At 71.2% G+C, this 57,671-nt stretch carries 42 protein-coding genes (1 of these 42 running past the window's edge); 26 read left to right on the forward strand and 16 right to left on the reverse strand.

All coding sequences use genetic code 11. The features are described from left to right. Positions 1–102 precede the first annotated feature (102 nt). From SCWH03_RS26275 to SCWH03_RS26290, 4 genes are read right to left on the reverse strand one after another with little or no spacing between them, the layout of a single operon-like run. Positions 103–450, reverse strand: a complete 348-nt coding sequence (locus tag SCWH03_RS26275; RefSeq protein WP_173267085.1) for a TniQ family protein — start codon at positions 448–450, stop codon at positions 103–105. After that, the gene (locus SCWH03_RS26280; protein WP_173267087.1) at positions 447–1,577 is read right to left on the reverse strand and encodes an AAA family ATPase; all 1,131 of its coding nucleotides are present in this window, start codon (positions 1,575–1,577) and stop codon (positions 447–449) included. The genes SCWH03_RS26275 and SCWH03_RS26280 overlap by 4 nt, the downstream gene beginning before the upstream one ends. Continuing rightward, positions 1,574–3,703, reverse strand: coding sequence for a TnsB C-terminal domain-containing protein (locus tag SCWH03_RS26285; RefSeq protein WP_173267089.1), 2,130 nt, complete (start codon positions 3,701–3,703; stop codon positions 1,574–1,576). The genes SCWH03_RS26280 and SCWH03_RS26285 overlap by 4 nt, the downstream gene beginning before the upstream one ends. Continuing rightward, positions 3,700–4,476, reverse strand: coding sequence for a TnsA-like heteromeric transposase endonuclease subunit (locus SCWH03_RS26290; RefSeq protein WP_254077039.1), 777 nt, complete (start codon positions 4,474–4,476; stop codon positions 3,700–3,702). Before SCWH03_RS26290 ends, SCWH03_RS26285 begins: the two co-directional genes overlap by 4 nt. A 364-nt stretch (positions 4,477–4,840) precedes the next feature. Between SCWH03_RS26290 and SCWH03_RS26295 the strand changes: the two genes are divergently transcribed. Together SCWH03_RS26295 and SCWH03_RS26300 are read left to right on the forward strand one after the other, a co-directional pair. Further along, positions 4,841–5,194, forward strand: coding sequence for a CU044_2847 family protein (locus SCWH03_RS26295; protein ID WP_173267091.1), 354 nt, complete (start codon positions 4,841–4,843; stop codon positions 5,192–5,194). A gap of 68 nt (positions 5,195–5,262) precedes the next feature. Then, positions 5,263–9,636, forward strand: coding sequence for an nSTAND1 domain-containing NTPase (locus SCWH03_RS26300; protein ID WP_173267093.1), 4,374 nt, complete (start codon positions 5,263–5,265; stop codon positions 9,634–9,636). A 149-nt stretch (positions 9,637–9,785) separates the two neighbouring features. Here SCWH03_RS26300 and tap read toward each other — a convergent pair whose 3' ends face one another. Then, entirely contained in the window at positions 9,786–11,996 is a 2,211-nt protein-coding gene (gene tap / locus SCWH03_RS26305; RefSeq protein ID WP_173267094.1) for a telomere-associated protein Tap, read from the reverse strand. A gap of 637 nt (positions 11,997–12,633) precedes the next feature. On the opposite strand from tap, the gene SCWH03_RS26310 reads away from it, so the two are divergent. From SCWH03_RS26310 to SCWH03_RS26320, 3 genes are all read left to right on the forward strand, one after another. After that, a complete protein-coding gene (locus SCWH03_RS26310) occupies positions 12,634–13,872 on the forward strand; it encodes a ParA family protein (protein WP_173267096.1) in 1,239 nt (412 codons plus the stop codon). Then, entirely contained in the window at positions 13,869–15,014 is a 1,146-nt protein-coding gene (locus SCWH03_RS26315) for a ParB/RepB/Spo0J family partition protein (RefSeq protein WP_173267098.1), read from the forward strand. The genes SCWH03_RS26310 and SCWH03_RS26315 overlap by 4 nt, the downstream gene beginning before the upstream one ends. Before the next feature lie 283 nt (positions 15,015–15,297). Then, a complete protein-coding gene (locus SCWH03_RS26320) occupies positions 15,298–16,062 on the forward strand; it encodes a DUF6008 family protein (protein ID WP_173267100.1) in 765 nt (254 codons plus the stop codon). Here SCWH03_RS26320 and SCWH03_RS26325 read toward each other — a convergent pair. Together SCWH03_RS26325 and SCWH03_RS26330 are read right to left on the reverse strand one after the other, a co-directional pair. Next, entirely contained in the window at positions 15,981–17,798 is a 1,818-nt protein-coding gene (locus tag SCWH03_RS26325; protein WP_173267101.1) for a hypothetical protein, read from the reverse strand. The genes SCWH03_RS26320 and SCWH03_RS26325 overlap by 82 nt on opposite strands. Positions 17,799–18,369: 571 nt before the next feature. Then, positions 18,370–19,323, reverse strand: coding sequence for a ScbA/BarX family gamma-butyrolactone biosynthesis protein (locus SCWH03_RS26330; protein ID WP_254077040.1), 954 nt, complete (start codon positions 19,321–19,323; stop codon positions 18,370–18,372). 113 nt (positions 19,324–19,436) lie between these two features. On the opposite strand from SCWH03_RS26330, the gene SCWH03_RS26335 reads away from it, so the two are divergent. The 3 genes from SCWH03_RS26335 to SCWH03_RS26345 all read left to right on the forward strand — a co-directional run bounded on the left by SCWH03_RS26335 (position 19,437) and on the right by SCWH03_RS26345 (position 21,704). Continuing rightward, positions 19,437–20,054 (forward strand): ScbR family autoregulator-binding transcription factor, encoded by a 618-nt coding sequence (locus SCWH03_RS26335; protein WP_173267103.1) that lies wholly within the window; start codon positions 19,437–19,439, stop codon positions 20,052–20,054. Positions 20,055–20,148: 94 nt separating this feature from the next. Continuing rightward, a complete protein-coding gene (locus tag SCWH03_RS26340; protein WP_173267105.1) occupies positions 20,149–20,865 on the forward strand; it encodes an HAD family hydrolase in 717 nt (238 codons plus the stop codon). Between the two features lie 47 nt (positions 20,866–20,912). After that, positions 20,913–21,704, forward strand: a complete 792-nt coding sequence (locus SCWH03_RS26345; RefSeq protein ID WP_173267107.1) for an SDR family NAD(P)-dependent oxidoreductase — start codon at positions 20,913–20,915, stop codon at positions 21,702–21,704. 54 nt (positions 21,705–21,758) lie between these two features. Here SCWH03_RS26345 and SCWH03_RS26350 read toward each other — a convergent pair whose 3' ends face one another. Continuing rightward, a complete protein-coding gene (locus SCWH03_RS26350; RefSeq protein ID WP_371872783.1) occupies positions 21,759–22,400 on the reverse strand; it encodes a TetR family transcriptional regulator in 642 nt (213 codons plus the stop codon). A gap of 392 nt (positions 22,401–22,792) precedes the next feature. Between SCWH03_RS26350 and SCWH03_RS26355 the strand changes: the two genes are divergently transcribed. The 10 genes from SCWH03_RS26355 to SCWH03_RS26400 all read left to right on the forward strand — a co-directional run bounded on the left by SCWH03_RS26355 (position 22,793) and on the right by SCWH03_RS26400 (position 38,020). Then, positions 22,793–23,998, forward strand: a complete 1,206-nt coding sequence (locus tag SCWH03_RS26355; protein WP_173267109.1) for an IS701 family transposase — start codon at positions 22,793–22,795, stop codon at positions 23,996–23,998. A 76-nt stretch (positions 23,999–24,074) separates the two neighbouring features. Continuing rightward, a complete protein-coding gene (locus SCWH03_RS26360) occupies positions 24,075–24,518 on the forward strand; it encodes a winged helix-turn-helix transcriptional regulator (RefSeq protein ID WP_173267111.1) in 444 nt (147 codons plus the stop codon). Between the two features lie 103 nt (positions 24,519–24,621). Continuing rightward, on the forward strand, positions 24,622–25,626 hold the full coding sequence (locus SCWH03_RS26365) for a DUF1702 family protein (RefSeq protein WP_216854805.1): 1,005 nt from the start codon (positions 24,622–24,624) through the stop codon (positions 25,624–25,626). A 105-nt stretch (positions 25,627–25,731) separates the two neighbouring features. Beyond that, positions 25,732–26,718, forward strand: a complete 987-nt coding sequence (locus SCWH03_RS26370; protein ID WP_173267115.1) for a DUF1702 family protein — start codon at positions 25,732–25,734, stop codon at positions 26,716–26,718. Between the two features lie 56 nt (positions 26,719–26,774). Beyond that, positions 26,775–28,625 carry a CRTAC1 family protein gene (locus SCWH03_RS26375; RefSeq protein ID WP_173267176.1) on the forward strand — a complete coding sequence of 617 codons (1,851 nt, stop codon included), beginning with the start codon at positions 26,775–26,777 and terminating at the stop codon, positions 28,623–28,625. A gap of 2 nt (positions 28,626–28,627) precedes the next feature. After that, the gene (locus SCWH03_RS26380) at positions 28,628–29,791 is read left to right on the forward strand and encodes an enediyne biosynthesis protein (RefSeq protein ID WP_173267117.1); all 1,164 of its coding nucleotides are present in this window, start codon (positions 28,628–28,630) and stop codon (positions 29,789–29,791) included. Beyond that, complete coding sequence (locus tag SCWH03_RS26385) at positions 29,788–35,673, forward strand: type I polyketide synthase (protein ID WP_173267119.1); 5,886 nt, start codon at positions 29,788–29,790, stop codon at positions 35,671–35,673. Before SCWH03_RS26380 ends, SCWH03_RS26385 begins: the two co-directional genes overlap by 4 nt. 3 nt (positions 35,674–35,676) lie before the next feature. Continuing rightward, positions 35,677–36,135, forward strand: a complete 459-nt coding sequence (locus SCWH03_RS26390) for an acyl-CoA thioesterase (protein ID WP_173267120.1) — start codon at positions 35,677–35,679, stop codon at positions 36,133–36,135. Next, complete coding sequence (locus SCWH03_RS26395; protein WP_173267122.1) at positions 36,132–36,674, forward strand: flavin reductase family protein; 543 nt, start codon at positions 36,132–36,134, stop codon at positions 36,672–36,674. Before SCWH03_RS26390 ends, SCWH03_RS26395 begins: the two co-directional genes overlap by 4 nt. Continuing rightward, positions 36,671–38,020, forward strand: coding sequence for a cytochrome P450 (locus SCWH03_RS26400; protein WP_173267125.1), 1,350 nt, complete (start codon positions 36,671–36,673; stop codon positions 38,018–38,020). Before SCWH03_RS26395 ends, SCWH03_RS26400 begins: the two co-directional genes overlap by 4 nt. 259 nt (positions 38,021–38,279) lie before the next feature. On the opposite strand, the gene SCWH03_RS29450 is transcribed toward SCWH03_RS26400, so the two are convergent. Both SCWH03_RS29450 and SCWH03_RS29455 read right to left on the reverse strand, forming a co-directional pair. Next, entirely contained in the window at positions 38,280–39,047 is a 768-nt protein-coding gene (locus SCWH03_RS29450; protein WP_254077042.1) for a helix-turn-helix domain-containing protein, read from the reverse strand. 39 nt (positions 39,048–39,086) lie between these two features. After that, on the reverse strand, positions 39,087–40,172 hold the full coding sequence (locus SCWH03_RS29455; RefSeq protein ID WP_254077043.1) for a ParB/RepB/Spo0J family partition protein: 1,086 nt from the start codon (positions 40,170–40,172) through the stop codon (positions 39,087–39,089). 285 nt (positions 40,173–40,457) lie between these two features. On the opposite strand from SCWH03_RS29455, the gene SCWH03_RS26410 reads away from it, so the two are divergent. The 7 genes from SCWH03_RS26410 (at position 40,458) to SCWH03_RS26440 (ending at position 47,178) form a co-directional block, all read left to right on the forward strand. After that, entirely contained in the window at positions 40,458–41,045 is a 588-nt protein-coding gene (locus SCWH03_RS26410) for a DUF5987 family protein (protein ID WP_173267128.1), read from the forward strand. Continuing rightward, positions 41,042–42,709 (forward strand): FAD-dependent oxidoreductase, encoded by a 1,668-nt coding sequence (locus SCWH03_RS26415; protein WP_173267131.1) that lies wholly within the window; start codon positions 41,042–41,044, stop codon positions 42,707–42,709. The genes SCWH03_RS26410 and SCWH03_RS26415 overlap by 4 nt, the downstream gene beginning before the upstream one ends. Before the next feature lie 111 nt (positions 42,710–42,820). Next, positions 42,821–43,627, forward strand: a complete 807-nt coding sequence (locus SCWH03_RS26420) for a TIGR03084 family metal-binding protein (protein ID WP_173267133.1) — start codon at positions 42,821–42,823, stop codon at positions 43,625–43,627. A 115-nt stretch (positions 43,628–43,742) separates the two neighbouring features. Next, on the forward strand, positions 43,743–44,639 hold the full coding sequence (locus SCWH03_RS26425; protein WP_173267136.1) for a prephenate dehydrogenase/arogenate dehydrogenase family protein: 897 nt from the start codon (positions 43,743–43,745) through the stop codon (positions 44,637–44,639). Between the two features lie 56 nt (positions 44,640–44,695). Beyond that, a complete protein-coding gene (locus SCWH03_RS26430; protein WP_173267139.1) occupies positions 44,696–44,959 on the forward strand; it encodes an acyl carrier protein in 264 nt (87 codons plus the stop codon). Then, on the forward strand, positions 44,956–45,819 hold the full coding sequence (locus SCWH03_RS26435; protein WP_173267141.1) for a phytanoyl-CoA dioxygenase family protein: 864 nt from the start codon (positions 44,956–44,958) through the stop codon (positions 45,817–45,819). The genes SCWH03_RS26430 and SCWH03_RS26435 overlap by 4 nt, the downstream gene beginning before the upstream one ends. A gap of 108 nt (positions 45,820–45,927) precedes the next feature. Then, complete coding sequence (locus SCWH03_RS26440; RefSeq protein WP_173267143.1) at positions 45,928–47,178, forward strand: cytochrome P450 family protein; 1,251 nt, start codon at positions 45,928–45,930, stop codon at positions 47,176–47,178. A gap of 117 nt (positions 47,179–47,295) precedes the next feature. Here the strand turns inward: SCWH03_RS26440 and SCWH03_RS26445 are convergent, their stop codons facing one another. Both SCWH03_RS26445 and SCWH03_RS26450 read right to left on the reverse strand, forming a co-directional pair. Then, the gene (locus tag SCWH03_RS26445; RefSeq protein WP_173267144.1) at positions 47,296–47,727 is read right to left on the reverse strand and encodes an SgcJ/EcaC family oxidoreductase; all 432 of its coding nucleotides are present in this window, start codon (positions 47,725–47,727) and stop codon (positions 47,296–47,298) included. Between the two features lie 34 nt (positions 47,728–47,761). After that, positions 47,762–48,946, reverse strand: coding sequence for an acyl-CoA dehydrogenase family protein (locus SCWH03_RS26450; RefSeq protein WP_308788890.1), 1,185 nt, complete (start codon positions 48,944–48,946; stop codon positions 47,762–47,764). 249 nt (positions 48,947–49,195) lie between these two features. Between SCWH03_RS26450 and SCWH03_RS26455 the strand changes: the two genes are divergently transcribed. Further along, on the forward strand, positions 49,196–50,782 hold the full coding sequence (locus SCWH03_RS26455; protein WP_173267148.1) for a 4-hydroxyphenylacetate 3-hydroxylase family protein: 1,587 nt from the start codon (positions 49,196–49,198) through the stop codon (positions 50,780–50,782). A 65-nt stretch (positions 50,783–50,847) separates the two neighbouring features. Here SCWH03_RS26455 and SCWH03_RS26460 read toward each other — a convergent pair whose 3' ends face one another. The 4 genes from SCWH03_RS26460 to SCWH03_RS26475 all read right to left on the reverse strand — a co-directional run. Next, a complete protein-coding gene (locus SCWH03_RS26460; RefSeq protein ID WP_173267150.1) occupies positions 50,848–52,188 on the reverse strand; it encodes a condensation domain-containing protein in 1,341 nt (446 codons plus the stop codon). A gap of 96 nt (positions 52,189–52,284) precedes the next feature. Beyond that, positions 52,285–53,904, reverse strand: a complete 1,620-nt coding sequence (cmdF, locus tag SCWH03_RS26465; RefSeq protein ID WP_173267178.1) for a tyrosine 2,3-aminomutase — start codon at positions 53,902–53,904, stop codon at positions 52,285–52,287. A gap of 77 nt (positions 53,905–53,981) precedes the next feature. After that, positions 53,982–56,801 (reverse strand): AMP-binding protein, encoded by a 2,820-nt coding sequence (locus SCWH03_RS26470; protein ID WP_173267152.1) that lies wholly within the window; start codon positions 56,799–56,801, stop codon positions 53,982–53,984. Positions 56,802–56,833: 32 nt separating this feature from the next. Then, positions 56,834–57,671: the 3' portion of an FAD-dependent oxidoreductase gene (locus tag SCWH03_RS26475; protein ID WP_216854806.1), read on the reverse strand. Its footprint extends 623 nt past the window's final position; 838 of the gene's 1,461 nt are visible here — the last part of the coding sequence; the start codon falls outside the window, past its right edge — the gene reads right to left on this strand; the stop codon is at positions 56,834–56,836.

Genomic DNA, 57,671 nt, shown 5'->3' on the forward strand with positions numbered 1-57,671 from the left:
TCGGCCGTGGAGCCGGGTCGGATCCGGCGGGCTTGGTGCTGGTCATGAGGGGGTGGTTCTCCTGTCGTGCCCTCTCAGGCTAACCCGCCGAAGCGGGGCGTCTCACCCAAGGCTGACAGAGAGGGCCTCCACCCGTCGCCGCCGTGCGTCCACGACGTGGGCCCGTCCGTCGTAGCGGGCCAGGGTCATAGCGTGCACCTGCGCCGGGGTGGGGCCGGCCGACCACGAGATGGCCGCCGCCTGATCCGCGTCCAGGAGCGTGACCAGGCGGCTCAGGATGCCCGAGTCCACCGGCGCCGGCCGGGCGGATCCGCGGGCCAGCAGGCCCATCGAGACCAGGACATCGCCGGTGCCGGTCCCCAGCCGGTGGGCAACCGCCTCCCACCAGGAGTCGAGTGCCTCGCCCGGCTGCGGAGCGAGGCGGATCGGCAGGGTCCGCGCGTGCGTCACCGGCGAGCCGCTTGTCGGCGAGTCCGTCGGGAGCGCTGCCCCTTCAGGAGATTGCGTACGTCGTCCTGGGCCAGGTGCGCCGCCTGGTCGATCTTGACGCGGCTGAGGAGATCCTCGTCCAGGCGCTCGGTGCCGGTGCGGACGGCTCGCTGGCAGCCGCGGTTGATGAGGGTCATCAGCGAGCCGATGTGGCCGCTGGAGCGGATGAATAGGTAGTCGAACAGGTCATCGGCGAGCATGCCCCGGTAGGTGCCGTGCAGGACCAGGCGCTTTTCCAGGGCCAGCAGCAACTGGCGCCACTCGTCGCGGCCCTTCTCGGTGGCCAGCTCGAAGGACCGCATGTCCAGGCGGGTCGTGCGCCGGCCCGTCTGGGCCAGGACCGCGTTGTCGTAGGACTCGCCCTCGGAGAACAGGCCCCGCTTGGCCAGGCCGACCCCGACGAACAGCAAGGTGACCGGAAACTCGTTCGCGATGTACTTGAAGTGGTTGCTCACCTCGACGCCGCCGGCCGCCCGCCAGCGCAGGAAGTGAAGGTCGTCGACGATCAAGAGCTTGACATCGCAGGAGAGCACGCAGTCCAGGGCTCGCTGGGCGAACTGCGCGGTGGTGCCGGTGGTGCGGCCGGGGTGGCCGAAGAACTCCAGCATCGCCCGGTTGAAGTCCTTCATCCCCGTGTTCCCGGTCAGGCCCACCCGGCAGACGGGGAGCCGTTCGTGCCCGCCGGCGGTGAACGCGCCGCCCTCGGTGATCTCCCGGCGGTGGAAGTCCCGGGCGAAGGCCAGCACCGCGGTCGTCTTGCCCAGCCCTGGGAACGCGTCCACCGCGACGGAGCCCTTGGCCTTGTCGCCGTCCTGCTGGTTGCTGTCGACGATGTCCCACAAGTCCTCGTGCAGATCGGCCAGCTGCGGCGTGCGCAACGGGCCGAGGTTCGCGTGCCAGATCCGCCGGGCCCGGTCGTACTCGGCCCGCGCCCGCTCGCCCAGCGCCACGTACTCGCTTCGCGACAGCAGTTCGGGCTGCAAGCGCGCGTGCGCTTCCGCGAAAGCCGCCCAGCCCTCCTTGCGGGACAGCGTCAGCGCGTCCAGGCGGTGGGCATCTCCCGGCGTCCAGGTGCTGTCGCTGTTCACGCGTCCTCCAGGGCGTCGGCGTAGAAGTCCGTGTCGTCTTCCAGCTCGGCGAAGTCGGCCTCATCAGCGCAGTCGTCGTCGCCCGTCTCGGGCATGGCCTCCGACGCGAGGTCCGGCCCGGTTGTGTCCGGCAACTCCATCAGGCGCCTGACGCTGGGCAGCGTGGCGACCAGGTCCTCGGGTTCGGGCAGGTCCAGGGCCGCTTGTTCCCGGGCGAGCCGGAGTGCCATGCGGCGCTCGACCAGCGTGGTGCCCAGACCGAGATTCCAGCGTTCGAACAGGTCACGGACCGCGGCCTTGTCGTCCGGGAACCGGTCCCGGGCCGCGGCCAGGCGGCGGGCGAACTGCAGGGCCTCCTCGCTCACCGGCATGTCCCGGCCCGGTGCGTGTTCCCAGGCCAGCGCATGCCACCGACGGCTCGCGGGGTCGCGGAAGTAGACCGCGTTGATGTCATCCGGGTTCACCGCGACGGGCCACTTGCCGTCCCGCTCGTCGCTGAGCAGACCGCGGTAGGGGTCCAGGGCGGCGCCGTTGTAGCGGCGAGCGTCCAGGTCGATGCCGTAGTGCTGGATCTTGCGCCGTTCAACCCGCTGGAACTCAAACGCCAGGTCCGGATCGCGCGGAACCTCGATGTAGCCGGCCCGGTTCAGGCCGTGCTCGAACATCGCCGCCGGCGACATCCGCAGCCCCGGCACCCCCGGATCGATCAGGCTGGTGTGTGGCCGGTGGTGATAGACGCAGGCCACCCACTCACGGATGATCGCCTCCAGTTCGTGGAGGAAGAAGAACGCCTCCCCCTCGGGACGCTCGCCGCGCGAGTGCAGATCGGGGCCCTTGTAGCCGGGCAGCGCCTGCAGCAGGTCCTCGCGCAGGGTCAGGAAGAACCTCTCCAGCGGGCCCTTGTCGCGGCCCGTCCGCAACCGGGCCGGCTGCACCGAGATCCCCAACCGGCGGCAGACGCTGGTCAGATGCTCCGAGACGAACACCTTGCCGTGATCGACCAGCACCGTCTCCGGCACCAGCGCCGGCGACGCCGCCGAACGCATCGGCCCCTCCAACGCCGTGACGTCGATCAGCACCGAGCGCGGAATGCCGTGCTCGGGCCAGAGAGCATGCGACGGCCAGTCCTCCCCCGCAGGCCGGGGGCGGAACGCCTGGTAAAGAGCGACGCTGGCGTCGACGGCCTTCGTCGACACCGGCGTGACCCTGATCCCCACAACGCAGCGGGTGTACCAGTCCATCGCAACGGTCAGCTCCGCCTGCAGCCACTGCAGCGTGACCGGGTCCAGGGCGAAGACGTCCAGCCGGTTGGTGTCCATCAGCAGGTACTCACCCGGCCGGGTCGGCCGCAGCTTCCCGTAGACCCCGCCGGGCCGGGAGGCGATGTCCCGGTTCCGCTTCGTGCTCAGCCGGAACGTGGGATGACGCCGCTCCAGATCCTCCAGGAGACGGTAGGACGTCGCCCGGCTGGGCAGATCCTCCTCGTCAAAGCCCCTGGCCAGCAGTCGGGCCCGGGTCCGCTCGATCACCATCTTGCGCGACGGCTTGGACTGGCCCGTGTGCTCGACCATCACCTCCAGCGCCGCCTCCGACCACACCTCCGCGTTCCGGTGCCCAGAGCGCGGCCCGCTGCGGGCCGGCACCAGTCCCGCCTCGCCGTCTTGGCGGAAAGCCGCGACCCACCGCTTGATCGTGCGCGCCGCCACCTCGAGCTCGGCCGCCTTCGCCGAGTACCGGCTCTCCATCGGCTCACCCGCCGCGTAGGCAGCACGAGGCTCCCCTTCCCTCGGCAGTTCCTCGCTGCCGCTGCGGAACCCGGTGAGCACCTCCCTGACATGCGCGGCCCGCTCCAGCACCCGCTCCCGCTCGCCGGATTCCAGCCGGTCCAGCACCACCGCCGCCATCTCCTGCGGGTCGTCGGAGGCCGGCCCCGGGCCATCCGGGATGATGCGGGCCCGGTCGGACACCAACAGTTCCTTGACGGCCAGCCGTAGCAGCCGGCCCCGGCCGTCCTTGAGGACCACCTCGCCGCCCGCCTGCGTGCCGGCGAACTCCACCACCTCGACGACCTCGCCGTCGTAGGAGAAGCGGCTCCCCACTCCCACCCGTACTGCGGCCCGGCTCACGACGCCGTCCTCAGCACGCTGCGGGCACTCAGCGGAACGCTCAGGTCAACCGACCACTGCTGCCTCCAGAGCAGGTGCAGGACCCCGGCCCGCACCAGTGGAGCCGGACGACCGGGCAGGCAGCCGAACGCCTCTCGCAGCGAGTTCCCGTCCGCGACCCGGTCGCGTACTTCGTCGAGGATGACCGGGTCGAACAGCCGCTCAGGCGGTGGCTCCTCCCCCACCGCCAGGTCGCATATCTCCTCGTCCGGCTCGAACAGCCAGTCGCGGCGGTAACCCGCGAGGAACCGGACGTTGGCCAACTCTGCGTCCGGCGGTTCACTCCACACCTCGTAGTGCCAGCCGCGGGACTCGACCGCCTCGCGCGTCCAGGCGAAGGTGAACGCGTGCTCCGGCTTGGCTGCCCGGTGGCGCGGCTTGACGTCAACGACCAGCGGGCCGGCCGTGGTCGCCATCAGGTAGTCCGGGATGTGCCGGCGCAGCACGCCGTCCACCTCGGCCCGCAGCAAGAAGGGCTGGGCCACGATCGCGGTCACATCCCGGTCGAAGTCCGCGTAGAGCAGCCGCGCCAGCTCCAGCCGCGACTCGTAGATCACGTGATCCGACTCGGTACTCGACCAGTACGAACCTGAGTAGTGCTTCTGCCCCATGTACCAGCGGAACGTCCGCCACGGCTCGGCCGCGTACAGCATCTCCAACGGCACCGACTCCCAGGCGAGGCCCTCGCGCACCTCGTCTTCGACAAGCCGGACACGCACCTCTACATCCACCATCCACCCCAGTGCCTGTGTAACTGACCGTGATCCGCAGGACAGTTACACGGGCACTGGAGTACGAAGAGTCACACGCACTTTCGGTCACTCGAAAGGTTGATTATCCCGGGATGGGCATCTCAGCACCGCGTCATAGGTGCTACTTAGAAGCCGACTGATGATGCAGGACGAACCGGAGGCGTCGCGGCTGACGCCCAGGCACGGATGTTCCTCAACCTCGAGACGAGGACACCCCGCCAACGAAAGCTTCACTCTGATTCACCCGATCTCCGGTTGGGCTGCGCCACATGGGCTAGCGTTTCTCTCGCTCGTGCTCCGGACGTTGCGTTCACGGTCCGGGGCTGTCGGTGACGGGGAGGTTGGGGTGGGGGTTCTCGCGCGGCTGCCGCTGGAGGACGGAGGTTCGGTCCTGCTGGCGACGACGGAGGAGCTGGACGGGCCGGTGAAGGTGGGACGGCTGTCCGACGCCGTTCAGGAGTTGCCGCACACGGTGCAGCAGGCGCTGCGGCCGGTGACGGGCATGGCACGAGCGGCGCTGGAGCAGTTGCGGCAGGCGGGTCCGGACGAGGTCGTCGTCGAGTTCGGTGTTGACCTGTCTGCCGAGGCCGGTGCCGTGATCGCCAGGACTGAGACGGGCTGCCATCTGACCGTCACTGTGACCTGGCATGCCGCACCCGCTTCCTCCACCGGCGAAGACGGTGCTGACGGCAGCCTGTGAAGGGCAGGGCGAGCCCGTCGGACGGGGCGGGGCGGGGGTTTTCCCGGTCGGTCGCTGAGATCCACACCGTGCGCGGCGTGGTCGCCGGGGCGGGTTTCCTGGCCGGTCAGGATCTGCTGGTCACCTGTGCTCACGTGGTGCGTGAGGCCGGCTTCGGGCCTGGGGACCGCCTGTCGCTGGCCTTCCCCGGCCAGCCCGAGGGCCTGGAGACGTGGGGGGTGGTGGAGGCCGGGACATGGCGGGAGCCTGAGGCGGAGGATGTGGCGTTCCTGCGGCTCGATGGCACGCCGCCGGGTGTGCCGGTGCTCGCTTTGGGCAGCGCCGAGGGCTGCCAGGGGCACCCGGCCAGTTCCTACGGTTTCCCCCGACAGGCTCGGCCCGGCGGGCACTTCGGGCATCTGACGGTGGGGCATGTCCTGGACAGTCCCACCGGAGCGGGGGCGGGGGGTCTGCTGCAGCTGACCGAGGCCAATGACGTCACCGAGGGCTTCAGCGGCGCTCCGGTCGTCGATGACATCACCGGCCTGGTGATCGGTATGGTGACCGCTATCACCGCCGCCGACCGGCACTCCCGCGGCCTGGGTATCGCCTATGCGACTCCTGTGAAGGTCCTGCGTGCTCTGCGCCCCGACCTGGCCGAGCTGGCGCTGTGCCCGTACCCGGGCCTGGAGCCGTTCACCACCCAGGACGCGGCCTTCTTCCACGGCCGCACTACAGCGCAGGACATCGTCATCGCGGCGCTGCGCGGGCCCACCCGGGCGCTGATGCTGCTGGGCCCGTCCGGATCGGGTAAATCCTCACTCCTGCAGGCCGGAGTCCTGCCCGCGCTGGCCGAAGGGACGGCGGTGCCCGGTAGCGATCGCTGGCTGCCCGTGGTTGTCCCCCGCCCCGGCCACGACCTGTTGGCCGCAGCCGAACGCCACGGCCTGCCCGGCGCCGTCTCCGAGGGGATCGAGACCGCTGCCCGCCGCCTGCTGGACGAACAACCCGAGCACAGCCGGGTGCTGTTGGTCATCGACCAGTTCGAAGAACTACTCGCCCCCACCGAAACTCCAGACGGTGACGGCATCGGTCCGGCAGTCGAGCAACTGGCCCAACTGGCCGTCTCCCGGGTCCCGGTCGCCCTGATCCTGATCATGCGTGACGACTTCTACGCACCCCTGGCCGCCCGCGCGCCCGCCCTGCTGGAGGCTGTCTCCCCACCCTTGAACATCCCCGCCACGCTCAGCGAACGCGACCTGCGCGCCATCATCGAACACCCCGCCGCCCACGCCGGACTGCACATCGAAGAAGGCCTCACCAATCGCCTCATCGCCGACCTGCTCGACCCGGTCGACAGCCCCCAGCCTGGCACAGACCCCGCAGCCGGCAGCGGCACGGCCCGCACCACGCCGGTCACCTCCCTGCCCGCCCTGCAGCTCACCCTGCACCAACTGTGGCAGCGCCGCACCGACGGCCGGCTCACCCACGAAGCCTACGGACGCATCGGCACCGTCACCGGCGCCCTGACCACCTGGTGCACCCGCGTCTTCGACGACCTGCCCAAGCCTCACCACGACATCGCCCGCCAGATCCTGACCGCCCTGGTCCTACCCGCTCACCCCGACCACGCCACCCCCGCAGCCCGCCTCCAACGCCCCCTGACCACCCTCCACGCTCTGTTCGACCAGCCCCACAACACGCCACCAACCTCACGCTGGCACAACGACGTCAACGCCGTCCTGGACGTCCTCACCCGCCACCGGATCATCATCACCCACACGTCCCGCACGGGCCCGGAACCCCGTGAGGCGGTCGCGGAACTCATCCACGACTCCCTCGTCCGTGACTGGCCCGACCTGCGTGCCTGGGTCACCGAGGACCAGGACTTCCACCGCTGGCTCCACCGCACCGAAGAACAACACACCCGCTGGAAACACCACCGGGAAGCCGGCCGGCTACTTCACGGCAGCGACCTTGCCATAGGCATCGACTACTGCCGCCAGCGCGGGCTGCCCGCCCACATCCGCCGCTACATCACCAAAAGCCGCCACCGCGTCCGCCTGCGCATCTACTTGCTGGTCGGCCTGCTCACCCTTGCCCTCATCGCCACCGGTCTGGCCGGCTGGCAATGGAACAACGCCATCACCGCCCGCCAGCAAGCCATCTCCCGGCAACTCGCCGCTGCATCCGACAGCCTCATCGATACCGAACCAGACCTCGCCGCCCTCCTCGCTGCCTACGCCTACCGCACCTCCCCCACCACTGAGGCAACCGCCAGCCTCCGCACCGCCGCCGCAACCCCCCTCCCACACACCCTCACCGGCCACACCGACTCCGTGAGCTCGGTGGTGTTCAGTCCGGACGGGCGCACCCTGGCCACCGTCAGCAATGACGATACGGCCCGGCTCTGGGACGCTTCTTCTGGCCGCCCACTGCACACCCTCACCGACCACACCGACGACGTGAGCTCGGTGGTGTTCAGTCCGGACGGGCGCACCCTGGCCACCGTCAGCAACGACGATACGGCCCGGCTCTGGGACACCTCCACCGGCCGCCCACTGCACACCCTCACCGACCACACCGACGACGTGAGCTCGGTGGTGTTCAGTCCGGACGGGCGCACCCTGGCCACCACCAGCTTCGACGATACGGCCCGGCTCTGGGACACCTCCACCGGCCGCCCACTGCACACCCTCACCGGCCACACCAACGCCGTGAGCTCGGTGGTGTTCAGTCCGGACGGGCGCACCCTGGCCACCACCAGCCACGACGATACGGCCCGGCTCTGGGACGCTTCTTCTGGCCGCCCACTCCACACACTGCACACTCTCGCCGTCGGGCTCCCCGCCAATGATCCGGCGTCCGGCCACACCGACGACGTGATCTCGGTGGTGTTCAGTCCGGACGGGCGCACCCTGGCCACCGCCAGCGACGACGATACGGCCCGGCTCTGGGACGCTTCTTCTGGCCGCCCACTGCACACCCTCACCGACCACACCAACGCCGTGATCTCAGTGGTGTTCAGTCCGGACGGGCGCACCCTGGCCACCGTCAGCGACGACGATACGGCCCGGCTCTGGGACGCTTCTTCTGGCCGCCCACTCCACACCCTCACCGACCACACCAGCGGCGTGAGCTCGGTGGTGTTCAGTCCGGACGGGCGCACCCTGGCCACCACCAGCTTCGACGATACGGCCCGGCTCTGGGACGCTTCTTCTGGCCGCCCACTGCACACCCTCACCGACCACACCAGCGGCGTGAGCTCGGTGGTGTTCAGTCCGGACGGGCGCACCCTGGCCACCACCAGCTTCGACGATACGGCCCGGCTCTGGGACGCTTCTTCTGGCCGCCCACTGCACACCCTCACCGACCACACCAACGCCGTGAGCTCGGTGGTGTTCAGTCCGGACGGGCGCACCCTGGCCACCACCAGCTTCGACGATACGGCCCGGCTCTGGGACGCTTCTTCTGGCCGCCCACTCCACACCCTCACCGACCACACCGACGACGTGAGCTCGGTGGTGTTCAGTCCGGACGGGCGCACCCTGGCCACCGTCAGCAATGACGATACGGCCCGGCTCTGGGACGCTTCTTCTGGCCGCCCACTGCACACCCTCACCGGCCACACCGACGACGTGAGCTCGGTGGTGTTCAGTCCGGACGGGCGCACCCTGGCCACCGCCAGCCACGACGATACGGCCCGGCTGTGGGACACCTCCACCGGCCGCCCACTCCACACCCTCACCGGCCACACCTACTCCGTGAGCTCGGTGGTGTTCAGTCCGGACGGGCGCACCCTGGCCACCGCCAGTGGCGACCGTACTGCCCGGCTGTGGGACACCTCCACCGGCCGCCCACTGCACACCCTCACCGGCCACACCGACGACGTGAGCTCGGTGGTGTTCAGTCCGGACGGGCGCACCCTGGCCACCGCCAGCCACGACCGTACGGCCCGGCTCTGGGACGCTTCTTCTGGCCGCCCACTCCACACCCTCACCGGCCGCGTGAAATTGGTGGTGTTCAGTCCGGACGGGCGCACCCTGGCCACCGCCAGTGGCGACCGTACTGCCCAGCTGTGGGACACCTCCACCGGCCGCCCACTGCACACCCTCACCGGCCACACCGACGACGTGAGCTCGGTGGTGTTCAGTCCGGACGGGCGCACCCTGGCCACCGCCAGCCACGACCGTACGGCCCGGCTCTGGGACGCTTCTTCTGGCCGCCCACTCCACACCCTCACCGGCCACACCTACTCCGTGAGCTCGGTGGTGTTCAGTCCGGACGGGCGCACCCTGGCCACCGCCAGTGGCGACCGTACTGCCCAGCTATGGTCGGCGGAGCTGCTGTACTCGGATCAGGCGATCGCCAAAATTTGCAGGGCGGTCGCCCGAGACCTCACAACAGGCGAGCGAGCCAGTTACCTTCCCCAAGGGGCGCCCAGCAATGTGTGTCGCTCCTGACTCGGCACCGGACAATCCCTGTCAGCGCAGCGCGACGGCGACGGCCGCATACACATCGACCATCATTCTGAGCTGGGCATCTCAGCATCGCGTCATATGCGCTATTCAGAGGTCATTGCTCACGAGAACATGACGCAGATTCTGATTACCTACACGTCGGTGCCCTTGATGTGCTGGGCGGGGTTGTGTCCCTCTTCGAGCATGCGGACGGCCCACAGCAGGTCCTGGGTGCCCTCGTGCTTGACCATGCCGGGGCTGACCCCGAGCCGGAAGGTACCGGGAGCGGGGCTGCCGTCCGGTGTGTACGGCAGGACATCCCGTGGCGACGGACCGTCGGACAGGTAGACGGCGCAGTCCGACAGCAGGGCGACCGGAACGAGTGCGTCGTCCCCGAGGGCGAGATGCCCGGCGGGAGCGGCTGCACGCTGTGCCGCGAGCGCCGTCTTGAGGATCTTGCGGTGCATGTTGACGCGTGCGGTGGAGATAACGGCGGCTCGGATGTCGGGGCGCCAGGTGGGGCGTTCCAGAGCGGGCCAGCGCTCCCCGGCCCGGTACCCGGCACCCTGCGGACGTTCCCGCAGCTTGCCGATGCCGCCCTTGACCGTCGCCTTGATGGCGGACAGGACCGCCGCCGTGCCGGGGTCGGCCTGCCGGTGTGTCGCCATTGCGGTCAGGAACTCCGCCTCGTCCATCCCGGCCACCACACCGAGGTCGGCCATCGTCGCCCGGTACGCTTCGCTGAGCCGCTTGTACCAGGGGTCGAGGTACGGGCCTGCCTCCGGCCGCAGCCATGCCTCGGCGGGTTCGATCGACACCGGCAGTCCGTAGGTCGCGACCAGTTCGGCCGCATACGCGACGGTGGGCGTCGCGTACCAGGCCGGGCCCGGGGGCCGTTCCCCATGGGGGGTAAAGGGGTTGGGCAGCCGGGGATCGAGCTCGATACCGGACAGATCGACCAGCCAGGCCCCGGGGATCTTCTTGTCGAAGGCGGGCTTCTTCACATGGACCGGGGCCGAAAGGCCCACGACGAGGCGGTTCGCGGCGGCGAGGAACGCGGTGTTCACGTCGATACCCACGGCGAACCGGCGCGCGCACTCGGCACCGGTGAGCAACTCCGGCGCGCGGATCCAGTCGAACGCCTCCTCGTCGATCACCTGGTCGGGAGTGCGCTGGTGGTGGCGCGGGTACAGGCCGGCGACGACCGGATGCTCGGCCGGCGCCTCCGGTGGCGCCGGATCCACCGCGTCGCACAGGGAGCCTGGTACCGGGCCGGGCACCCAAGTCCCCGACGTCTCGTCCCGTACGGCACGGGTCGGCGGCCGCAGCGCGGTCATCAACTCCAGCCCGCACACAGCCGTCGACCCGCGAGGAGTGATCACGCGGGCGGCATAGGTGCCAAGGACTGCGGCGAGGTCCGGAGCGGGCAGCCGGGCGGTGTCGCCCCAGGAACGGGTGTCGAGCGCGTCCCATGGCAGGACGGCGAACTGCACGCACTGCCGGCGGTCGCCGTCAGCGGGCCGGTAGACCCGCGCCCACGGGCCGAACCCGCGCCTGGTGAGCTTCCAACCGGCCTTGGCGATGTGCTTCACCACCGTGTGGCCCTGCGGCAGCCGTAGGCCTCGCCGGTCTTCGAGTGCGGGGGGCAGCCCGAGTCGTTCTGCCGCGGCGGCGGTGAGCACGATGAGTGGGTCGGCGTCCCTGCCCGCGCGATGGAGCCGGGCCGCCCCGAACCTCGACTCGTTGAGCACCCATTCCACGACCTCGACAAGGGTCCGGGCCGGGCAGTCCAACACCAGCCCCCCCAGGCAGTACACGGACCCGTCGCCGTCGAGCACGCCGAGGGGGCCGTGCGCGAAACGTGAGTCGGCCGCCTCCGCAGTCGAGGCACGCCTCGCGCTTGTCTCCGGCTCCGCGGTACGGCGGGGTGCCGCCGACCGCACGGGCGCGGCGCTGCCCGCGGGACGGGCCGGTGGGGGAACGGCCGCCGCGCGGGCGGAGTCCGGTGGCGGGGGCCCGGCAGCAGGCTGCCGCGCCGGCTGGGTACCGTCGGGCACCGAGCCCGCGCGATCCGGTGCTGCTGCCGCGGGCCCCATCTCCTCCGCTGGGTAGCGGGCCGCGAGCCCCTCGAGCAGGCGGGCGTAGGCTGCGCGTTTGGGCGCCCTGGGCTCCGTGCGCCCGGCCTCCCAGCCGCTGACCGCCTCACGGCGGACCTGCAGGACACCGGCCACCTGCTCCTGGCTGAGGCCGGCGGCCTCGCGAAGCCGTTTCCGCTCCGGCGGAGCCGGTAGAGGCTCCCTCGACGCCACCTCCTCCAGCAGGGCGTCGACCGCGCCGAACAGCACGTCCTCATCGCTCGGCACACCATCACCTCCGGTTCCGAACGCTACATCAATCGCACGGTACATCGCGCACGGATCGCGCGGGTGCAGGGGAGGTTTCCTCGCCGGGCCGAGGCGAGCGCGGGGGTGGAGTGAAGTGCATCCATACCGCTTGGTATCCACGACGTCCCGACATCCACCGGACGCTGTGCACACATCCGGGAGCCACGCGACATCCGTGCCGGTAGCGAGCGGCGACTGTTCCGGCCGCCCGATTGCATGGACGACGGCCCGGACTGCTTCGATACGCCCCCCCCAGCGGGAGGTCTCGATCAAGTCCTGGCCGCCCGGATCGGCGACGGCGTTGTACCGGGAGATGGCCGCGGCCGCACTGTTGCGGTACGAGCAGAGCTGAGTCACACGAGTGAGTGCCGAAGGGGTGGCAGCCCGGTGGTGGATCCACTCCATCCGCGGCCGGGGGAGGCGGCGAGCGGCTGTCAGTGCTCCGAGGGAGTGCTCATTACGCCGTAATACTTCGCCACCCGGGGGCCGGCGAGCCTCGAGGCGCTATTACGGCGTAATAAGGGGTGCTGCTCCTCGCCGACTCAACGTCCTCACGTCATGGCTTACTAACGTGAGGACGCAACAGAAGATCGTGAATGTTAGTAAGGTGTCGCCCATGACTTCGCCCTCATCCAGCGACCGAGAGAAGGTCGTCTCCAAGCTGCCGGCGGCGCTGCAGCAGGATCTGAAGATCCGTACAGCGCAGCATGGCATTGACATCCAGCGTGCGGTCGAGGCGGGTATCACCGCCTGGCGGGGGCTGGGTGCGAACCGATCCCCCATCGACACCGCCGGTGCCAAGTCGTTCTCCACCTGGCTTCCCCCCGGTCAGTGGGACGCCTTCAGGGGGGACTGCGAAGCCCGCGGTGTCTCCCTCGTCCAGGGCCTGTCCCAGTCCGTGCAGGTGTGGCTGGACAAGAACCCGCCTCCCGACGTGCAGCGCCCCGCGGTCGTCCGGCGCATCATCGTCTGCAACCAGAAGGGAGGCGTCGGCAAGACCGCTGTCACCTCCGGAGCGGGCCAGGCGTTGGCCGAAGGGTCCGACCTACTCCATCCGGTCCGCATCTCCAAGCACTTCGCCGCCCTCCTCAACGAGGATCAGCCCGGTTCGCCACGCGACTACGAGGCCCTCCCGGGGCCTGGACTGCGGGTACTGCTCGTCGATTTCGACCCCCAGGGCCATCTGACGAAGCAGACCGGCCACGAACCGCTCCACCTCGACGGCGACAGTCTCACCAAGCACATGGCAGGCGAACCCAAGGGCGATCTTCGCGACCTCATCGTCGAAGTCGACGCCCCCCGCTTCGGTGGTCGTCTCCACCTGCTCCCGGCCTGTACCGACGCGTTTCTGCTGGATGTGAAGCTCTCCGCGGTCCGCGCCCGCGAAGCGGCCCTTGAACGCGCCCTGTCCCCTGTCGAGGAATATTACGACGTAATACTCGTCGACTGCCCACCCAGCCTCGGCCTCAGCATGGACGCCGCCGCCTTCTACGGTCGCCGCCGCCACGACGAGGACCCCGGCAACTCCGGCGTCCTCGTCGTGGTTCAGGCCGAAGACAGCAGCGCCGACGCCTACGCCCTTCTCACCTCCCAGATCGAGGACCTTCGTGGCGACATGGGCCTCGAACTCGAATACCTCGGCATCGTCGTCAACCACTACGACGCCCGCCGGGGGTACATCGCCACGTCCTCCCTCGAAGCGTGGATGGCCATAAAGGACCCTCGAGTCGTCGGCGTCATCGGTGACCTGAAGGAGCAGAAGGAAGCCGTCCGCGTGAAGCAGCCCCTGCTCGCCTATGCTCCACGATGCGACCAGGCTGTAGCACTCCGCGCACTCGCTCGGGAGATCTCATGAGCAGCAAGGCCGCCAAGCTCGGCGGGGGCGCCTCCTTTCAGCAGGCACAACCCATCAGTTCTCGGCGCGCGGCCATCAACGCCGCTACGGCCGCCCCCACGGAAGGCGCCCCGCCACCGGTCACCCTTCCCGTGCGGGCCATCAGCCTCAATCCGGACAATCCACGGACCGAACTCGGTGATCTGGCCGATCTCGCCGGCAGTCTCCGCGACCACGGGCAGAAGCAGGCCATCACCATCATGTCCCGCTTCACTTACATCGAAGCCAACCCGACCCGTGAGAGCGAACTCGAGCCAGACACCAAGTACGTTGTGATCGACGGGAACTCCCGCCTTGCCGCCGCACGAGAGGCGTGCTTGGAGAGCATCAAGGTGATGCTCGACGACGATCTCGGGAAGAACCCGGACGAGCTCCTCGAGTCCGCGCTCGTCGCCAACATCCACCGCCAGGACCTCAGTCCGCTGGACCAAGCCAAGGCACTGCGGCAGCTGCTCGGGGTGCACGGCACTCAGGAGGCGCTCGCCAACCGGCTCCACCGCTCCCAGGGCTGGATCTCACAGCGGCTCGCCCTGCTCAGCCTCACTCCGGAGTTGAAGCACAAGCTCGAGACAGGGGAGGAGCGCGCGGACCTGCTACGCCTCGTGGGCCGGAGGAAGCCGGAGGAGCAGGAAGAGCACCTGCAGCGCCTCAAGGACAGGCGTACGCAGGAGAAGTCCGCCCAGCACGCCGGGGCGAGCGTCCGTCGGAACACCGGCACCGGCGCATCGACCGCGAAGACCGATTCCAGGCCACGTCCTGACGCAGCGCGGCTCCCCGCTGACCCGCCTCAACCTCATTACGGCGTAATAAAGTCTCCAGGCCAGGACTCGGAGGCACCGGGAGGGACAGAGCCCGGGGTCACCGTGCCCGACCCACGTCCGGCACCCGCTCCCGGCCCACGTCAGGTCACCATGCCGTGGGGCGACGGTGTCGCCAGTATGGACATCATCTTCGAGAAGGTCGGCGAACGAGAGCGCCGCCGCATGATCGGGCGTTACGTGGAGCTGCTCGGTGGCCCCGAGGCATTTGCCGCCGACCTGACCGCCGCCACCAGCACGGAATTCCGGCGGCAGGTGGTCGAGCTCCTGCTGAAGGATCGGTAGGCCCGAGGTGGCCCGACCTGGCCGAGGGCGGTGGGGGAGCCGGACGGGCGCTGTCCCGAAACCGCTCTCGTCAAGGTCGGCCATTACGGCGTAATAGACCCTTCCCATGCTCCGGAGCCCTGATCTCCATGGCGTGAGAGCAGCTGCTGCACGCGCCACGACGGACGGCGGGCAGCCCGAGTAAGTCCGCACGGCTGAAGTAGAGGACCCAGCAGGGGCTTTCCTAGCGTCAGGGGTGACGACGAAAGGCGTCGTCCGGTCCGAACATGGAGAAGGAGCGCACATGGAGCACCCGTCCGGTATGCACGGTATGGGAAGTGCTGCGTCGTTCGCCGACACTGCGGGCGCAGTCCTCTTCATCGCCTGGGCTGTTGCGATGTGGGTTGCCGTCGCCGTACTCGCCTATGCGAACCGGGGCCCGGTACGGCCCTGGCTGTACAAGACGGCTGTGGGGCTGATCGGGCTCGGTGTCGTCGGGCAGATCGGTCACTTCCAGGAACATGTGGCGCAGGCCGCCTACTGGGTCGCCCATCCCAATGCTCCGGCATGGATGACGCCGTGGGCAAACGGTCTCGCCCGTGGGATGGGGCAGGTGGACATGACCAAGCCCTCGCTCGGCATGGAGATCCTCCACCTCACCGGAAACTTCATCTTCCTCGCCGGACTGGTCGGCATCGTACAGATCACCCGACGCGTCGCCGGACACCTCAAGTCCCGCAAGTGGGCCAGGATGGGAGTCTGGATGCAGGGACTGCACGGACTCGAGCACGTGGTGCTGACGCTGTCCGTCGCGCTGGGGGCCGGCCGCGCGATCGGTCTGTCCACCTGGTTCGGCCTGATGGATCCAGGACCGGCGCTGGTGACATACCGGGTGTGGTGGCACTTCGTCGCCAACATGATCGGTTCGGTGATCCTCGCCATCGCCCTCTACCACTTGTGGAGGGAGAAGCGCATGGTCCGGGCCGCCTACGACGAGGCCGAGGAGGAGTCGGCACCCGCCGTACACGGCCGGATCAAGCGCGAACCCGCGCTGGTGGGGCGGCCGTAGCGGTGCACGGCCGGACCGGCTGGGTTCGGTGAGACGCATGGCTTCTCCCGGCGGTGCTCGGGCACGTGTGTGGTGGGCAAGGCGAGTCTTTCCCCGGTGGAGCGGGCCTCGGACTCCGTACGGCATCGCCAGCACAGGCCGTGCGGGGCTGGACGGCCACAGCTGCCGTTGCGCCCCCGGCATGCGCTGCCGGCCGGAACGGTGGTGGCGGTCACGGGCGAGGCCGCTGATGGCGATGCCGTCCGCGCACGGCACTCTGCGCAGAGTCCTGTGCCGCCGGGGAGGTGGGGACGCTCGCAGTCGGGACAGCACTCCGTGATCCGGCGGACGGCCGCAGGGCGGGGCGTTGACCGGTGGTCCGGGGTGTGGGTGTCGGAGCAGGAACTCTCCGCGGCCCGTCTCCGGCGGGCCGCCGCCCGCTCAGCGACCACCTCCCGGCAGATGGCGCAGCTCGTACCGGTCGACCAGAGGACTCCCGACTCGCAGTCCGGGTTGGCGCAGCCCCAGCGGGGGAGAGCGACTCCCAGCAGCCAGCGCCCAGGGTCGCGGATGTCGTCGATGAAGGTCAGGGTGAGGCGCTGGGTGAGTCGGGCGCGCAGGCGGGAGGGTCCGCAGCCGTCCTCGAGCTGCCTGGAGACCTCCCGCCCGATGCGGCGCTGTACGTAGGTGTTGGCCTGGCAGAGCAGGAAGCGGACCGGCTCCAGCACGAAGTCGAGCCGTGGGCTGAAGGTCAGTTGAGGGCCTGTCCAGGATGTCTGGGCGGTGGAGGGAGCCGTGGGCTTCGGAGCTGGGGTGGTGGCCTCCGCGCGCAGCGCGAGACCGGCAGGGGCATCGGCCGGCGCCGGTTCGTCGGTGCGGCCTGTTGCAGCCGCTACTACGGTTACTTCGCCTACGGCGGATGGCAAAGGCAGCCCCTCGTTCTCGGGTCGGTCAATTCTTAGGTCTTCCTTATACGCGAGCGAACTCGCATCAGCGTCGGGACCCGATCGGTCATCAGGTTGGGGAGTCGCCGCGCAGGGGCTGTCGTGCACGACGAAGAGATGACGCCCCTGGAAGCCGGCCCGGCGCCGCACGCTGATCCAGCCGGCCGCGGCCAGTTCGTCGATGATGCGGCTAGCGGCTTCGGTGCTCACGGGCTTGCCGGCGCGCGGACCGGAGTGATGGCAAAGGAAGCTCGCGAGGTCGCCCTCGGAGAGGGGGATCCCCTGCACGACGGCGTAGGCGATGACGGCGTAGGCCCGCAGCAGACGGGGCCGCATCTGTTCGCTGGCAACGACGGCCAGCCAGACGTACCGTTCGGTGGGCTTCAGCGGGCGGACACGGCGGCACGCCGTGGTTCCGGAGCCACCGGACAGGGAGCGTCGTTGGTTGTCGGGAAGCTCGACCACCCCGTCGGGGGCTGTGTCGCGAAGCTGTGCAAGGCCGCGATGCACGGTGGCTTCGGAAAGCCTGATATAGGAGGCGAGCGTGCCGGCGGCCGCCGTGCAGCCGGCCGCGCGCGCTGAGAGGGCCTTGACCTTGACATAGACACTCAGCGCCGCGTCGGAGTAGTGAGAGGATTCCACGAGCCGCATGGGCACCTTCACGCGCCCCCGGCGGACGGGAGCCGAAGCGGAGGGGCTTGTTCCGGACTGAGGATGGCCGAGATCTTTCGGAGTGAAATCGGCATCAATGCCGTGATCCGCCCCTTCGGCACGACCGGGGGGCTGGAGAATCGCAGCCGATTGCTTCATCATGATGGGGTCTCCCTTCGGGGCTTCATGGGGTCTCTCCTTTGAGGGGTTTCATGGGGTCTCCTCCCTTTCGGGATGTCATGGGGCCCCTCTTCCGACGGGTTTCATGGGGTCTCCCTTCGGGGCGACATGAGGTCCCTCCTTCGATCGAGGCTTGGGATCTTCTTCTCGGGGCTTCATGGGGTCTCTCCTTCGAGGGGTTTCATGGGGTGTCTCTTCGGGGTGACATGTGCTCCCTCCTTTGGTGGGGCATGGGATCTCCCTTTCGGGTGACGAATGTGATCCGTTCGGGGGGTTCGAGAAGCCGTGCTATGCGGCTTCTTGGTTCTGGCAGAACCGGTAGTAACGCGATTCTGGGGTGGTGCCCAGAACGGGCCTGCGCCCGTCGAGTTGCAGCTCGACGGGCGTGTTCAGACTTGGCCTCGCATTCCAGTGATGGTCGGTCGGCGACTGTCCCCTCAGGGGGCCAGTCGCCCTGGGCCTTGATGTCACGTCCTCCCTCAATCTGCCCGAGCAGTGGGGCTGTTCGCGGATCGGATCTGCTTCGGCTCGTCGTGCGTGGGGGAGTGGCGGCTCACAGGGAGTCGACCTCCGCCAGTTCCGCGCTCGCGTTGAACGCTGTGGAACCCTTCTGGCGGGCGTTGACGCGGATCGTCCGGCGCGCGTCCGTGGGGGAGTGGTCGTCCGTCGGCTCGGCCTCGATCCAGCACGGCTCGTCGAACTCGACGTAGTGGTTGAACGAGACGTCCATTGACACGGGAATCGCGGCGCCGGCCTGCGAAGGCCGAACGGCCTGCCCCGCCTGTCGCACGGATTCCAGAAGCAGCATGCCCGGAACGTGGTCGAGGGCATGGTCGAAGAGGACCGGATGGCTGGTGTCGACGCGCAGTTGCCAGCGAAGCGGCTCCGCGGCCGGTGAGAGCACGATGTCCTGCTTCTGCAGCCGTCCGACGGTGCTGCGCGGCACCGGATCCGGAGGTTTCGGGGCATTGGAGAAGATCGCGTCGATGTCGCCTCGCCCCGGGCGCAGACGCCGGTACACGGCGGGCGAGTGGCTGCCGAAGCGGACGCTGGCCATGGCGAGCAGCGAGCCGTTGCGGACGGCCTCCAGGTGCATGGACATCGTGACCGGGAGAGAGCGGTGATAGCGGATGTCCGAACAGGTCACGTGCAGTTGGACGTCCGCCGGGGTGTCCTCGATGCGCATGGCCTGCGGGTTGACCGCGAACTGCAGGCGCGACCAGGACAGCTGGTGACCGAACGGAACCTGGTAGGCGACATGCGTCAGCAGGGTGCTGGACTGTCGTATCGTCTCGCACAGCAGCAGTGGGTCGTACATCCCGTACTCGGGGATGTAGAAGGTGTGGCAGCGCGGCAGCTGCGCGGTGACGGTGAAGGCGTCGCGCCCGGCCCTGCTCCAGTCGGTCAGGAAGACCTCCGACAGAGCCGCCCGGTGCACGTACTCCCTGGCGACGGTCGTGGTGAGTGCGGGTCTCGCCGCGCTGTGCGGCTCTGTGGTTGTCAGCATGCCTCTCCCCTAGGGCGTGCGTATGTGTTCCCCGAAGGCCACTACCGGCGACTGCGGGTTCGGTTTAAAATATCGGTTGTTCTTTTTTTTTGTCGAGAGGGAGCACCAGACCGATGGCCAAGCCGCAGCAGGATCGAGCAGTCAAGACGCGGGAGGCCATCATCCTGGGAGCTGCCGAGGTCTTCGACGAGTACGGGTTCAGAGGCGCCAGCATCAGCAAGATCATGAAGCGGGCCGGTGTCTCCCAGGGCGCCATGTACTTCCACTTCAAGTCGAAGGAGGACCTGGCGCGTGCCGTGATGACCGCGCAGCCCGGCACCGTCGTGCCCCGGCTGGGGGCCGAGGGGCTGCAGCGGATCGTGGATATGACGTTCGTCTGGGCCTGGCAGATACAGCGTGACGTGCTCCTCCGCGCGGGCGTCCGGCTCACCAACGAGCAGGACGGGGCCACCGTGCGGGACGCGACGCCGTTTCTGGAATGGGCCAGGATCCTGGAACTCTCCCTGGCGGGTGCTCAGGAGGAGGGTGAACTCGTGGAGTCGGTCGACATCGGTCAGCTCGCCGAGTTCCTCGTCGGAGCGTGCACCGGGATGCAGATGTACGCGAACGCCGTGTCCGGGCGCCGGGATCTGCCCGAGCGGACCGTGGCGATGTGGCGGATCCTCCTGCCGGGCATCACGTCCGAGCGGGTCGTGGAGTCCATCGACCTGAACGTGCACCGCTTCGCCTGATCGTCGCATCCTCGTCGGCGCCCCTCCCGGAGAACACCCTCTTTTGCAGTCCACCGCCCAGTCCACCGCCCGCGACCGACTCAGGAGGCCTTCGTTGCCCCAAGGAATACGGCAGTTGCGGCTCGCCGCGATCAACATCGACGGCGTGCTGCTGAACGACACCTTCAGTCCGGTCATACACCGGTTCGTCGTCAATCGCGGTGGAGCCTACACCGCGGAGGTCGAGCGGCGGGTGTTCTCCCAGCCGCAGCAGCAGGCCAGCGAGTACCTGGCGCACGTGGTACGGGTGCCGATGACCGGGCCGGAAGCCCTGGAGGCGTACTTCGCCGAACGGGTCGCCCACATGAGTGAGGATCCGGTCCGGCTCCTTGACGGGGCGATCGAATTGGTGCGCCGACTGCGGGGGCTTGGGCTGCGGACGATCTGCTACGGGGGGCTCGGCCGGGAGCATTTCGACCGCTTCCTCGGCGAGTGGGCCCACCTTTTCGACGGTCCCGGATACGTCTGCACCAACGGCTTCCGTCCCGGCATCACGGAGATCACGTCCGATGTCTTCGGTCTCGCGGGTGCCCAGGCGGTGTTCATCGACGACGTGGCGCGTGTGGCCGAGAAGGCCAAGGAACTCGACGTGCCGTTCATCGGGCACCCGAGCGACTTCGAGCACGGCTTCCAGCGCGGACTCATGCAGGAGGTGGGGGTGCGGCATCTCGCGGACTCGCTGCACCACATCGACGAGGCGATGCTGCGCGCCGTCGATGCAGAGGCCGCCGACGGCACGGTCTGGAAGCAGCCGTCCGTCGCGCCGGTGTGAACAGGCACAACCGCACACACGGTTCCTTCTCTCATTCATCAGGGGGCATGTTGTCGAACAAAGAAGCGGAAAAAGAGGGCGGCGGTCTGCTGAGCGGCAAAGTCGCCATGATCACCGGGGCTTCCAGCGGGATCGGGGCGGCGGCGGCGCGGCTGTTCGCCGCGGAAGGGGCTGCGGTCGTCCTCATGGCAAGGCGTGAGGACCGGCTGAAGCAGGTCGCTCACGAGATCGTCGCGAGCGGGGGGCGCGCGCTGGCCGCACCGGGCGACGTCGTCCGCACCGAGGATGTGGGACGGGTGGTGGGAGCTGCTCTGGAGACGTTCGGACGGCTGGACGTGGCCTTCAACAACGCCGGATGGGGCACGGTGGGCACCGATCTGCACGAGACGGACGACGCGGTGTTCGAGCAGGTGATGGACGTGAACGTGCGGGGGACGTGGAACTGCCTGCGCCATCAACTCCCGGCGATGTTCCCCTCAGGGGAGGGGGCCGTAGTGAACACGGCCAGCACGGCGGGAGTCGTGGCGACGGTGGCGGGAGCGCCGTACGTCGCCGCCAAGCACGCGGTGATCGGGATGACGAAGGCCGCAGCTGCCCAGTACGGCGATCGCGGCATCCGTGTCAATTCCCTGGTCGTGGGCAGTACTCGGACCGAACTCGTCGACGGGGCGATCGAGGCCCACCCGCATCTGCAGGACGTCTTCGTCGCGCGCCAGATCCAGAAGCGCATGGCGGCCCCCGAGGAAGTGGCACACGCCGCGCTCTGGCTCAGCAGCCCGCATGCCTCCTTCGTCACGGGGGCCGCGATGGCTGTGGACGGCGGCCGTACCGCGGTATAGCGGAGTAGCTGGCGAGGCCGGTCGGACGGATGACCCTGTCCGCCCGACGGGCCGTCAGCTCGCCTGAGCGTCCTCGGATGGCGGGCCCGCCGGATCCCGCACGTCCGCCCCCTCGGCGGACACGCCGACCAGCGCGAGGTGCCAGACCCGCTTGAGCTGGGCGACGGTGCTTTCGAAGGCGGGGTCCGAGCCGGTCCGGCCGCGCAGGTACGCCTCGGCCCCGTTCGTCAGATGCTCCACGAGCGTCGTGACGTCCGCGGGCAGCGCGTCGGCCCGCAACTGGCCGCTTTCGTAGGCCCGGTCGAGCAGCGCGCGGACCGTCGGCAGCCAGGCGCCCGACCAGGCTTCGGTGCCGGGGCGCTCCCGGCCCAGGCGGATGGCGGAGCGGACCGCCGGCTCCCGCTCCATCAACCCGGCCAGTTCGAGGGTCAGATCGACCACCATGCGCAGCGGCGGCACCGGCTGGGCGGTGAGGAGTTCCAGCGCGGCCAGCGTCACCGTCCGCCCTTCCCGCTGCACCGCGTCCGCGAGGTCCGCCTTCGACGGAAAATGGAAGGTCACCGCGCCGATGGACATGCCGGCGACCCCGCTGATGCGCGACAGCGACGTCCCGTCGTACCCGTAGCGGTCGAACTCCGCCGCTGCCGCGTCGACCAGTATCCGGCGCGTGCGCACGGCCCTCTCCTGTCTCACCACACCTCCTCCCGAAGAGGGCTCTCGGCCACCGGACGTGCGAGGGTCCTGACTCCGGCCCGACGGTGTACCGCCGGCGCGTCCCGAGGGGGGCTGATGTTCACTCCTTGCTTCAAGAGTTCGCTTCCTTCCTCCGGCCGGCAAGGCGGAGTTGCCCAAGACGTTTCGGATAACGGCAGGTCAGGGGGTGGTCGGCCCCCTTGGCGGGAGGCCCGTGGAGGGCCTGCCTGGCATCTTCGGCCCCGGCAATCACGGCGGCGGCCGACGCGGGTGGCGGGGTCGGACTTGGCGAAGTGCATTCGGCAACTCTCCTGAGTCGCAAAAAAAAGAGGTCGTTCGCTATTATTTTAGCCTGGTCGGCAGCCGCAGGCCGACAGGAAGGGAGGAAACTAGCCATGGATGCGTACGCTCTGACGGCCGGTCGCATATCGTTGCCGGTGTTCGCCGAGAGGATCTTCGAGCGCCTGCCGCGGGCCGACCAGCGGCGCTGGGCTGAGGCCTATGTGCAGGGCCTGCTGACGACCTCGGGCAAGAAGTCCGTGCGCCGCCTCGCGGCAGCGATCTCTTCCTCACCCGCCACCTCGCAGGCTCTCCACCAGTTCGTCAACGCCAGCCCCTGGGACTGGACGCCCGTCCGGGCGGAGCTCGCCAGATGGGTCGAGCAGCAGATGACCCCGCGCGCCTGGGTGCTCGGCCAGGCGGTACTGCGCAAGCGCGGCGAGCACTCCTGCGGTGTGCACCGCCGGTTCCTGCCCTCCACCGGCCGCTCGGTCACCTGCCAGCTGGGCGTCGGGGTCTTCCTCTCCTCCGACGATCAGGCCGTGCCCGTCGACTGGCGCCTGCTGCTCCCCGGTTCGTGGAGCAAGGACCCCGAGCGCCGTGTGCGGACCCGCATCCCCGACGGGATCGGCCCCCGCTCCGTCGAGCAGCACGCCCTCGACCTCGTCGACGCTCTCACCGCCGCGGGCCGGACCGCGCCCCTGCCCGTCGTCGCCGACCTGGAGGGGAGCGGCGGAACCGGCGCGGAGGCCCTGGTCGGGGGACTCGCTGGTCGAGGGCGGGACTTCGTCGTCGCCGTCCCGGACACGCTCCAGGTCGCCGTCGGCGGCCACCTGCGACTGCAGCATCCCCGCGGAGGGGAAGGGCGGAGCCCGGTGCTCGCCGCCCGCAGCCTCTTCGAGTCCGACGCGGGCGCCCTGACCCGGACGGAGAGCGTGGCACCCCCGGACGGACGGGGCCGCCACACCTGCGTCATGTCGAGCTTCGTCAGGCTGCCCCAGCGCGGCGGGAACGGCGCGCGGATCCACCGCACCTACCGGCTGTTCGCCACACGCACCGACAACGGACGGCGGCCCCTCCAGCTGTGGCTGACCAGCCTCACCCACGCCCGGACGGACACCCTGCTCGCTCTGACGCGGACGCTCGGGCAGGCCGGGCACTCGGTGCGGGAGATGTCGGACGAGTTCGGCCTGCTCGACTTCGAGGGCCGTTCCTACCCGGGCTGGCACCATCACATGTCGCTGGTCTCCGCGGCATACGCCTACAGCCGCCTGGAACAGGGGCGCACCAGGGCCGGTGAGGGAATGCTCGTCGCCGCCTGAGCGGCCCGGCCGAGTCCGCTGCGACTTCGCCCTGTCGAGTTCCTTCACGCAACTCGCACAGCCATAGAGTGAGTTCATGCTGAGACACACATACGCGGGACAGGACTGCAACCTCGCCCGGTCCCTGGAGGTCATCGGCGAGCGCTGGACCTTGCTGATCATCCGGTCGGCGCTGCTCGGCACCACCCGCTTCGACGGGTTCCTCTCCCAGCTGGACATCGCCCGCAACGTGCTCGCCGGCCGGCTGGCCCGGCTGGTCGAGCACGGCGTGCTGGAACGCGTGCCGTACCAGGACAAGCCGGTGCGGCACGAGTACCGGCTCACCCCCGCGGGCCGTGATCTGACCCGGGCTGTGATCGCCCTGATGCAATGGGGCGACCGCAATCTGCCGCAGGAGCCGGTGCCGCCGCGTCGCGCCGACCACATCGGCTGCGACGGACCCGTCCACGCCGAACTGCGCTGCTCACGGTGCGGGCGTACCGTGCGCGACGAGGAAGTGGACGTGCGCGGCAACCGCTGAGCACCTCACCGAAGCGCACGCGCGAAGATGCCGCCCGCCGCGCGGTCCGCCCACGATGGCCCCTTCCGCCGCCGACAGCAGCGGCGCACAAGAGGAGGTGCCCGTGCCCGCACTGGGAGCACTGCGCAGGCTGGTCCTGGCCCCGTCCCTGGACGACGTGAGCTTTGCCGGGCGCGGCTTCCCCACCGAGCCGAACGACCGCACACGACAGCTGGAGGCCGTGCCGCAGGCCGTCGTCACCGGCTTCGAGTGGGGCATCGAGGACAAGGACCTGGCCACCACCGAGCGCCGGCTCGCGCTCGTCGACCCGCTGAACAGGGGATTCGCCTACGAGGGCGCCACCATGGCCTGCGCCGTCCGCGACGCCGTGGGCCCGAACCGGCACCGCGCCCGTGATCTGCTGCGGGGCGGCGGCAGGCCGCACATCTTCCTCAACTACATCGGAATCGGCTTCGCCATGGCCAAACTGCCCAGGCGGCTGTGGGGGAGGCTCGTTCCCGATCTGACCGAGCCCGACCTCTACCCGGCGATGAGCTGGCTCTGCGTCGACGGCTACGGCTTCGACCGCGCCTACTTCGACACCGGCACCTGGGTCACCGGACAGCGCCTGGACACGCCCTACAACTGGGACGGGGACCCCTCGTACTGGCGGCGCGCCTTCGACCAGGGCGTCGGCCGGGCGCTGTGGTTCGTCCACGGCGGGCACGTCGCCCACGTCTCCGCGGCCGTACGGGCGTTCGCCGCCGGGCGGCAGGCGGATCTCTGGAGCGGTGTGGGGCTGGCCGCCACCTTCGCCGGCGGCGGCTCGGCCGCCGACCTGGCCGCGCTGCGCGAGGAGGCGGCGGAATGCGCCGGACACCTGGCCCAGGGCGCGGTCTTCGCGGCCAAGGCGCGCCACCACGCCGGGTTCGTGCCCGAGCACAGCGGTGCCGCCGTCCACGCGTTCACGGGGCTCTCGGCCGGCGCCGTGGCACGACTCGCCGACGACTGCGCCGCCACCGCAGCCGAGAAGGGCGTAGGACCCGCCTACGAGGTCTGGCGCCGGGGTGTGCGCACGCGACTGGGCACCGCCGCCGCGCGAACACCGTCTGGGAGCCGCGCCGTGTGAGCACCGTCGTTTGAGCACATCTGAAGTAGACGCCCCTCCCGGCCCCCTGGCTAGATTCGATTCGCCGGGCTGTTTCCAGGGATTCGAGAGGGGCGGTCTTCTGCCGTGTCCAGTTTTTTTGGCGCACTCCGCCGCCGATTGCTCACGCCGCGTGTTTCCGAGACGACCATGGAAGTGCGCGGATTTCATGTGAAGAACGCGGAGGCAAAGGCGCGGCTCGAGCTCATAGGAGAGGTGTTTCTCGAGGGATACGCGTACGCCGTGGAAGCCGCTTCCCCGGCCGAGGCGGAAGAACTGCTGGAGAAAGTCGCACCGGACATGCGCGGCTTCGCCTACGAGGGCGCCGGTATGGGCGCGGCGGTGTACGACTCGCTGCCGGGGCACGGCGGCCGCCTGGAGGGGCTGCTGGCCGGCGAGGGCCGCCACCACGACTACATGGTCCACGTCGGTGTCGGCTGGGCGATGGCCCGCCTGCCCAGGCCCCTGTGGCCCGACATCCGCACCACCGACCCGCTGCTGCGCTGGCTGGCACTGGACGGCTACGGCTTCCACCAGGCGTACTTCAGGACCGGCGCCTATGTGCGCGATCCGAAGGCGCAGCACCCGTTCCGGTGGAACGGCGGGCACAACCACTACACGCCCCACGCCATCGACCAGGGCATAGGCCGCGCCCTGTGGTTCGTCGGCGGCACCGATCCCGAGGTCGTCACCGACCTGATCCGGGCCTATCCCGAGCGGCGCCACGGCGACCTCTACGCGGGCGCCGGACTCGCCTGCGCCTACGCGGGCGGCGTGAGCGAGCACGAGCTCGCGTACTTCGTCGCGAGCGCGGGCCGGCACCGCCGGTCGCTCGCCCAGGGGGCCGCGTTCGCCACCGAGGCACGCGTCAAGGCGGGCACGGTCAACAGCCACACCCACCTGGCGGCCCGTGTCGTGTGCGGCACGACGGCCGAGCGGGCGTCGCGGGTGTGCCGGGACACCCGGCCCGAGGCACCCGGCCGGGGAGCGGCCCCGGACTACGAGACCTGGCGGCGCGACATCGCCGAGGAACTCGCTTCAGAATCGCTCATCTCGAAAGGTGCCGACCAGTGACGGTCACAAAGAACTGGCTCCGCAGGAATTCACCGGGAATCGTCGCGCTCGCCCTGATGGTGAGCACGTTCTACGCCGTGCGGCTGCCCGAGTCATCGGCTTCCGAAGTCAACAAGCTGGCGAAGAACTTCGCATTCGAGCCGATGTCCATAGCCATGCCCGCCGGATTCCCGAAGCAGGAGGTGCGGAAAGTCAACAAGGCGTACGAGCACATCGACGCATGGATCTCCTCGGTCGGCGCCGGTATCGCGGTAAACGACCTCGACGGCGACGGGCTGGCCAACGACCTGTGCGTGAACGACGTGCGGATCGACCAGGCCGTGGTCACCCCGGCGCCGACCCGGAAGGACGCCTACGCGCCGTTCGCCCTGGACCCGGCACCGCTGGGCACCAGCACGACCATGGCGCCGATGGGCTGTATGCCCGGCGACTACGACGAGGACGGACGCATGGACCTCCTCGTCTACTACTGGGGCCGCACGCCGGTCATCTACGTGAACAAAGGGGAGAAGGGGAAGCCGCTGACCCCGGACTCCTTCACGGCGACCGAACTGCTGCCCGGCAAGCCCGGCAGGACCTACACCGGTCCGCTGTGGAACTCCAACGCGGCCGCCGTCGCCGACTTCGACGGTGACGGCCACAACGACATCTACATCGGCAACTACTTCCCGGACAGCCCCGTCCTGGACCCGTCCAAGGACGGCGACGTCACCATGAACGCATCGCTGTCGCACGCCCAGAACGGCGGCGGCGGCCACTTCTTCCGGTGGACCGAGGACGGCTACGAGAAGACCGACGGCGCCCTCCCGCAGAGCCTGAACAAGGGCTGGTCGCTCGGCGCCTCCGCCGCCGACCTCGACGGCGACCGGCTGCCGGAAATGTTCCTCGCCCACGACTTCGGCACCTCGGCGCTGCTGTACAACACCTCCACCCCAGGCAAGATCCGGTTCTCCGAGGTCAAGTCCGCGCACAGCGGCACGGTCCCGAAGTCCAAGGAACTGGGCCGCAGCTCCTTCAAGGGCATGGGCGTCGACTTCGGCGACCTGGACCACGACGGCATCTACGACATGTTCGTCAGCAACATCACCACGTCGTTCGGGATCCAGGAGTCGAACTTCGCCTTTCTGAGCGACGCCGACTCCCGCTCCGAACTGCAGGGCCGCTTCAAGAAGGGTGAAGCCCCGTACACGGACAAGTCCACCGATCTGAAGCTGGCCTGGTCGGGCTGGGGCTGGGACGTCAAGACGGGCGATTTCGACAACGACGGCGACCTGGAGATCACCCAGGCCCTCGGCTTCGTCAAGGGCAAGCACAACCGATGGCCGCAGCTGCAGGAGCTCGCCACCGCCAACGACGCCCTCGTCCCCAACCCGGTGTGGTGGCCGAACGTCAAGCACGGTGACGACATCGCCGGCAGCCAGCGGATGCGGTTCTTCGCCAAGGACCCCGGAACCGGCGAATACCACAACCTCTCCGGGGCCCTCGGCATCGGCGAGCCCGTCCCGACCCGAGGCCTGGCCACCGGCGACGTCGACGGCGACGGACGGCTCGACCTGGCGGTCGCCCGCCAGTGGGGCGAGCCGGTCTTCCTGCACAACGTCGCCGAGACCACCGGTTCCCACCTGGGCCTGAAGCTCACCCATCCGGACGGAGCGCCCGTGGTCGGCGCGGAGGTCCGCGTCCGGCTGCCCGACGGCACCGAGCGCGTCACCCGTCTCGACGGCGGCGGCGGCCACTCCGGCAAGCGCAGCACCGACGTCCATATCGGTCTGGGCAAGGACGTCCGGGACTCCGTCCCGGCCGTGGTCGCCTGGCGCGACCGTACCGGTGAGGTCCACGAGCAGAAGCTGAAGCTCACGCCGGGCTGGCACAGCCTCGAGCTGGGCACCGAGGTCAAGGAGAAGTGACGATGTCCGCAACGAAGACCGCCGCCGCACCACGGCACAACCCGAAGGTCACGACGGCGCTGCGCCGGTTCGCGATCTCCATCACCGTGCTCAACGTCTTCGGCTACACCGTCCTCGGCTTCGAGCAGCCCTGGACCTGGCCGTTCATCGCGCTGGCGACCGCCTACACCGTCGAGATCGTCCTGGAGCTCTTCGGCGCCCGCGCCGAGAAGCGCGCGCCGCGTTTCGCCGGCGGCGGGTTCAAGGGCCTGGTGGAGTTCCTCTTCCCGGCCCACATCACCGCCCTCGCGGTGAACATGCTCATCTACGTCAACGACCTGGTATGGGTCATGGTGTTCGGGGTGATCGTCGCCGTCGGCACCAAGTGGGTGCTGCGCGCCCCGGTCAAAGGCCGGATGCGGCACTTCATGAACCCGTCGAACTTCGGCATCGCCGTCATCCTGGTGCTCTTCCCATGGGCCTCGATCGCCCCGCCGTACCACTTCACCGAGTACCTCGACGGCGGCTTCGACTGGCTCGTGCCGGCGATCATCATCGTCCTGGGCACGATGCTCAACGCCAAGCTCACCGAGCGCATGTGGCTCATCCTCGGCTGGGTCGGCGTCTTCGCCCTCCAGGCGATCGTCCGCGGCCTGCTGTTCGGCACCTCCATCCCCGCCGGCCTGGCGATGATGACCGGCGTGGCGTTCGTGCTCTTCACCAACTACATGATCACGGATCCCGGTACGACCCCGTCCTCGAAGTGGGGTCAGATCGCCTTCGGCGGAGGCGTCGCCGCCCTGTACGGCGTGCTGACCGCGATGAGTATCGCCTACGGCCTGTTCTTCGCCACCGCCCTCGTCTGCGCCGTCCGCGGCGCGTTCCTGTGGACCGCCGACATCGTCTCCAGGAAGCGCGCCGAGGAGGCCCTGGCGCTCGACGCCGTCACCCGTTCCGTCACCGGGGCCGAAGCAGCCGCCGAGAGCGGAGCCGCCGCCCGGACCGGCAGCACCCCGGCGTGCGCGTGCCCCGAGGGCGCCTGCGCCTGCCCCGTCCCCGTCCCCACCCCGGCCGCGTCCGTGCCCGCGTCCGGGACCCCGGCGTGCGCGTGCCCCGAGGGCGCCTGCGCCTGCCCCGTCCCGGCGTCCGCCGAGGTCGATACCGAGAAGGTCCCGGTGCCCGCATGACCAGAATCGCCATCGTCGGCATGGCCTGCCGCTACCCCGACGCCACCGACCCGAACGAGCTGTGGGACAACGCCGTCGCCGGACGGCGCGCGTTCCGCCGCCTGCCCGACGTCCGGATGAACCTGGACGACTACTGGGACGCCGACCCGGCGGCCCCCGACACCTTCTACGCCCGCAACGCCGCGGTCATCGAGGGCTACGCGTTCGACCGGGTCGCCCACAAGATCGCCGGCAGCACCTTCCGGTCGACCGACCTCACGCACTGGCTCGCCCTCGACACCGCAGGCCGCGCGCTCGCCGACGCCGGGTTCGCGGGCGGCGACGGCCTGCCGCGCGAACGCACCGGCGTGGTCGTCGGCAACACCCTCACCGGCGAGTTCTCCCGCGCCAATGTGATGCGGCTGCGCTGGCCCTACGTCAGGCGGGTGATGGCCGCGGCCCTCAAGGGCCAGGACGGCTGGGACGAGTCCCGGACCGCGGAGTTCCTCGACGACGTCGAGACCACGTACAAGGAGCCGTTCCCGGCGGTCGACGAGGACACCCTCGCCGGCGGACTCGCCAACACCATCGCCGGCCGGATCTGCAACCACTACGACCTCAACGGCGGCGGCTACACCGTCGACGGCGCCTGCTCCTCCTCGCTGCTGTCGGTGACCACCGCCGGAACCTCGCTGATCAACGGCGACCTCGACGTCGCCGTCGCGGGCGGAGTCGATCTGTCGATCGACCCGTTCGAGATCATCGGCTTCGCCAAGACCGGCGCGCTCGCCAAGGGGGAGATGAAGCTGTACGACCGCGGCTCCAACGGCTTCTGGCCGGGCGAGGGCTGCGGGATGATCGTGATGATGCGGGAGAAGGACGCTCTCGCCGCAGGCCACCGCGTCTATGCCACCATCGCGGGCTGGGGCGTGTCCTCCGACGGCCAGGGCGGCATCACCCGCCCCGAGGCCGGCGGCTACCGGCTGGCCCTCGCACGCGCCTACCGGCGGGCCGGGTTCGGCATCGAGACCGTACGGCTTTTCGAAGGCCACGGCACCGGTACCGCCGTCGGCGACGCCACCGAGCTCACCGCCCTGATGGGCGCGCGCCGGGAGGCCGACCCGGCCGCCCCGGTCGCGGCCGTCACCTCCATCAAGGGAATGATCGGCCACACCAAGGCCGCGGCCGGTGTCGCCGGGCTGATCAAGGCGGCCATGGCCGTCGACAACCAGACCCTCCCGCCGTCCATCGGCACCGTCGACCCGCACGAGCTGCTCGCAGCCGGCAACGCCAACCTCAGGGCGCTGCGCAAGGCCGAAGCCTGGCCCGAGGGCGGCCCGCGCCGCGCCGGCGTCACCGCCATGGGCTTCGGCGGCATCAACACCCACGTCGTCCTGGACGAGCCCGCCACCCGGCGGCGCCCGGCGCCCAGCCGCCGATCCGCCGCCCTGGCCGGCTCGCTGCAGGACTGCGAACTGCTCGCCGTCGACGGCGAGTCGCCGCGCGAGCTGCGTGCCCGTCTCACCGAGGTCGCCGCCTACGCCGCCCGGGTCTCGTACGGGCAGGTCGCGGACCTGGCCGCCACGCTGCAACGCGAACTGCGCGGCCTGCCGCACCGCGCGGCGGTCGTCGCCTCCTCCCCGGAGGACGCCGAGCGCCGCCTGCTGTACCTGGCCGAACTGCTCGAAGCGGGCGAGAGCACCCACACCGCCGCGGACGGCCGCAGCTTCATGGGCCGGACCGCCGGCCGCGCCCGGATCGGTTACCTCTTCCCCGGACAGGGCTCGGGCAGCGGCACCGGCGGAGGAGCGCTGCGCCGCCGCTTCCCCGAAGCCGCCGAGGTCTTCGAGCGGGCCGCCCTGCCCACCGCCGGCGACATGGTCGCCACCGATGTGGCGCAGCCGCGCATCGCCACCGGCTCGGCCGCCGGCCTGCGCGTACTGGACTCGCTCCGCCTGGAGGCGGCCGTCGCCGTCGGGCACAGCCTCGGCGAACTCTCCGCCCTCCACTGGGCCGGCGCCCTCGACGAGGAGACACTGCTGGAGGCGGCCCGGGTCCGCGGGCGGGCCATGGCCGAGCACAGCGCCTCGGGCACGATGGCCTCGCTGAACGCCGAGCCCGAGCGGGCCGAGGAACTCGCCCACGGCCTCGGCGTCGTCATCGCCGGCTACAACGGCCCCGAACAGACGGTGGTCGCCGGACCGGTCGCGGACATCGAGGAGGTACAGCGCCGGGCCGGTCTCGCCGGCGTGGCCTGCACCCGCCTCGAGGTCTCGCACGCCTTCCACTCGCCGCTCGTCGCCGGCTCCGCCGCGTCCTTCGGGGCGTGGCTCGACGGCACCCGCCCCGGCGAGGTCTCGGGCCGGGTCGTCTCCACCGTCACCGGCGGCGAACTCCCCCGTGACGCCGACCTGGCCGGGCTGCTCCGCGAGCAGATCACCGGACCCGTCCGCTTCACCCAGGCGGTGAGCGAGGCCGCAGCGAGCGTCGACCTGTTCGTCGAGGTCGGCCCGGGACGGGTGCTCAGCGGACTCGCCCAGGCCACCACCGGTGTGCCCGCCGTCGCGCTGAACACCGACGACGAGTCGCTTCGCGGCGTCCTGCAGGTGGCCGGCGCCGCGTTCGTCGCGGGTGCGCCCATCGCCCTCGAACGGCTCTTTGAGGACCGGCTGATCCGGCCCCTGGAAGTCGGCCAGGAGTTCTCCTTCCTCGCCAACCCCTGCGAGCAGGCGCCGCGCGATGTGCCCGCCGCGGCAGGGTGCCGGGCGCGCCCGGCCGCGCCGGCCCGCGCCGCGGCCCTCCGGCCCGAGCAGAGCACACCGGCCGAGCCGGCGGGGCCCGCCGCCTCTGCGGCCGCCCCTGCCGACGGCGGGCCGTCGGGCGAGGGCGGAGCCGACGCACTCGACGTGCTGCGCACCCTCGTCGCCGAACGCGCGGAGCTTCCGGCTGATCTCGTCGGCCCCGACAGCCGCCTCCTGGACGACCTCCACATGAGCTCGATCACCGTGGGCCAGATCGTCAACCAGGCGGCGGCCCGCCTCGGGATCGCCGCGGCCCAGGTGCCGACCAACTTCGCCACCGCCACCCTCACCCAGCTGGCCGAGGCGCTGGAGACCCTCGTCGGCACCGATGGCGCGCAGGAGCCCGCCGCCGGCCCCGTGATCGCGGGCGCCGCCACCTGGGCGCGGCCCTTCGCCGTGGACCTCGACGAACTGGCCCGGCCTGACGCCGCGGCCGACGGAACCGACGGCGCGTGGGAGCTGTTCGCCCCCGAGGGGCACCCGTACGCCGAGCGCCTCCGGCAGGCTCTTGCGACGTCCCGGCTGGGCTCGGGCGTCCTGGCCGTCCTGCCGGGGAACTGCTCCGCGCAGGAGCTCGACCGGGTGCTCGCGGCCGCGAAGAACGCGCTCGCCGGCGGCGGCGAACGGCGCTTCGTCCTGGTGCAGGACGGCCGCGGCGCCGCGGGGCTGGCCAAGACCTTGCACCTGGAAGCGCCCCACCTGCGCACGACCGTCGTCCACACTCCGCCGACACAGGACACGGTGGAGCGGGTCGTCGCCGAGGTGGCGGCGACCAGCCGGTTCACCGAGGTCCACTACGACGAGGCCGACGTGCGTCGCGTGCCGACGCTGCGGGCCCTGCCGGTGGAGCCGCTGCGCACCGACGCGCCTCTGGACGACGCCGACGTCCTGCTGGTGACCGGCGGCGGCAAGGGCATCTCCGCGGAGTGCGCGCTGGCCATCGCCCTGGACACGGGGGCGAAGCTGGCCGTGCTCGGCCGCTCCGACCCGGCCGGGGACCGCGAACTCGCCGGGAACCTGGCGCGGATGCGCGACAGCGGCGTCACCGTGCACTACGCGCGTGCCGACGTCACCGCGCCGGAGCAGGTCACGGCGGCCGTCGCCGAACTGGAGGGCGAACTCGGCAGGATCACCGGCCTGCTGCACGGCGCCGGCCGCAACGAGCCCGCCCCGCTCACCCAGCTCGGCCCCGAGGACTTCCGACGGACCTTCGCCCCCAAGGTCGACGGACTGCGCACGGTCCTGGAGGCGGTGGGAGCCGGCAATCTGAAGCTGCTGGTCGCCTTCGGCAGCATCATCGGCAGGGCGGGCCTGCGCGGCGAGGCCCACTACGCAACCGCCAACGAGTGGCTGGCGGATCTCACCGAGGACGTCGCCCGCAACCACCCGCAGGTCCGTGCCCGGTGCGTGGAGTGGTCGGTGTGGTCCGGAGTCGGCATGGGCGAGAAGCTCTCCGTCGTCGAATCGCTGTCCCGGGAGGGCATCGCACCGGTCTCCCCGGACCAGGGCGTGAAGATCCTGCTGCGCCTGGTCTCCGACCCGGACGCGCCCGTCGTCACGGTCGTCAGCGGCCGTACGGAGGGCATCGGCACCGTCCGCCGCGATCTGCCGGCGCTGCCGATGCTGCGCTTCACCGGTACTCCGCTGGTGCGGTACCACGGCGTCGAGCTGGTCACCGAGGTCGAACTGAACGCCGGCAGCGACCCCTACCTCGCCGACCACCTGCTCGACGGCAACCTGCTGCTGCCCGCCGTGATCGGCATGGAGGCCATGGCCCAGGTCGCCTCCGCGGTCACCGGCCGCACCGCGGCGCCGGTCATCGAGGGCGCCGAGTTCCTGCGGCCCGTCGTGGTGCCGCCGAACGGCAGTACCCGGATCCGGATCGCGGCGACCGTCACCGGCGCGGACACCGTCGATGTCGCCATCCATGCCGAGGACACCGGATTCGTCGCCGAGCACTTCCGGGCGCGGCTGGTCTACACCGACGCACCGGCACCGGACGGTCCGCCGTTCCAGGTGCCCGAGGACACCCCGGTCGTCCCCCTGGATCCGGCCGCCGACCTGTACGGCAGCGTCCTGTTCCAGGGTGCCCGTTTCCAGCGGCTGCGCCGCTTCCACCGGGCCGCCGCCCGGCACGTCGACGCCGAAGTCGCCGTGCAGCGGCGCCCCGAGGGCTGGTTCGCCGGCTTCCTGCCCGGCGAGCTGCTGCTGGCCGACCCCGGTATGCGCGACTCGCTCATGCACGGCAACCAGGTGTGCGTCCCCGACGCGACGCTGCTGCCCTCGGGCGTGGAGCGGATCCATCCGCTTCTCTCCGGGGACCACGTGCCCGGCCAGCTGCGGTACACCGCGGTCGAGCGCAGCCGGGACGGCGACACCTACGTGTACGACATCGCGGTGCGCGACTCAAACGGCACCGTCGTCGAGCGCTGGGACGGCCTGAGCCTGCACGCCGTACGGAAGAACGACGGCTCCGGCCCCTGGGTCGCGCCGCTCCTCGGACCGTACCTGGAGCGCTCGCTCGAGGAGGTCCTCGGCGGCCGTATCGCGGTCGCCGTCGAACCGCACGGCGACGCACCCGCGGGCTCGGTCGAACAGCGCCGGGGCTTCACCGCCGACGCGGCCTCCAGGGCGCTCGGCACCCCCGTCGCGGTCCGGCACCGCCCCGACGGCAGGCCGGAGCTGGAGGCGGGTACGCACATGTCCATGTCGGCAGCGCACGGTCTGGGTGTCACCCTCAGCGCGGTCTGCGACACCGAGGTGTCCTGCGACGTCGAGGCCGTCACCATGCGCTCGCCCGCGGAGTGGAAGGGCCTGCTCGGGGGCCACGCGGCCGTCGCGGAGCTCGTCGCCAGGGAGACGGGGGAGGCGCCCGACACCGCCGCCACGCGGGTGTGGAGCGCCGTGGAGTGCCTGGCCAAGGCCGGGATCATGGCGGGAGCGCCGCTGACGGTGCTGCCGCGCCGCAGAGACGCCTGGGTGGTCTTCGCCGCCGGCGACCTGCGGATCGCGACCTTCGTCACCGCCTTGCGCGACGCCCTCGAGCCCGCCGTCTTCGCCTTTCTCACGCACACATCGGATCCCACCGAAGGGCGGTCCTAGACCATGGCGGAAGACTACTTCGAGTACCGGCACACGGTGGGCTTCGAGGAGACCAACCTCGTCGGGAATGTGTACTACGTGAACTACCTGCGCTGGCAGGGCCGGTGCCGGGAGCTGTTCCTGCAGCAGAAGGCACCGGATGTGCTCGCCGAGGTGCAGGGCGACCTGAAGCTGTTCACGCTGAAGGTGGACTGCGAGTTCTTCGCCGAGATCACCGCCTTCGACGAGCTGTCCATCCGGATGCGGCTGTCCGAACTGGGCCAGACCCAACTGGAGTTCACCTTCGACTACGTCAAGGTGACCGGCGGGGCGCAGGTGCTGGTCGCCCGGGGCCGGCAGCGGATCGCGTGCATGCGCGGCCCGAACACCGACACCGTGCCCTCCCGTGTGCCGGAGGTCCTGGCGCGCGCCCTTCAGCCGTACGCCGCCCGGGGCCGGGCTCTGACGGGGCAGGTGGCATGAGCACCCTGACCGCCGCAGCGCCGAGGTCCGCCGCCGGCGACCCCGCGAGGCTGCGGCGGGCACTGGGGGCCTTCGCCACCGGAGTGACCGTCGTGACGGTAGGCGGAGCCTCGCCTCGGGGCATGACCGCCAACTCCTTCACCTCGGTGTCGCTGGACCCGGCCCTGGTGCTGGTGTGCGTGGGAAACGACGCGGTGATGAACGGCGCCCTCGCCGAGGCCGACACCTTCGCGGTGTCGGTCCTCCACGCCGGGCAGGAGGACGTGGCCCGGCACTTCGCCGACCGGTCCCGGCCCATGGGCGCCGAGCAGTTCGACGCCGTCGACTGGCTGCCGGGCCGGGCGACCGGCGTCCCGCTGATCGCGGGGGCGGCGGCCCACTTCGAGTGCGTGCGATGGGGCGCCTACGACGGCGGCGACCACACCATCCGTGTCGGGCGGGTGATCACCCTGGACGACCTGCCGGACCGCGACCCGCTGGTGTTCCACCGCGGCCGCTTCCGGCAGCTCGCAGGCCAGGCGCAGGCAGGCGCGGCATGAGCGTCCATCCGCCCGGCCCGTCCGTGTGGGCCCTGCCCGGTCTGCTGCGCAAGCTGGCGGTCGACCGGCTCGGCATGATGCGCGACGCGGCGGCGCTCTCCGACGCCGTCCGGGTCTCCCTGGGTCCGAAGAAGATGTACATCTTCAACCGGCCCGACTACGCCAAGCACGTGCTGGCCGACAACGCCGCCGGCTACCGCAAGGGCATCGGCCTCGTGGAGTCCCGCAAGGTCCTCGGCGACGGCCTGCTCACCAGCGAGGGCGAGCTGTGGCGGACCCAGCGGCGCACTGTGCAGCCCGCGTTCCGACCCGGCCGGATCGCCGCCCAGGCCGGGGCCGTGGCGGAGGAGTCCGCCCGGCTGGTGGAGCTGCTCGGCGCCCGCGCCGGCGCGGGTCCCGTGGACGTGCTGAGCGAGGTCACCGGTCTGACCCTCGGAGTGCTGGGCCGGACCCTCATGGACACGGCCCTCGACCGGTACGACGGCATCGCGCACGCCTTCGAGGCCGTACAGGACCAGGCGATGTTCGACATGGTCACGCAGGGCCTGGTGCCGACCCGGGTGCCGCTGGGGACGCAGCGGCGGTTCCGCAGGGCCCGCCGGGAACTGACCCGGACCGTCACCCGGCTCGTCGCCGATCGCAGCGCCCGCATGACCGAGGGCGACGGCGCCGACGACGCGTTCGCCCGGATGATCCTCGCGGCACGGGAGCACGGTGATCCGGCCGTCGGCCGCCGGCTCCTCCGGGAGGAGCTGGTCACGCTGCTGCTCGCCGGTCACGAGACGACGGCGAGCACGCTCGGCTGGACCCTGCTGCTGCTCGCCCGGCACCCGCACGTCCGCGATCTGGTCCGTGAGGAGGCCCGCTCGGTGCTGGCCGGCGGCCGCGTTCCGGAGGCGGAGGACCTGCACAAGCTCACGTACACGACGCAGGCCGTGCAGGAGGCCATGCGGCTGTATCCGCCGGTGTGGATCCTGCCGCGGGTCGCCCGGAGCGACGACGAGGTCGGCGGGTTCGCCGTTCCGGCCGGCGCCGACGTGCTGATCTGCCCGTACACGCTGCACCGCCACCCGGACCTGTGGGAGCGGCCGGAGCGGTACGACCCGGGGCGCTTCGACCCGGCGCGGGTCGCGAACCGCCCGCGGTACGCCTACATCCCCTTCGGTGCGGGGCCGCGGTTCTGCGTGGGCAGCAACCTCGGCATGATGGAGGCGGTGTTCGTCACGGCGCTGGTCACCCGGGATCTCGACCTTGCCGTGGCGCCCGGGCACGAGGCGGTCGCCGAGCCGATGATGTCCCTGAGGATGCGCGGGGGACTGCCGATGACGGTCCGTCCTGCGGGCTGAGGGCGCCGGGGCGAGTCGGTGAGCGGGGACGGACGAAGGCCGGCCGCGGTGCTGTCCGCCGCGGCCGGCCTTCTCCGCGGGTGCGCGTGTGTCCGGGGCCGGCCCCGGGTGGTCGCGGCGGCCGGGCGGCCCTCCCTTCGCGCGCCGCGCCCTGGCCGCACGCGGCGGCGGGGACGGGCGGTGGGGCGGGGACGCTTCCCGGGCGGACTGCCGCCAAGGCCCCGCCTCCTCCTCTTCCTCTCGTGGCCCGGCCCCGGCATCAGGCCGCGAGGCCCCGGGTGTCGGTCCGCAGGTCGAGCAGGGCCGTCAGGACCGGCGGGTCGAGGGACTCCACCGGGCGCAGCGTGATCTCGACGGGCAGCAGAAGGGTGTCGGCCTGCACGCTGAGCGGACCGTAGCGGCCGACGGACACGATGTCCTCGTCGCCGGTGCCCGACGCCAGGTGCTCGTAGCCGTAGGGGACCGAGTGGACGAGTACGTACCAGGTGCCGGCCGGGATGTCGTACAGCTCGAAGGAGCCGGGGCCGTCCAGGACGGTGCAGCGCACGGGGCGGCCCTGGGGGGCGGGGGCCGGAAAGAGGCCGAGGAAGCAGCTGCCCGGGGCGCGGTCCTCGGGCAGGGTGGCGCGGCCGCGCAGGACGTTGCTCGCGAAGAGGCCGTCTCCGGCACGGCCGGTCTCCATGGCGGGGGTGAATCCGCCGAGTTCCCGGAACACGCTGGGAGAAACGCCGACGCACGCTTTGAAGCGGGAGCTGAAGGTGCCCACACTGCTGTATCCGACCTGACTGCTGATGTCGGCGACACTGAATCCGGTGTCGACGAGGAGACGTTTCGCCTCCTGAAGCCGGAGAGCGGACAGGAAGCGGCCGGGAGACGTACCGGTCACGTCTCGGAACGCCCGGGTGAAGTGGAATTTGCTGAACATGGCGGTGCGCGCCATGTCGTCGATTGTCAGATCCTGACCGAGATTTGTGTGCATATCCTGGATCACCTTGCGGACGGCACGCTCGATGGCGGTGGAGGTCACCGTTTCTCCCTGTCGTTGAGTTGACGATGTCCGGCCCCGTCAGTGCCGGGATTCCGAGGCCTGCCGTGCGGTGGTGGCGGGCGCGATGTCGGTCAGGCGCCTGCTGCTCAGGTCTTCGGCGAACCTGCGCCAGGTCTGCGCGCACTGCAGGGCGAGTTCGGCCACCGTGGCCGTGCAGTGCGGGGGGACGGCGTCGAGCTGCTGCCGCCAGGAGTCGTCCACCAGGAAGTGGGTGTGGAGCCAGCGCAGGAAGTGCCGGCCGGTCTCGGAGTGGCGCAGCGACGGGTCCCCGGCGAGGTTGCGCAGCGTCTCCAGCGAGGTCCGGCTCCGTCCGGAGCTCCCGGACGCCGGCTGCGGCACCGCCGGCCTCATGGGTCTGGCCGGGGGCTTCGCTCCGGAAGCGGCGGGCCGGCCGGCGCCGGGGGTGACGGCCGCGCGGTTCGGGACGGCCGCGGTGGCGCGGCGCTGCTCGGGAACCGGCGACTCGCCGCGCCGCAGACGCTGCCGCACGTCATGGGCGGTACCGAGGGACAGCCCGGTCTCCTTGACGATGGCCCGCAGCGGCAGATCCGGCCGGCTGGCCATCAGCCGGGCGGCGTGCAGGCGCTCGGTGGTGCGGTCCAGGGGATGCGCCTTGCCGTCGCTGCCTATGCGGGTGTTCGACCGTTTCGCATCCCCGGTTGAACTGCGGCGCACGGCGGCGACCGTCTTCGCGTCGAGTCCCGTGCAGATGGCCACGGCGCGGTCGGACAGGTCCGTGTGCGAGCGCAGGATGCGCGCGGCGGCGGCCTTGCGGTCGCCGACCGTCAAGGGGAGGCCGTGCGCCGTGTTCGCGGATACCGACCGCAGGAACAGTTCTTCCTCGGGGCCGTCGAAGTAGTGCGCCTCCACGCTGTCCCGGCCGATCAGCGCGGCGGCCGCCACCCGGTGCGAGCCGTCGACGACGCGCATCGTCGGGCGGTGGACGAGGATCGGCGGAAGCGAGGAGTAGGTGTCGGCGAGCCGTCGCACATGGTTCTCGTCGACACCGTTCGACCGCGGTGAATCCGCCGGAAGGAGGGCCTCGATCCAGATCCGGTGAGTGAGGTTCGCGGGCAGTTCCAGACGCTTGTCAGTGCTCTCCATCTCCACCCCCCTGGGTCGGATACGGGCCGCCACTGCGTTCCGCCTCGTCTCCGCGCAAGGCCTGGGAACCACGGAACGCGACACGCATCCCCAACGGTAACCGGTCGATCGTTTTTCTTTTAGGCCGAGCGGAAGCGATGCTTCGACTTCGTCTGGTTGCGTAGTGCAACTCGCGTTCGGTGAACGCCATATGCATTGGTTGTTTGAAAGAACTCAGCAGTTCTACGTTCTTCTCGTCGCCAGCAGGAAGTCCCCACCCAGCCACCGGAGGATGAGTTGCCTGTTGTGAGAAGGACCAGAAGGATCCCCGAGCGCAAGGTCGACATCGCAGCCGCTGCCACCCTCACCCTCGAGGCCTACGCGGACACGATCGTGCCGGGGGAGAAGCGCTGGCCCGGAGACCGGGCCGTCGCCGGGGTCAGCACCGGCGGCGGCGCCGTCGCCTGCGGAGCCCTCGACCTGCTCCGCTGGGACGCCACCGGCATCCACGACGGGCTCGAGGACCTGGCGAGCCGGGTCGACGGCCACGCCAGGGCCTACGCCGAGAAGACCGGTCGCACGCTCGACCGGACCGTCCCGCCGTTCGTGTCCCTCGACTACGACGACCGCGTCCGGCTCGTCCGGGAACTGACCACGCCGGGCCACCCGGAGAAGGACTTCTGGGTCCTGCTCTCCCTCTTCTGCAACATGGCCTTCGACTCCGCCGCCCATCTGCACACCGACGAGGCCATCGAGAACGGCCACCCGGGCCTGGCGGCCATGGGCATCACCGTCCCGGACGCCGACGGACTGTGGCGCTTCCAGGACTTCGGCTACGGCCGCCGGCTCGCCGGCCTCCACCCCGACACCACCCCCTCCGGGAGCCCGGCATGAGAGGCACCACCGAGAAGACCGACGTCCTGGTCATCGGCAGCGGGTTCGGCGGCGCGATCGCCGCCTACCACCTGGCCGCCGGCGGCGCCAAGGTCACCGTCCTGGAGCGCGGGCCCTGGCTGAAGAGCGACGAGTTCGAGCACGACTACAAGCTGGGCTCCTCCTACACCCGGATCTTCGACTTCGTCGTCGGCGACGGCATGAGCGTGCTTGGCGGCAACTGCGTCGGCGGCGGCAGCGTCGTCTACTTCGCCGCCATGCCGCGCGCTCCCCGGTTCGTCTTCGACCGGCACGGCAGCATCGGCCGCCGGATGTGGCCGAAGTCCGTCAGCCGCGAGACCCTCGACCCGTGGTACGACCGGATCGAGGAGTCCCTCTCGGTCGGCAAGCAGGACTGGGCCGACGCCTCCTACGCGGGCGGCCTGTGGGCCGCCGCCTGCAACCACGCCGGGCGCACCGCCAACCCGCTCGCCGCGGCCGTCGACAACTCCAAGTGCGTCAACTGCAACTTCATGATGGCGGGCTGCCGCTTCGAGGCGAAGCAGTCGCTGACCGTCAACTACCTGCCCGGCGCGCTCGCCCACGGCGCGGAGATCCGCCCGCTGCACGAGGTGCAGCACCTGGAGCGGACCCCCGAGGGCGACTACCGGGTCCACTACAACATCGTCGACGACGAGGACTACCGCCTGCAGAGCGGCTCCGGCGTCATCGAGGCCAAGATCGTCGTGATGGCCGCCGGCGCAGCGGCCACCCCGGTCATCCTGGGGCGCAGCGAGGCCCGCCTGGGCGCGATGCCGCACGCGGTCGGCCGCTACTTCTCCGGCAACGGCGAACGCCTCAACACCGCCATCCTCGACGAGGACAAGGTCGCCGAGGTCCTCGGCCTGAGCCGCGGCGAGGGGCAGCTGCCCTACGGCGCCAACGCGATCGGCAAGGGCCCGACCGTGGCGAGCTGGGACAAGCTGGACGGCTCCCTGCCCGAGTACTCCCGCTACTCCCTGGAGCAGCTCTACTTCCCGCCGGGCCTCGGCACCATCCTCGCCCAGGTGCCCGACGCCTCAGGACCGACCTGGTTCGGCAGGGAGAAGAAGGAGATCCTCAGGCACTGGAAGTCATGGCTGACGATCTTCAGCATGACCGAGGACGACAACGAGGGCGTCTTCGGACCGCCGCCGGCCACCGGCAACGCCCACCGCATCTCCCAGCAGATGCTCGGCCGCGGCAACCTCTCGTACAAACCCACCGAGAACACCTGGCACGGATGGCGCCAGGCCGACGCCGACGTGAAGGAGATCCTGGAGAAGGACGGCCTCGCCAAGGTGATGCCGTGGACCAACGACCTCGTCGGCGCCTACACCGTGCACCCGCTGGCCTCCTGCCGGATGGGCGACGACCCGCTCACCTCGGCCCTCGACGACACCAACGAACTGCGCGGCCACTCCGGCATCTTCGTCACCGACGGCTCGGCCGTCCCCGGCGCCCTCACCGTCAACCCGGCGATGACCATCGCCGCCCTCGCCGAGCGCGCCGTGCCCCACATCGTGGCCGCCGCCCGGGCCAAGGGCGTCGCCGTCACCTACGGCGCCCCCGCCCCCACCGGCTACAAGGGCGGACGTGACGCCGTACTGCCGCTGCTGCGGAGGAAGCAGCTCGCCGGCGTCTGACTCGCCGGCTGAGCCGTGCCGGAGGCTCGGCAGCTCCGGCGAGCCGCCACAGGAGATCGACCTCGGACCCACACAGACCGACCACGGAACCCCTTCGGGAGTGAGCAGGACATGGACACCCTCAACGACGTACTCAAGGCACTGGCCGCCGACATCGACGAGGTCGGGGACCTCGTGCATGGCATCGACGAGGCCGACTGGAGCAGGCCCACTCCGGCCCCCGGCTGGAGTGTCGCGGACCAGATCGCCCATCTGACCTTCATCTTCCGGCTCGCCAAGACGGCCGCCGCCGACCCGGACACCTTCAAGGGCGTCGCCGCCTCGGCCTCCCGGAACTTCGACGGAGCCGTCAACGCCGCCCTCGAGCAGTTCAACTGCTTCCCGCCGGGCGAACTGCTCGCCCGCTTCCGCGGCGAGGGCGACGCCTCCCTCGAGGCACTGGCCGCCGTCCCGGAGGACTCGGTGGTGCCCTGGCTGGTCAACCCGCTGCCGCCGGCCGTCCTCGCCTGCGCCGGAATCATGGAGCTGTTCGGCCACGGACAGGACATCGCCGACGCACTCGGGGTCCGCCGCGAGCCCACCGAGCGCCTCCGCCACCTGGCCCGATTCGCGGTCCTTACCCGCGACTTCGGATACCTCTCCCGTGGCCTGACCCCGCCGGAGGAGCCGTTCCGCTTCGAGCTCACCACCCCCGCCGGCGAGGTGCTCGCCTTCGGCCCCGAGGACGCCGCGCAGAAGATCACCGGCCCCGTTCACGACTTCTGCCTCCTGGTGACCCGGCGCCGTCACCGCGACGACCTCGCCCTGACCGCCTCCGGCGACGCGGCCGACCACTGGCTCGACATCGCCCAGGCCTACCGCGGTCCCGCCGGAGAGGGCCGGACCCCCGGACAGTTCGCCGACCCGTGCTGCGACTGACCCGTCCGCCGCACCGCCACCGGGCCGCCCGGCGGCCCCCGTGACCGGACGGACCCCCGCGTCGGCCCGCCGGCTCCGGCCGCCCGCGCAGAGCAGAAGCCCACCAGGAGAGACCGTGAGCCGCCCCGGACTGCGCAGTGTGACCGTGATCGGCTGCGGACTGATCGGGACCTCTCTCGCCCTGTGCCTCACCCGCGCCGGGATCGCCGTCCTTCTCGCCGACCCGGACCCCGGGGCGGTGGCGCCGGCCGTCGGCCGGGGAGCCGGCGTCCCGCTGGCGCCCGGCGCCCCGCCCGCCGACCTCGTCGTCGTCGCCACCCCGCCGTCCGCCGTCGTGGACGTGCTCTACGAGGCCCAGGCCCGCGGGCTGGGCCGCGCCTACACCGATGTGGCCGAAGTCAAGGGGCTGATCTGGGAGGAGGCAGTGCTGCGCGGCTGCGACGTGCGCGGGTACGTCCCCGGGCACCCGATGACCGCAGGGGGACCGTCCGGCCCGGCCGCCGCGGAGCCCGGCCTGTTCGCCGGCCGGCCCTGGATCCTGTGCCCGGGCCCTTCGGTGCCCCCCGAGGCGGTGGCCGCGGTGGAGGAACTCGTCACCCTGTGCGGCGCGGTCGCGCACACGATGCCGCCCGGGGCCCACGACGAGGCCGTCGCCACCGTCTGCCACACCCCGATGCTGGTGGCCCTCGCGCTCGCGGCCCAGCTCGCGGACACCGCCCCCGACGTCCTCGCCCTCGCGGGCGGGGGTCTGCGCGACACCGTGCGGACCACCGCCTCGGACACCCGCCTGTGGAGCGACGTCCTCACCCACAACGCCCCGGCCGTGGCCGCCGGGATGGAGCGCGTGGCCGCCGATCTCGCCCTGATGGCATCGGGTTTGAGGGACGGCGGCGACATCTGCTCCGTGTCCGTCGGCGGACTGCTCCTGCGGGGCCACCGAGGGCGGGCCGCCCTGCTCGAGTCGGCCGGGTCCCGCAACACAGGAGATGCCCGCCCGAGAGCGCGGGTGTGAAGCTGCCTGCGCACCCGCCCCGGTGGGCGGCCCGACGGGAGAGGGGAGAGCAGCGTATGAGCACCGATGTGGCGACGGCCGCCGAGACGGTGAGGAGGATCTGGACCGAGGTACTCGGAGACGCACCCGGGAACGGGGCCGGGGCCACCTTCTTCGAGTCCGGCGGCGAGTCCATCACCGCCACCCGCCTGGTGATCCGTATCGAGGAGGAGCTCGGCGCGGAGATCGAGGTCGGTGACATCTTCGAGGAGGACCCGACCCTCGAGTCCCTCGTCCGCCTGGTCGGGGCCCGTTCCGGCGGCAGCGAGGTGACGCCGTGACGACCGGTCTTCGACGGGTCGCGCCCGACAGCGGCCTCGACGAGGCCGTGGAGATCCTCGAGCGCGACGGAGCGCTGGTCGTCGAGGACCTCGCGGACGCCGGGACCCTCCGGGCACTGTGGGACGACCTGGGTCCCGCCCTCGAAGCCCGCGACTACAGCGGCGACTGGTACAACGGGACCCGCACCCGCCGGGTCTCCTCCGTCTTCGCCCGGACGAACCGGCTCACCCCGGTGGCGACGCACCCCCTGTTCCTGGGCGCCGCCCGCCGGATCATGCAACGGCCGGTCCATGTCTGGATCGGCCGGTCCCGCACCGCGCTCGTGCCGACCGTCCAGATCAGCGGAACCCAGGCGATCCAGATCCACCACGGCCAGGGCAGGCAGCCCCTGCACCGGGACGACGCGCTGCACCTGCGCCGCCACCCCGGCCCCACCAGCCGGGTGCAGCTGATGCTGGCCATGAGCGACTTCACCGCCGGCAACGGCGGCACCCTGGTGATCCCCGGCAGCCACCACTGGGACGACGAGCGCCCGCCGCGGGCCGAGGAGGCGATCCCCACCGAGATGCGGGCCGGTTCGGGCCTGGTCTGGCTCGGCGGGGTCTACCACGGCGGCGGCGCGAACACCACGGGCACCCCGCGTACGGGTCTCACCATCGCGCTCGACCTCGGCAACCTCCGCCAGGAGGAGAACCAGTACCTCGCGGTCCCCCGGGAGTCCGTCCTGGCCTACCCCGAGGAGGTGCGAAGGCTGCTCGGCTACGACCGCTGCCCGCCCGGCCTCGGCTGGTACGAGATGGACGACCCGTACGTCCTCCTCGATGGCGGCACCGGACCGCAGCCGGCCACCGTCCCGTAGCCCCCGGGCACACCGGCCGGCACGCACCGGCCGGCTCCTCCGAGCGGCCGGCCCCGACGCCCGTCCCGCCCGGACCCCACCACCGAAAACCTCTTCGCGGGAGAACCCATGTCGCTGCAATGCCCCGTCGCACACCCCCTCGACACCACGGGCCGGGACATCCACTCCGAGGCAGCGGGCCTGCGCGCCCGAGGGCCCGCCGTGCGGGTGGAGCTCCCCGGCGGCGTCCACGCCTGGTCGGTCAACGACTACGCCACCGTGCGCAGGATCCTGACGGACCCGAAGGTCACCAAGAGCGCCCGCAACCACTGGCCTGACTTCATCGAGGGCCGCGTCCGCCCCGACTGGGAGATGATCAGCTGGGTGGCCATGGACAACATGGTCACCGCCTACGGCAAGGACCACGTCCGGCTGCGCCGGCTCGTCGGCAAGGCCTTCACACCCCGCCGCACCCAGGCCGTCCGCCCGCTGATCGAGCAGCTCACCAACGGGCTGCTCGACGCGCTCGAGGCCGCCGAGCCCGGTGAGGTCGTCGATCTGCGCGAGCGCTTCGCCTATCCGCTGCCGGCCATGCTCGTCGCCGAGCTGATCGGCATGTCCGAGGAGGCGCGCACCGCCACCGCCGAGGTGATCGACATGATGGTGGACACCACCGTCACCCCGGAGCAGGCCCGGGCGGTCCTGCACAACTGGCGCGGCGCCATGGAGGAGCTGGTCGCCCGCAAGCGCGCCGACCCCGGCGAGGACATCACCAGCGACCTGATCGCGGCCCGCGACGAGGACGGCTCCCGGCTGTCGGAGGCCGAGCTGTGCGACACCATCTTCGCCATCCTCGGCGCCGGCTCGGAGACCACCATCAACTTCTTCGACAACGCCATCACCGCCCTGCTCACCCACCCCGGGCAGCTCGAACTCGTCCGGTCCGGCCGCGCCTCGTGGGACGACGTGATCGACGAGACGCTGCGCGTGGAGTCGCCGCTGGCGCACCTGCCGCTGCGGTACGCCGTCGAGGACATCGAGCTGGACGGGGTGACGATCCCCAAGGGCGACCCGATCCTCGTCAACTACAGCGGCGTCGGCCGCGACCCTGAGCTGCACGGTGACACCGCCGGCGACTTCGACCTCACCCGCGCCGACAAGGAGCACCTGTCGTTCGGCCACGGCCCCCACTACTGCCTGGGTGCCGGCGTCGCCCGCCTGGTGGCCACCGTGGGCCTGTCCACCCTGTTCGAGCGCTTCCCCGACCTGTCCCTCGCGGTGCCGGCCGACGAGTTGCAGCCGCTGCCCACGTTCATCATGAACGGCCACCGCGCGCTGCCCGTGCGCCTGACCGCCCCCGTGCCGGCCGGCGCCCGCTGACCCCGGGCACGAGGAAGAGCGGCGCCCCCCGGGTCCGGAAGCGGGGACGCCGCTCTTCGCGTGTGCCGCGCGTGTGCCGCGGCGGCGCCGGGCCGGTGGGGCGCCGCCGCGGACGGATCAGGCGCTGTCGCGCGGGCTGTTCTGGTACGCGGCGAGCCGCCAGGCACCGTCCTGCCTGGCGGCCACCCAGGTGGCGCGTATGGCACGTTCGTCGGCGACGGCGGACTCGCCCGGGGCCAGCACACCGCCCTCGGTGATCACGAGGGCCACGTCCTCACCGAGGAACTTCAGCGCCAGCGGCGTGCCTGTGACCTGCGTGCCCTTGTACGGGCCCTGGAAGGCCCCGGACATGAAGGCCTCGATGTCCGGGCGCCCGCTGCGGTGGACGCCGGGCAGGATCATCGTGCCGTCGGCGGTGAAGACCTGGGCGAAGGCCGCCGCGTCGTGCGCGGCCCAGGCCTCGACGATGCGGCCGGGCAGTGCGGCGACGGCCGCCCTGTCCTCGGCGGAGACGGCGGCGCCGGGCGCGGCCGATGGTGCTGCGGTCATGCTGCTCCCCTTCTTGTGCGTTGGGCCGGTCGGTTCAGACGTAGAGCGTGTTGGGTTCGAGGCCGCACAGGACCCGCCCGTACAGCTCGGTGTTGGTGTCGGGGTGCATCAGGGCGTGCAGGCTGACGGCCTGGACGTCCCGGGCGATGCGCTGGATCGCGACGTCGCTGTAGACGGAGGAGCCGCCGCTCGCCGAGGCGAGGATGTCCACGGCCTCCTTGGCCAGCCGGATCACGGCGCCCATGTCGGCGCGGGCACGCGCCCGCTCCTCCAGGGTCCAGTGCGTGTCCCGCGCGGACTTGGCGTCGACGAGGTCCGCGAGGCGGTGGGCGTGGAACTCGGCCTGATCGATCTTGAGTGCGGCGTTCGCGACCTGGTGGTGGGTGAGCGGGGCCTCGGCCTGGCTCGCGTAGTCCGTGTAGGTGATCCTGCGGTCGGGCAGCCGCTCCAGGAACGCCTCCTTGGCGGCGCGCGCCATGCCGAGTACCGCGCCGACCGAAGACGCCGAGGCGACCGGCAGCAGCGGAGCGCGGTGGATCGCGGACTCGGCGTTCGCCCGCGACGCGCCGCCCCGGCCCTGCATGACGACGCCGAGCGGCAGGACCCGGTCGGCCGGGACGAAGACGTTCTCGGCGACCGTGCTGACGCTTCCCGTGCCTCTGAGGCCGGAGGTGTCCCAGTCGTCGACGATCCGCAGGTCCGCCAGCGGCACGAGGGCCATGACCGGCATCGGCTCGCTGTCCGGGGCGACCTGCACGGCGACGACGACCTGCCAGTGGGCGTGCAGCGCACCGCTGATGAAGCCCCACTTGCCGTCGACGACGATGCCGCCCTCGGCGGGGGCGGCCATCGCGCTCGGACTCAGGGTGCCGCAGATACGGACGTCGGGGGTGGAGAACACCTCGTCCTGGACGTGGTCCGGGAACAGGCCGGCCATCCAGGTGGGGATCCAGTACACCGAGGCGGTCCAGCCGGTGGAGCCGTCGGCGCGGCCGATCTCGGCCGCCACGTCGACGAGCGTGCGCGTGTCTGCCTCGTACCCGCCGAAACGGGCGGGCACCCGCATCCGGAAGATCCCGGCGTCCGCCAGGGCCTCGATCGAATCGTCGTGAACACGCCGGGTCCGCTCCGCCCAGGCCGCTTTCCCACGAAGCTGCGGCACGAGTTCGGACGCTCGACGAACAAGCTGTTCCCGCGTAGGAACATCGGTCGCCGTCAGCACCATATCCTCCCAAAGACGTCCTATCCCCGGACGCCGGAAAAAGCCGTCCGCGATACATGGCGACGACCCTCCCAGCCGGCTGTTGCGGCCTGCATCTTCAGGATTGCGGGATCGTCCGCGCGGTCCGTGCGACACCCGATGCCGCATCCTGGGAGAAGCCCTGACCGGCCCGGACTGCGACCATGAGGCGCGCAGCATGTCGTGGAAAGCCTCGTGGAAGAGGAAGAGGAAGAGGGAAGAAATCCGATGACCGATCGTCAGGATATCCCCGACGGCCCCGCCGAAGCGCGGCGTAAATCCCGCCCGCTGACCGGTGACGAATATATCGAGAGTCTGCGGGACGGCCGGGAGATATACCTCTACGGCGAACGGGTAAAGGATGTCACCTCCCATCCCGCGTTCAGGAATCCGATCCGCATGACGGCGCGGATGTACGACGCCCTGCACGATCCGGCCCAGCGCGGAATCCTCACCAAGCCGACCGACACCGGCAGCGACGGGTACACCCACAGCTTCTTCACCACCCCGCGCAGCTCCGCGGACCTGGTCGCCGACCAGAAGGCCATCGCGGCATGGGCGCGGCTCGGCTACGGCTGGATGGGGCGCAGCCCCGACTACAAGGCCTCGTTCCTCGGCACGCTGGGCGCCAACGCCGACTACTACGCCCCGTACGAGGAGAATGCCCGCCGCTGGTACCGGGAGTCGCAGGAGAAGGTCCTCTTCTGGAACCACGCCATCGTGCACCCCCCGGTCGACCGCGACCGGGCGCCGGACGAGGTGGAGGACGTCTTCATCCACGTCGAGAAGGAGACCGACGCCGGTCTGGTGGTCAGCGGCGCCAAGGTGGTGGCCACCGGCTCCGCCCTGTCCCACTACAACTTCATCGCCCACTTCGGCCTCCCGGTCAGGAAGCGGGAGTTCGCGCTGGTCGCCACCGTCCCCATGGACGCGCCGGGCATGAAGCTGATCTGCCGCCCGTCCTACACCGCCACCGCGGCGGCCATGGGCAGCCCGTTCGACTACCCGCTGTCGTCCCGGCTGGACGAGAACGACACCATCCTCGTCCTGGACAAGGTCCTCATCCCCTGGGAGAACGTCTTCGTCTACGGGCACCTGGGCAAGGTGCAGATGTTCCCCGGCCGGTCGGGTTTCGTGGAGCGCTTCACCTTCCACGGCTGCACCCGCCTCGCCGTGAAGCTGGAGTTCATCGCCGGTCTGCTGGTCAAGGCGCTGGAGATCACCGGGACCAAGGACTTCCGGGGCGTGCAGAGCCGCGTCGGCGAGGTGCTGGCCTGGCGCAACCTGTTCTGGGGGCTCTCGGACGCCGCCGCCCGCAACCCCGTCGAGTGGAAGAACGGGGCGCTGCTGCCCAATCCGCAGTACGGGATGGCCTACCGCTGGTTCATGCAGATCGGCTACCCGCGGATCAAGGAGATCGTGCAGCAGGACGTCGCCAGCGGCCTGATCTACGTCAACTCCGGCGCCGAGGACTTCAGGAACCCCGATGTGCGTCCCTACCTCGACAAGTTCCTCCGCGGCTCGGGCGGTGTGGAGGCCGTGGACCGGGTGAAGGTGATGAAGCTGCTGTGGGACGCGGTCGGCACCGAGTTCGGCGGCCGGCACGAACTGTACGAGCGCAACTACGCCGGCAACCACGAGAACTCCCGGGTGGAGCTGCTGCTCGCGCAGGTGACCTCCGGTCAGGTCGACGGGTACAAGGCCTTCGTCGACGAGTGCCTGTCCGAGTACGACCTGGACGGCTGGACCGTGCCGGATCTCGCCTCCTTCGACGAGTTGCGCTCCCGGGTCCGGGGCACCCTGGCGGACGGCTGAGCCCCCCGGGGGTCCGCCCGCGATCCCCGGGGGGAGCGCGGGCGGAAGGGGGCGGACGCGAGGTCTCAGGAGGCCAGCTCCAGCGGCGCGTCGGGGGCGGCGACCGTACGGGCCAGGACCTCGACGAACCCGGCGGCGAACTCCCGCATCGTCGCCTCCCGGAACAGGTTGGTGTTGAACCCAAGGTGGCCGAGCATCTCGCCGGAGCGGGGGTCGATGTCGAGCTGGAACATCACACCGTCCGGGATGTCGGTGGAGACGTCCTGCGACAGCAGGCGGCGGCGGATCTCGGAGATCCGCAGGTCGCCGGCCTCCTCGGCCTCCAGCGCCGGGAACTGGAACACCTGGAAGGCGACGACGCCGAGGTCGTCGGCGGCGAACGACGCGGCCGAGGCGGGGGCCTCGGCCACCACCTGGCCGAACGGCAGGAAGTTCCCGTACGCCTTCAGGCAGGTGGCCCGGGTGCGCTCCACCACCTCGCGGAAGGTGGCCGCCCCCGACAGGTCGGTGCGCAGCGGGACGAAGTTGAAGAACGCTCCGACGGTGTTCTCGAACCGGGCGGGGCCACGGCCCGAGGCCATCGTCGGTACGGCGACGTCGGTGGCGCCGACGCGCTCGTTGAGGAACACCTTGTAGGCGGCGAGCAGCACCATGAAGGCCGAGCCGCGGGTCTCCTTCGCCAGCGCCAGCGCAGCGGAGGTCAGCTCCGCGTCGACCAGGAAGCGGTGTACGGAGGTCTTCTTCGGCACGCCCGCGGACTTCCGGTGGTCGCTGGGAACACCGGTGATGGCCGCTCCGGCGAGCTGCTCGCGCCAGTAGGCGCGGGCCTTTACCTCCGCGGTGGGCGCGTATCGCTCCCGCTCCCAGGCGGCGAAGTCGCGAAACGGCGTCGCCTGCGGCAGCTGCCCGGTCTCGTGCCCGCGCCGCCGGGCGTACAGTACGCCGAGGTCGCGGATGACGAGTTGCATGGAGACCTCGTCGGCCGCCGTGTGGTGGACGACCAGGACCAGGACCGCGTCGTCCTCGTCGAACCGGCCCAGCACCGCGTGCAGCAGGGGCAGTTCGGTGACGCCGTACCGTCCGCCCTCCAGCTCGATGAGCAGCTCCTCGGCCCGGCGGTCGCGCAGGGCGGGGTCCGGCTCGGGGATCTCCCGGACGGTCAGGGACACCGGCGTGGGCGGGTGGATCTCCTGGCGCTGCTCGCCCGGGGTGCGCACGACGGTCGTGCGCAGCGCCTCGTGACGGGCCACGACGTCGTTCAGTGCCTCCTGGAGCGCTTCGGTGTCGGTCTTCCCGGTGAGCCGCCAGCCGCCGACGATGTTGTAGAGCGGCCCGAAGGGGCCCTCCTCGTCGCCCTGGTCGAACATGCAGAGGAATTCTTGGTTGAAGGAGAGCGGAATACTCATGGGTTCGTCCCAGGTCTCGTGGGGGCGGGCGTCGCTTCCGGCGGGGCGCCCCCGGGGCGCCCCGCCGGAAGCGACCGGGTCGAAGGAGCGCGGGGCTCAGGCCAGCACGGCGCCGGTCTGCTCGGCGGCCCCGAGGAACTCGCCGCGGGAGAGGGCGGCGGCCACCAGTTCGATGTCGTCGGACATGTAGCGGTCGCGGTCGAGCGTGGGCACCAGCGACCGGATCGTGTCGTAGGTCGCGCGGCCGGTCGGGCCGAGCGCATCGCGGCGCCCGGAGAGGTCGACGGCCTGGGCGGCGGCGAGGAACTCGACGGCGAGGATGCGGGTGTTGTTGGACAGCACCCGGCGGGCGTTGCGGGCGGCGATCAGGCCCATGCTGACCACGTCCTGGTTGTCGCCGTTGGACGGGACGGACTGGGTGGAGGCGGGGCCGATCGTGCGGTTCTCGGCGACCAGGGCGGTGGCCGGGTACTGGGCGCCGGCGAATCCGCTGCTGAGCCCGGGGTCGCCGGCGACGAGGAACTCGGGCAGGCCGTCGCTGAGGTGACGGTTGAGCAGGCGGTTGGTGCGCCGCTCGGAGAACACGCCGAGCTGGGTGAGGGCGAGGACGACGAAGTCCATCGCGAAGGCGATCGGCTGGCCGTGGAAGTTCGCGCCGTGGAAGACCTCCTCGCCGTCGAAGAACAGCGGGTTGTCGTTGGCGGAGTTCAGCTCGGTCCGCAGCTTCTCCGCGGCGTGGTAGAGCGTGTCGCGGACCGCGCCGACCACCTGCGGGATGGCGCGCAGCGTGTACGCCTTCTGCAGGTAGACCTCGGTGCGCGAGACGTCCCCGCCGCCGCGCTGCTCCTCGGCCTGGTGGCGCAGCTCCGCGTGGTCGAGGACCAGGCCGCTGCCGGCCAGCAGCGCGCGCATGTTGGCCGCGGTGTCGATCTGGCCCCGGTGCGGGCGGGCGATGTCGTGGCCCTCGGCCTGGAAGGGGCTGGTCGACCCGCGCAGCACCTCCAGGACGAGCGCGGTGCCGATCTCGGCCTGGCGCACCTGCTCCAGGGCGCGGCCCACGACCAGGGAGCCGAGGCCGGTCATGGCCGAGGTGCCGTTGATGAGCGCGAGGCCCTCCTTGAAGCGCAGTTGCAGCGGCTCGATGCCCTCCTCGCGCAGCACCTGGCCGGTCGGCACCCGCTTGCCGTCCCGGAGGACGTACCCCTCGCCGATCAGGGTGCTCGCGATGTGCGAGAGCGGGGCCAGGTCGCCGCTGGCGCCCAGTGAGCCGATCTCCGGGATGGCCGGGGTGATGCCCCGGTTCAGGTAGAGGGCCAGGCGCTCCAGCAGTTCGGGCCGGACCGCGGAGTAGCCCTTGGAGAGGGCGTTGAGGCGGGCGGCGACGACGGCGCGGGCCTCGTCCTGGGCGAAGAGCGGGCCGACGCCGGAGCTGTGGCTGCGCACCAGGTTGGTCTGGAGCTCGACCTCCTTGGAGGGGTCGACCAGCATGTAGATCATCTCGCCGTAGCCGGTGGTGACACCGTAGACCGGGGTGCCGTCATGGATGATCTTCTCGAACTGGGCGCGGCTCCGTGCGGCCTTGGCCAGGGCCTTTGGAGCCACGGAGACCGGGGCCAGGTCCTCGGCGACCCGGCGCACCGCCGGGATGTCAAGGTTCTCGCCGTCGAAGCTGACGCTCGACCCGTCCGAGTCGACTGAGAAGCCGGTTTCGAGCATGGTCACGATATTCACCCCATCATGGATTGGATACGTATACGGGTGGGAAGCCGGCGCACGGCGGGCGCCGGAGGCGCTCAGCGCGGGGCCTGGGCGAGGTCCGCCAGCGCACGGCGGTCGACCTTTCCGCCGTTGTTGTGGGGCAGGCGCGCGAGCGTCACGAACGACACCGGAGGCAGGGCCCCGCCGAACCAGCCGCGCAGCGCGGCGCGCCAGGCGCCCGAGGCACCTGCCGGATCGCCGTCCCCTCCGCCGCTCGGCACCACGTACGCCACCAGCCGCTCCACCAGCCCGTCCGCTGCCGTACGGGCGACCACCGCGCACGCGGCCACCGACGGGTCGGAGCCGAGCGCGGCCTCGATGTCGGTCAGCTCCAGCCGGGTACCGCGGATCTTGACCCGGGAGTCCTCCCGGCCCCGGAACTCCAGCAGGCCGTCCCAGCGCCTGCGCCCCAGGTCCCCGCCGCGGTAGCAGGCTCTGCCGACGAGACCGGACCCGGCGGGGCCGGCCACGGGACGGAAGGCCTCGTCGGGCCGCTCGGCACCGACGTAGCCGGGGGTGACGTACGGGCCGCACACCACGAGGCGGCCGGTGACACCCGTGGGGCAGGGCCGGTCGTGCTCGTCGAGGACCACCACCTGACGGCCCGGGATCGGACGCCCGACCGGGACGAAGCCGTCGCCGGCCGCCCCGTCCACCTCGTGCCAGGTGGCCAGAACGGTCTCGGTGGCGCCGTAGAGGTTGACCAGCCGGGCGCCGGGCAGCGCGGCGCGCAGGGCATCGGCGAGCTCCCCGTGCAGCGCCTCGCCCGCGAGCAGGAGGTGGCTCAGCGAGGAGAGCCGTGCGCCCGTGGTGTCGAGTGCGGCGAGCAGTTCCCGGGCGAAGCTCGGCACCGTCTGGAAGTGGGTGATCCGCTCCGACTCCAGCCAGCCGGCCAGCTTCTCCGGGTGGGCCCGCAGCCGGTCCGGGACCGGGCAGAGGGCGGCGCCCGTGGTCAGCGCCGCGAACAGCTCGACCAGCGAGGCGTCGTAGCCGGGCTGGGCCCACTGCGCCACGCGGGACCCGGGCCCGACGCCGAAGGCGCCGGTGAACCAGTCGACGAACTGGGCGAGGGTCCGGTGCGTCTGCGGGATGCCCTTGGGTACGCCGGTCGAGCCGGACGTGTAGGCGATGTAGGCCCACCGGTCGGCCGCGGAGCCGGAGAGGCCCGGCGCGGGCGGCGCGCTCGCGCCGCCCGCGCCGGGCAGGGCCCGGGCGGGGGAGACCGGGCCGGTCGGGAAGTCCTTCGGGAGCGGGGCCGCGGAGCCGGGGGAGGCACCGAGGCCGGGCCGGGGGAGCGCGTCCAGGTCGAGGACGCGGCCGCCGAGTTCGACGCGGTACCAGGTCGGCAGCGGCGCGTTCGCCTGCTCCCCGGCCACCACCAGGCAGTGCGGGCGCAGCCCGGCGAGGACGGCCTTGGCGCGCTCCCCCGAGTCCCGGGCGGCGAGGCCCACCGCGTGGGCGCCCGCGCCGAGGACACCGAGCAGCGCCGCGGCCTGGCCGGGGCCGTTGGGCAGCCGGAGCGCCACCGGCGCGCCCTCGCCGATGCCGAGCGCGCGCAGCGCGTGAGTGATCCCTGCGGCCCGGGCGGTCAACTCGGCGTAGCTGACGGTGTCCCTGCCGTGCCCGGTGTCCAGGGCGGGTGCGGCGGGCGAGGCCAGGGCCACGGCACGCACCCGCTCGTGCACGGGCGGCCCGCCGTCGGGGCCGGGCCCCGGCTCCGGCGCTCCCGGCTGCGGCGCTCCCGAGCCGCGCGCTCCCGGCTGCGGCGTCGGCTTCGTACCGGTGAGGTCCGCCTCGCACACGGCCGAGCGGAGCTGCTGGGGCGTCTCCAGGGGGAGGCCGGCCACCGGTGCGCCGGGGTCGCCCAGCGCCGCGTCCAGGAGGGTGCGGAACTGGCCGAGCAGACCGGGGGCGGCCGCGGAGTCGAAGGGAGCGGTCCGGTACTCCAGTGAGCCCGTGAGGCGGGGCGCGCCGTCGTCCACCGTGAGGGTGAGGTCCGTGTCGGGCAGGGCACCGCAGGACCGCAGCCGCCGAACCCGGGCACCGGGCAGCCGGAGCACGGGTTCGACCGGGCCTTCCACGGCGAACGCAGCGTCCACGGGGGCGTCCGGGGCCGGTTCGCGGGCCGCCACGGAGACCTGCCGTACCAGTTCACGGAAGGACGGGCCGCCGGACAGGCCGGCGCGGGACAGGCCGTCGCCTCGTTCGACCGGGGTACGGGACAGGCCGGCGCGGGACAGGTCGGCGCGGACCGCCGTCCGGCCGCCGCCCGTCCCGCGCACGGCCACGACGGGCCGCCTCGTGTCGCGGTGGCGCCCGATGAGGCAGCAGTACGCCGCCAGCAGGACGTCAGCAGGGGCGGCCCCCTCGGAGGCGGCCAGCGCCCCGACGGCCCGGGCCTGCCCCGTACCCCAGTCGAACGAGGCGAGGGCCGGGTCGCCTCCGGCCCCGGCCCGGGCCCCGACAGCGGCCGCGTAGGCGGCGCCGAGGCCGTCGACGAGGGAGGCGAGCCGGCGGCCGTCGGCCGTGAACGCCCGGTTCGCGGCCAGCAGTACGAGGTGTCCGCCATCGGCGGCCCGCGCAACGGTCAGGCGCGCGGCCGGGCCGTGTCCGGCGGGGAAGAAGAGGCACGAGGGGTCGGCGCACAGCCGTTCGGCGGCCTGCCACGGGCCGGGGTCCGTGACATCGCCGAGTTCCGTGATCCGGCGCTGCGCGCCGCCCGGCCCGGCGCCGTCGTCGCCGCCGTCCCCGATGCGGTCCCGCGTGGCGACCCCGTGCCAGGCGGCGCGCAGCGCCGGCAGGTCGAGGCCGCCGGTCACGGCGTACGCACGGACCACCTGGGCCGTCTCGGTCACGCCCGCTCCCTTCGTCGCAGTCCGGGTGCGGATCAGTTCGTGGAGACGAGTTCGTCGTCGCGGGACGGTGGGGACGCCTGGCGCCCCGAGGAGGCCGCCGCTTCCGGGCGGTGGGCGGTCGCGCCCCTCGTGCCGCCGCCGAGCCGGTCCGTGATCGCGCCGCGCACCACGTTCCACAGCACGCGGGCCAGGAACGCCGGGCGCATCATGGCGTCGGGCTTGTCGACGAGTCCGGCGCCCCGCATGTACGCGGCGGTGACCTTGCCGTCGTGGACGGCCGCGGTCTGCACCAGCTTCAGGAAGGTCTGTGCCGCCTTGACCTGCCTGGTGCGCTCGCCCTGGACCCCGGGGAAGGTGAGGTCGACGGCGTTGGTCATCTCCCACGGCGGGTCGATGACCTCGGTGGCGAGATCGCGGAAGTACTGCGCGGGGATCGGGGCCGCGCCGGTGTGCAGGTGGTCGCGCAGGGTCAGGGCGCCGAGCGCGGCGGCCGTCATGCCCTGGGCGTAGACCGGGTTGAAGGTGGTGACCGCGTCGCCGGTGACCAGCAGGCCCAGCGGGAAGCGGTCCATGTCCTCGTAGCGGCGGCGCAGCGTCGTCGGGAAGCGGAAGGCGACCGGTTCGTCCAGCGGCACGGCATGCTGCAGCGCGTCGTGGATGTCCGGCACCGCCAGTGACTTCACCCAGGCGTACAGGCCCTCCTGGTCGGTCGGCGGGTGGTCGCCGAGCAGGCCGTACGTGGTCAGCTCCACCCGGTCGCCGTCGGTCTTGGTGAAGATGGCGCCGCGGGGCAGCGCGGGCGAGGCCACCGGGTTGATGGACAGATCGCCGTCGTACGGGTCACCCAGCAGCCTGTAGTGCTGGGTGACG

Origin of the sequence: Streptomyces pacificus (assembly GCF_011766325.1) — a bacterium.
GTDB lineage: Bacteria > Actinomycetota > Actinomycetes > Streptomycetales > Streptomycetaceae > Streptomyces > Streptomyces pacificus.

What these genes read in the sequence shown, in the direction of transcription:
- SCWH03_RS26460 (WP_173267150.1), bottom strand. Translation starts at nt 52,188, where the DNA reads ATGAGTATTCCGCTCTCCTTCAACCAAGAATTCCTCTGCATGTTCGAC.
- SCWH03_RS26330 (WP_254077040.1), bottom strand. Translation starts at nt 19,323, where the DNA reads ATGCTGACAACCACAGAGCCGCACAGCGCGGCGAGACCCGCACTCACC.
- SCWH03_RS26345 (WP_173267107.1), top strand. Translation starts at nt 20,913, where the DNA reads ATGTTGTCGAACAAAGAAGCGGAAAAAGAGGGCGGCGGTCTGCTGAGC.
- cmdF (WP_173267178.1), bottom strand. Translation starts at nt 53,904, where the DNA reads ATGCTCGAAACCGGCTTCTCAGTCGACTCGGACGGGTCGAGCGTCAGC.
- SCWH03_RS26440 (WP_173267143.1), top strand. Translation starts at nt 45,928, where the DNA reads ATGTCGCTGCAATGCCCCGTCGCACACCCCCTCGACACCACGGGCCGG.
- SCWH03_RS26400 (WP_173267125.1), top strand. Translation starts at nt 36,671, where the DNA reads ATGAGCGTCCATCCGCCCGGCCCGTCCGTGTGGGCCCTGCCCGGTCTG.
- SCWH03_RS26375 (WP_173267176.1), top strand. Translation starts at nt 26,775, where the DNA reads ATGGTGAGCACGTTCTACGCCGTGCGGCTGCCCGAGTCATCGGCTTCC.
- SCWH03_RS26355 (WP_173267109.1), top strand. Translation starts at nt 22,793, where the DNA reads ATGGATGCGTACGCTCTGACGGCCGGTCGCATATCGTTGCCGGTGTTC.
- SCWH03_RS26455 (WP_173267148.1), top strand. Translation starts at nt 49,196, where the DNA reads ATGACCGATCGTCAGGATATCCCCGACGGCCCCGCCGAAGCGCGGCGT.
- SCWH03_RS26395 (WP_173267122.1), top strand. Translation starts at nt 36,132, where the DNA reads ATGAGCACCCTGACCGCCGCAGCGCCGAGGTCCGCCGCCGGCGACCCC.
- SCWH03_RS26420 (WP_173267133.1), top strand. Translation starts at nt 42,821, where the DNA reads ATGGACACCCTCAACGACGTACTCAAGGCACTGGCCGCCGACATCGAC.
- SCWH03_RS29455 (WP_254077043.1), bottom strand. Translation starts at nt 40,172, where the DNA reads ATGGAGAGCACTGACAAGCGTCTGGAACTGCCCGCGAACCTCACTCAC.
- SCWH03_RS26415 (WP_173267131.1), top strand. Translation starts at nt 41,042, where the DNA reads ATGAGAGGCACCACCGAGAAGACCGACGTCCTGGTCATCGGCAGCGGG.
- SCWH03_RS26445 (WP_173267144.1), bottom strand. Translation starts at nt 47,727, where the DNA reads ATGACCGCAGCACCATCGGCCGCGCCCGGCGCCGCCGTCTCCGCCGAG.
- SCWH03_RS26430 (WP_173267139.1), top strand. Translation starts at nt 44,696, where the DNA reads ATGAGCACCGATGTGGCGACGGCCGCCGAGACGGTGAGGAGGATCTGG.
- SCWH03_RS26380 (WP_173267117.1), top strand. Translation starts at nt 28,628, where the DNA reads ATGTCCGCAACGAAGACCGCCGCCGCACCACGGCACAACCCGAAGGTC.
- SCWH03_RS26360 (WP_173267111.1), top strand. Translation starts at nt 24,075, where the DNA reads ATGCTGAGACACACATACGCGGGACAGGACTGCAACCTCGCCCGGTCC.
- SCWH03_RS26320 (WP_173267100.1), top strand. Translation starts at nt 15,298, where the DNA reads ATGGAGCACCCGTCCGGTATGCACGGTATGGGAAGTGCTGCGTCGTTC.
- SCWH03_RS26335 (WP_173267103.1), top strand. Translation starts at nt 19,437, where the DNA reads ATGGCCAAGCCGCAGCAGGATCGAGCAGTCAAGACGCGGGAGGCCATC.
- SCWH03_RS26390 (WP_173267120.1), top strand. Translation starts at nt 35,677, where the DNA reads ATGGCGGAAGACTACTTCGAGTACCGGCACACGGTGGGCTTCGAGGAG.
- SCWH03_RS26310 (WP_173267096.1), top strand. Translation starts at nt 12,634, where the DNA reads ATGACTTCGCCCTCATCCAGCGACCGAGAGAAGGTCGTCTCCAAGCTG.
- SCWH03_RS26315 (WP_173267098.1), top strand. Translation starts at nt 13,869, where the DNA reads ATGAGCAGCAAGGCCGCCAAGCTCGGCGGGGGCGCCTCCTTTCAGCAG.
- SCWH03_RS26325 (WP_173267101.1), bottom strand. Translation starts at nt 17,798, where the DNA reads ATGATGAAGCAATCGGCTGCGATTCTCCAGCCCCCCGGTCGTGCCGAA.
- SCWH03_RS26385 (WP_173267119.1), top strand. Translation starts at nt 29,788, where the DNA reads ATGACCAGAATCGCCATCGTCGGCATGGCCTGCCGCTACCCCGACGCC.
- SCWH03_RS26290 (WP_254077039.1), bottom strand. Translation starts at nt 4,476, where the DNA reads ATGGTGGATGTAGAGGTGCGTGTCCGGCTTGTCGAAGACGAGGTGCGC.